Raw genomic sequence first — 57,671 nt, forward strand, 5'->3', positions numbered from 1 at the left:
ATAAGAGGTGATAATATGGGATTTCGTAATAGTATACAAGATATGATAATGATGATTCCAGCAATACTTATAGGGTTTACGTTTCATGAATATGCTCATGCTAAGATGGCGGATAGATTAGGGGATAAAACAGCAAGGTTTCAAGGGCGATTAACCTTAAATCCGTTTCATCATATAGATATAATGGGATTTATATTTATATTAATTGCAGGGTTCGGATGGGCAAAACCAGTAGAAACAAACCCAAGGGCCTATAAGAACTATTATAAAGATGATTTAAAGGTGAGTTTAGCAGGGCCATTAGCTAACTTAACTGTAGCTGTTGTAGGGGCTTTAATTCTTGGAGTTTATTTTAGGTTTATTATACCATTAACAAATAGTGGAGTATTAGTAGTGGTTATATTTAAGATGCTTCATCAAATAGTAAACATAAATGTTATGTTATTTATATTTAACCTTCTACCGTTACCGGGATTTGATGGATATCATGTTCTTAGAGATTTATATCCTAAGTTCTTTTATAAATATGAAGGTGATTTTTATAAATATAGAATTGTAATATTAGTAATTTTATTTTTAACTCCAGTATCTAATATAATTTTAAAACCTGTGGCAAGCATTAGTGGTATACTATTTAAAGTTGCTCTTGGTATTTAGTAATATGGTTTAGTTTATGTTAATAGAGTATTTCTTAAAACTTAAGTTTTGAGAAATACTCTATTTTATTTTCAATTTAAAATAAGGAGATTTAAATTAAAAATAAAATAGATAAAGAGATTTATGCAATGGTAGAGGGATTTGTGTACTAGAGATTCAAGGGGGATTTGGTAAACTTTCTAATATACATGGATAATGATATATTACTACAACCTAAAGTAAGTATGTACCAGGTATAGTTAAGGGTAAATATATATAAAATATAGTAATACACTTAATAACTATCTGTATATTTTAATTATGAGGAGGAGTATAAGATGGATTATGGAAGAGGTCATAATATAATTGAGGTAGATAAGAATACTAATGGAGAAATTATAGCTTATAAGCTTGATAATGGAGAAACTCTTGAAAAAGCCAAGGCTGTGGATCTTGCAAAACAAGGATATATAAATGGAGTACAAGTATCTGTATCTAAAAAAGGAGAGGAATACCTAAGAAGTCTTCCTGATGGATCTAAGAGTAATAATTTAAGTAGTATGCCAGAGTTTGATTAATTAAGAAACCTATTAGAACTTGAAAAGTATTTGAAAAGTATTTGAAAAGTATTTGAAAAGTATTTGAAAAGTATTTGAAAAGTATTTGAAAAGTATTTGAAAAGTATTTGAATAATAAAAAGGATGCCTTAGGCATCCTTTTTATTATAAAGCTTTTTTAGCAGCTTCTAATATTTCATCAAAGTTTGGTTGATTAGTGATTTCTTCTAAGTATTCTACATGTACAATCTTATTATTCTTATCAACAACAAAAGCCGCTCTTGTTAATAAGCCTAATTCTTCAATATAAGTTCCAGTTGCTTTAGCAAAGGATCTATCCTTATAATCAGAAGCAGTAACTACATGTTTAACACCTTTAGCACCACACCATCTTGCTTGAGCAAATGGTAAGTCCATAGATATTGTATAAACAGTAACTCCATCTATTTCAGCTATTCTTTCATTAAAAGTAGCAACCTCAAGGTCACAAACTGGTGTATCTATAGAAGGAACAGCTAAGAATACTCTTACACCTTCAGTATCTTTTAAACTTAAAGGACTTAAGTCATTTTTTACCACTACGAAATCTTTTAACGTGTCTCCAACCTTTACCTCATCATGAACTAAAGTCATTGGGTTACCTGCAAAAGTTATTTTCATAATAACACCTCTTTTTCTTATTTTTAACTAATAATTATTATAAATTAATAATAACACTTAGGAAATAAAAAGTAAATACATATTATAAAATTTAATCTTGTATTATTAAATTTTTTCCAAAGAGTTCTTTAAATAAATAAGAACAACTTAGAGCATCTTTAATCTCTAAAGATACATCTTTTGAGGATTCTACCTTTATTGTTACATCTTCCTCTGTTATAGTACAATTTTTAATACTTATAGAGCCGATTAGAGTTTTATCAAGAGCTTCACTTATTCTAAGAAGAAGGCCCATTTTTTCTATGTTTTGAATATCAAGTCTATTTATTATACTTCCATATTGGCAAAAATTTATTCTATCTTTTTTATGGAAGGCGGCAGTATAAGCAGCCATTAAAAGTTCTTTATGATTTACTCCATTTATTTGAGAGTTTAATATTATGTAAAAAGAATGCTTTTGATGGTCATAATAACGTACACTGATTCCTATATCATGAAGATAACTAGATATTTTAAGAACTTTTAATAAACTATCATTAATATTATGAAGAGGCTTAAGTTCTGTAAAAAGTTTTTTGGAAAGATTATAAACATTTTTAGCATGAATAACATCCATGTTATGAGAATATAGTATGGAATTTAAGGAGTATTCAAGAATATTTTCTATAAGGCCAAAATTTTCCTCAATATGATTAAAAATAATACCTTCTCTAATACCACCACCACTTACTATTATTTCATTAATATCTAATAATTTAACTAATATGCTTAGTATGGCTGAAGAAGCAACTATTATATCCGCACGGTCATGTGAGAGCCCTTCAACTTTATATCTTCCCTTAAGGGTTTTACTTTTAAGTAATTTATACATACTAATAAGGTCAATGTCAGAAAAGTTGTAGTTGTGAGAAGTATCTATAGGATATCTCTTTTTATATCTATCAATTTTTCCAAGATTTCTAATAGAGCCACCTATTCCTATTATATTTTCAAATTTTTCTTCAAAAAGCCAAGGAATAGTTTTAAAACTATCTATTAAAAAATCTTTAAGAGCATCTTCCTCTTTATAATCTATTAAGTCATTTAATTTATATCTATGAGTTAAATTTAAAGCACCAAAGGGAAGAGAGTCTACTTTTATCAGTTCATTATTTTTAATCCATGCAATTTTAGTACTAGAACCTCCAATATCTATAACTAGGGAGTTAGTTACATAAAGACTATTTATAACAGCCTTACCATCTAAGTTTGCCTCTTCATCCCCTGTTAATATTGTTACATCCAATTTAGCTTCATCTTTAATTCTTAAAAGAACCTCTTCCTTATTACTAGACTTTCTAATAGCTTCTGTGGCAAAGGAAATTATAGTTTCAACATTCATGCTTTCACAAAGCAGTCTAAAGCTAATAAGGGTATTTACGCATTGATCTATTTTTTCATTGGAAATCATACTATTTATTTCTACATCTAGTCCTAACCTTAAGGTCTCCTTTATATCAACTAGAATTTTAAAACCTCCTAGCTTATGAACTTCACTTACAACAAGTCGTACAGAATTAGAACCTATATCTATTATTCCTAACTTACTCATACTAAAACTCCTTTTATTATTAAACTTATAAATTATAACTTATTATATATAATATAAAGTTACTAAGGCAACAATGTAAAAAAGATTTAACATTAGAACTTTATATATTATAGTATTATTAATATAATATGCCTTTTTAAAAAGAAAAACATTGTCATATATAATGAACTTACATAGAGAAATGTGAATAAACTATGAAGTGGGTTAAGGGAAACCTAAGAAAATAATAATGTTAAGAATCATAGATAAGTGTCGTATTTGCTTGTATATCATAGAATTATAAGTTATAATAAAGTCAAAATCTGATGAAATGGAGAATACAAACTATATGAAGGATTTCTTAATAATGACAGATTCTTGCTGTGATTTACCTATAGAGTATATAAATGAAAAGAAAATACCATATGTAAGCTTAATATGTAACTTTGATGGAGTTGAGTATAAGGATGATTTTGGACAGACTCAAAGTTATAAGGATTTTTTCAATGGACTCAGAGAAGGAATTGTTCCTAAAACATCTCAACCTAGTTCTCAAGAAGTTTATAATAAATTTGAAGAGATAATAAAATCAGGTAAGGATATAGTATACCTTTGTGTATCTTCAGGTCTTAGTGGAACTTTTAATGGAGCAAATGTAGCAAAGGATATGATTCTTGAAGAATATAAAGATGCTAATATACATATAGTAGACTGTTTAACTGCGTCTTTAGGAGAAGGACTTCTAGTTATGAAGGCTATAGAAATGAAAGAAGAAGGAAAGTCTAAGGATGAAATTATAAACTATTTAGAAGAAATAAAGCAAAGGCTAAATACCTACATTTTAGTTGATGATTTAAGCTATTTAAAAAAGGGTGGAAGAATATCTTCAGCTGCGGCAACCATTGGAATGGTTTTACATGTTAAACCAATACTTACTGTAAATCATGAAGGTAGGGTAATGCCTATACTAAAAGTTAAGGGAAGAAAGAAATCCATAGTAAAGCTTATAGAAATAGCTAAGGAAAGAATAGAAAATCCTAAGGATGAAATAATAACAATATGTCATGGAGATTGTTTAGAGGAAGCTACAAAGCTTAAAGAAAAACTTATGGAAGAGATAGGACCAAAGGATGTAATTATAAATTACATAGGAAATACTGTAGGTTCTTATAGTGGAGCAGGAGCTTTATCTATATTTTTCTTTGGATCAGAAAGACAACATCATATAATATAATAAATTGTAAGTTAGATAAATCTTATATATAATGTTTACAATTATATATAAGAAGGTTATAATATATTAGAATTTAATATTTAGCTATGAAGAAGAAGAGTATATAGAATCTTATTTTTTAGAGAGTTAAGGAAAGGTGGGACCTTAATAAATAAATCTATAGAAGGAAGCTTTGGAGCTATGGGGATGATCCCTTATATCATAAGTATCAAAGTGGGTTAGATTTTAACCAATTTAGGTGGTACCGCGGAAGTTTACCTTTCGTCCTAAGCTGTGCAAGGGATGAGAGGTTTTTTTGTATTTTAAATGATTAAAAAGTGTTTATAAAGAAAGGATGATAGTATGAGTTACAAGATGTTAGCAGATGCTATGTTAAAGGACATAACTAAAACAAGAGATTATTATTTAGAAAAGTATAAAAAGAGAAATCTTAAAGAAGGAGCTAAGGTTACAAGATATGCACCATCTCCTACAGGCTTTCAGCATATAGGTGGTGTTTTTGCAGCATTAACTGCTGAAAGAATAGCAAAGAAAAGTGAAGGGATTTTCTATTTAAGAATAGAAGATACTGATCAAAAGAGAGAAGTAGAGGGGGCTATATCTGATACCATAGCAACCATGCATAATTTTAATATAGACTTTGATGAGGGTATGGTTAATGATTATGATGAGAAAGGTGATTATGGTCCATATAAGCAAAGTAAAAGAGGGGAAATATATAAAACTTTTGCAAAGGAACTTATAGAAAAGGGATTAGCCTACCCATGTTTTTGTAGTGAAGAGGAAATAAATAAAATAAGAGAAGAACAGACTTCTCTTAAAGAAAATCCGGGTTACTATGGAAAGTGGGCTAAGTGTAGAAATTTAAGTGCAGAGAAAGCCATAGAAAAAATAGAAAATGGAGATAAGTTTGTTATAAGATTAAAATCCCCTGGGGATATAGAAAAAAGAGTAGAATTCCATGATTTAGTCAAGGGAAATATATCCTTCCCAGAAAACAATCAAGATATAGTAATAGTAAAATCTGATGGACTTCCAACTTATCATTTTGCCCATGCTATAGATGATGCTTTAATGGGAACTACTCATGTTACAAGAGGAGAAGAATGGCTTCCATCCCTTCCTATCCATGTTCAGTTATTTGATGTTTTAGGTTTTACTACTCCAAATTATGCTCATATACCACAGGTTATGAAGCTTGATGGAGAGGCAAAGAGAAAGTTAAGTAAGAGAAAGGATCCAGAAAGTGCTGTTAGCTATTATAGAGAGGAAGGATATCCAACTCAATCTGTAATTGAATATCTTCTTAATATAATAAACTCAAGCTTTGAGGAGTGGAGAGAAGAAAATCCAAAGGCATCTTATACAGACTTTAATGTTGAACTTGAAAAAATGAGTAAAAGTGGGGCATTATTTGATATTATAAAGCTTAATGACGTAAGTAAAAATGTTATATGTAGAATGACATCAGAAGATATGTATAGTTTATATATAGAGTGGGCTAAGGAATATAAGGAAAATATGTATAACTTAGTAATAAATAATGAAAATATGGTTAAATCTATATTCAATATAGATAAGGATGGAGCAAAGCCAAGGAAGGATTATGGAAAGTGGAATGAAGTAGAAGAGAAGATATATTACTTCTTTGATGAGTTATTCTATGGGGAAAAAGAAGAAGCTATTGAAATGCCAAAGAATGTATCTTTAGAGGAAGCTAAGAGAATTATAGATAAATATAAGGATATATTTAATATAACTGTAGATCAGGAAACTTGGTTTAATGGACTTAAAGAATTTGCTGTAGCAGAAGGCTATGCAGCAGATAGAAAGAGTTTTAAGAAGAACCCAGAAAGCTTTAAAGGAATGGTGTCAGACGTAGCTGGAATTGTTAGAAGTGCATTAACTCATAGAACAAATACTCCAGATCTTTATACTATAATGGTTATCCTTGGAGAAGAAAAGGTTAGGGAAAGATTTAATAAGTTTATCTAATTGCTACTATTAACTGTAACACTATCATACTCTTCAAAGCCTAGGGATAACAGTTGCTAAGACCTTAGATTAACTCATCTAACCTTCAGATGGTTGAAAGAAAACCAGCTGAAGGGAGATTCCTTCTATGTCTCTATAATTAGGTTGACAAAAGTATATTACATGGATATAATGAAGTGTAAAATTAATAGTAAAATTCTATGAGAAGAAGAGTACTTTAAGTTTTTTCTTTTAGCGAGTAAGGGCAGAGTGTAAGCCTTATAAGAAGTCTTAAAGGAAGAGAATCTTTGAGAAGCTTATCTGAAGGTTTTAATTAGTAAGTTAAGTCGCGTTATGGCGTTAGAATATAAAGTGGATTAGTATATTTAAACTAATCAATTTGAGTGGTACCGCGGATGTAAGTTCGTCTCTTAATTTTTTAAGAGACGAACTTTTTTTATTTTACATTATAGGGTTTTAAATTTTAAATTTAATTTATACATCTGTCGAAAGAATCATAAATGAAAGATATTTTAATGAATAAATTAAGTGTTTATGTAAAAGACTATAAAGTTAAATTTAGAGGATTAGGAAAGAGTATTTAAAAATAATAACTTTAAAAGTTTAGTTTGAATGAGTTCATACTAGAAGGCTTTATTTAAGTTTTAAAAGTTAGAATTTATGTGTAAATATAAGGAGGAATAAAAATGGATTATAAAAATCTTGTAGCTAAAAGAATTAGTGAATTTGTAGAGTTAGATGTAGAGACCATAGAAAAACTTTTAGAAATACCACCAAAACCAGAAATGGGGGACTATGCATTTCCTTGTTTTCAATTAGCAAAATCTATGAGAAAAGCACCTAACATGATAGCAGAGGAGCTTAAAGGGAAAATAAATAAAGATGGATTTGAGAAAATAGAAAATTTAGGACCTTATTTAAATTTCTTTATGGATAAGTCTTCTTTTGGTAAAGGAATTATAGAGCTTATATTAAATAAAAAGGAAACATATGGAGAATCTAATATGGGAGAGGGAAAAACTGTTTGTGTTGAATACTCTTCTCCTAATATAGCGAAGCCATTTCATGTAGGACATTTATTTTCAACAGCTATAGGTAATGCTCTATATGCTATAATGAAGTCTCAGGGATATAATACAGTAGGAATAAATCATTTAGGAGACTGGGGAACTCAGTTTGGTAAGCTTATATCAGCTTATAAAAGATGGGCTGATGAAGAGGCTTTAGAGAAGGAACCTATAAAAGAACTTCTAAGAATATATGTTAAGTTTCATGATGAGGCAGAGAAGGATCCATCTCTTGAGGATGAGGGAAGAATGTACTTTAAAAAGCTAGAGGATGGAGATAAAGAGGCAGTAGTTTTATGGAATAGATTCAAGGAGCTTTCATTAAAAGAATTTGATAACGTATATGATATGCTTAATGTTAAGTTTGATTCCCTTGCAGGAGAAGGTTTCTATAATGATAAAATGGAAGCAGTAGTTAAGGAGATAGATGATAAAGGTCTTCTTGTAGATAGTAATGGAGCTAAGGTTGTAATGCTAGAAGAGTATAATATGCCTCCTTGTATAGTGTTAAAATCTGATGGAGCAAGTATATATGCTACAAGAGATTTAACAGCAGCTAAATATAGAAAGGATACCTATAACTTTGATAAAAGCATATATGTGGTAGGTAAGGACCAAAAGCTTCATTTTAATCAAGTATTTAAGACTCTAGAGCTTATGGGGCATGATTGGGCTAAAGATTGCCACCATGTATCTTTTGGACTTGTTAGATTTGCGGATAAAAAACTTTCTACAAGAAAAGGAGATGTAATCCTTCTTGAAGATTTATTAAATGAAGCTATATCTAAGACAAGAGACACAATAAATGAAAAGAATCCAAACCTTGAGAATAAGGAAGAGGTAGCTAAAAAAGTAGGTATAGGAGCTATAGTATTTACTTATCTTAAGAACTCAAGGGAAAGAGATATGGTGTTTAATTGGGATGAGATGTTAAGCTTTGATGGAGAAACAGGACCTTATGTTCAATATACTTATGCAAGAGGAAATAGCATATTAAATAAGGCTGGAGAGGTTAATGGAGAAGCTGATTATAGTAAGCTTACATCAAAGGAAGAGTTTGAACTTGTTAAAACCTTAGAAGGGTTTAATAAATCCATAGTTATGGCTATAGATAAGCTTGAACCATCTATAGTTACAAGATACGTAATAGATGTTGCTAAAGCATTTAATAAGTTCTATAATAATCACTCAGTAATCAATGTAGAAGATGAAGGATTAAAGAAGGCTAGATTAAATATGATAGAGGCTACTTGTCAAGTTATAAAAAATGCATTAAACTTAATAGGTATAGAAACTGTTGAAAAGATGTAATATAAGGAAATTAAAAAATAGCTAGTAAGTTTATTTATATATTTTGTTTAATAATGAACCAATTATTTATCTAATGTTAATAGTGTATTTTGTAAGATTTTAATGTTTTGTATAGACAGAGCAAATATCTTAGACTATGTCTGTTATTTAAGATACCTAAAATAACAATTGGTTATATAGCCAATTGTTATTTTTTAATTTTAAAAAATATTTTAAGTACTTAAAATATTAAATTTTCAACCCGAAATTCTAATTTAAATATATAATATATAGTAGAGTATAATATATATTTAAATTAGAACTATACTTCCATAAAGATAAAATTCAATGAGGTTTTAATTTGTTTAAAGGATTGGTAATTAATGATAGTAAAGAATGAGTTAATAGACTTAGAGTTAGATGAGGATATTATTAAATCGTATAATTTAAAGAACATTGCATATTTCGATATAGAAGCTAGTAAGACTCAGAATGGAGAAGAGTTTCTATTTGCCATATCTATAGGTCGTTTTTTAGATAACACCTATAAAGTAACCCAGTATTTTGGAGAGAAAATTAATGAAGAAAAAAAGATAATAATCCTATCTAAGAAAATTTTAGAAAACTATAATATTTGGAGCACATTTAATGGATTGTCTTTTGATGAACCCTTTCTTATAAAAAGAGGAAAGAAGTATAATGTAATAATAGAGAAACCTAAATATCATATAGATTTATATAGAAAGATAAAACCCTATCATAATCTTTTAAATGTTGAAGGGTGCGGCCTTAAAGCCCTAGAAAAGGGGATAGGTATAAATAGAGAAGATTCTTTAAATGGATATGATTCAAGACTTTTATATGACAAGTATTTAGCAATAAAGGATAATAATATAGCCTTAGATCTTATGAGGCATAATATAGAAGATGTTATAAGTCTTCCAAGTTTATTTAAATATTTCAGTATAATTAAGGATAAAAATTTAGTTAGGAATGATCTTCTTACAGAAACTCAAAGAAAATCTATAAATAATCTTTTAAGCAAAAGGAATATTGATTTAAATATTCAATATAACAATATATCTAAGAAATGTGCAGGAAAAATAATATATGGGCTTATAAATAAGAAATTAAAAGAAGATGATATAGAAACATTAATAAAAAATAGTTAAATAAAAATGGGACACATAAAGTATGCGTCCCATTTTTTTATTCAACTATTTTTTATTATTTAAGTTAATTTTTAATGAGGCTTTAGGGCATGATCCACAACTGCTAGATGAACAATTGCAACCACCATTCTTAGTTTTTCTTATATGTTTATAAAGAATATAAACTGCTCCAATTCCTATTAGTCCTGCTATTAAAAATTCCATAAAAACACCTTCTTTAAAAAATTGATATTAGTAAACCACCAAGGTTATATGTTAAGAAGGACACTATCCAAGCAAGTGCCAGCTGATAGAATACAGAGAATAGTGCGAATTTACCACCATACTCTTTCTTCATTGCTGCAATAACAGCCATACATGGAGTATAAAGAAGTACAAACACCATAAAGGAATAAGCTGATAATGCAGTAAAGGTTTGACCTATAACAGCATCAAGACTTCCACCGTATACAATCTCCATAGTTGAAACAACACTTTCTTTAGCAACTATACCAGTTAAGATTGATACAGCAGCTTCCCAAGTTCCAAAACCAAGAGGAGCAAATATTGGAGCAAGTACCTTACCTATAGATGCAAGTAATCCATCAGATACATCCTCTACATATCCACTTCCACCAAAGTGAGATAGGAACCAAATGATTATAGATAATGCAAAGATTATTGTTCCAGCCTTTTTGATAAAGCCTTTACCTTTTTCCCAAGTTAGTTTTAATATACTAGTAAGCTCAGGGAACTTATATTCAGGAAGTTCAATTATAAATGGTTCTTCATCTTTTTTGAACATTGTATTCTTAAATATTAATCCAACTAATAATGCAATAACTATACCTAGGAAGTATAAAGATGCAACTACTAAATCAGAATTACTAGGGAAAAATATACCCACAAAAACAGCATACACTGGAAGTCTTGCATTACAAGACATAAGTGGTGCTAAAAGGGCAGTCATTTTTCTATCTTTCTCGCTTTCAAGAGTTCTTGAAGACATAATTGCAGGAACAGAACATCCGAATCCTATTATAAAAGGAATAAATGCCTTTCCAGAAAGTCCTATCTTCCTCATGAATCTATCCATTATAAAAGCAACTCTTGCCATATATCCACTATCTTCTAAGAATGATATACAGAAGAATAATGTAAATATTAGAGGAACAAAGGATAGTACAGATCCGACACCACCAATGATCCCTTCAACTATTAAAGAAGAAAACCAAGGAGTTGAATTTTCAAGTAAACCTTCAAAGAATCCATTTATAGGACCGTCTATTGTTTCTTCAAGTAAATCTGTTAGAGGTTGTCCTACCCAAGAGAAAGTAAGCTTAAACATTAATATAATTGCAAGAATAAATATTGGGTAAGCAAGCCAAGGATTTAAAAGTATTTTATCTATACCCTCAGAAGATTTTTTACTAACTACTTTATTATTATCTTTAACACTATTACTAATTAAGTTGTCTATGAAGTTATAAGCTTTTTGTTCTGAAGGGAAATGATAATCATTATCATCCTTACCCCAAGAAAAATTCCCTTTGGAAAGGGTTTCTTTTACATCGTCTATTCCTTTATTTTTAGTAGCAATTATAGGAATAACTTTAACTTTTAAATTATTTTCAAGAGCTTTAAAATCTATTCTTATACCTTTTTTATCAGCTACATCAGTCATGTTTAAAAGTAAAAGTATAGGTTTATTAAAGTGTTTAAGTTGAGTTGTTAAATATAGGTTTCTGCTTAAATTAGAAGCATCAACAATATTTATAATTAAATCTACATCACCAGTTTCAAGAAAGTTCTTAGAAACTTTTTCTTCATTAGAGAAGGTATCCATGGCATAAATACCAGGCAAGTCCACTATTTTTATATCATTGCTTAAATATCCTTCTTTCTTTTCTACTGTAACTCCAGGCCAGTTTCCAACATACTGATTTGAGCCTGTTAAGGCATTAAAAAGAGTTGTTTTACCGACATTTGGGTTACCTACTAAAGCTGCTGTAATCATTATTTTCCTCCCTTTACGAATATGTTGGCTGCGTCTTTTGCTCTTAAGGCAACATCAAATCCCCTTAAATTAATAATTATAGGATCCCCAAAGGGAGCTTTTCTTTTTAAAGTTACTTCGGTTCCCTCAACACAACCAAGGGCCATAAGTCTTTTAGCTAATTTCTCATTTCCTTTAACCATATCTATGCTAGCTCTTTGGCCTAATTGTAAATCATTAATGCACATAATTAACACCTCACATTGAAAATCATTTTCAATTATTATAATAATACTATGTTATATAAATGTCAATAGAATATAGTTTTAGTTAAAAAAATATCAATTGACATTTTTTTTGATTTTAAATAAAAATATTCCGTTTATTGTTATTAATTTTATATAAATATTAATATGTTTAAACAGAATGAACGATTTTAGAAATATAAATATGTTTATTGGGAGTAGATACAAATAATAATATAAAAATCATATTATTATTTCACTATATTATTAAGTAAATTTAAATTTAACCTTTATAAAGGAAAGGGTTTTGCTTTATAATAAATACTAAGAGCTTATTAATTCATGTTTTAAAACATATAATAAACTTTATAGGGATTTAAGAAGAACTTTTAACTTATTTATTAAAATTTTATTGAGTTATATTGATTCAACACAGTGTATAAATTAAAAATATACTTAGTTTATCTTGTTTTAGCAAGAGGGATAAATTAAGTTTAAAACTTAAAACCCTATAGGGGTTTTACATAAACACTTAACTTATTCCTTAAAAATATCCTTGATTTATCTTTATTTGGACAGAGGTATAAAGTAACATAAATAAAGAATGTTTTTATTAAAGATTTAGTAGAACCTTAAGTTTAAGGGGTTTCAACTTATATAGAGTAAGAGGATTCATGTGGTTTCTTGAATATGTATAGCTAAAGGATAAAGAATTAAAATAGAAAGAGTGGTTTAATATGATAATTAGAGATAATTCTATTGAGACTAGAGAAGTTTTTATAGAAAATAGCTTAGATATAGGTGGGGAAAATAACCTATTTAAGCAGTCATTATTTTTTGACTTAGAACATTATGTATATAAAAAACCTATTTGTGTAGGGGTTTTTGGGTGCTGCTATTATGATGAAGATAAGTCTTCTCTAAAGGTCACTCAGTATATGATAGAGAGCAAAAAAGAAATAAAAAGTATACTTATAATGGCTAGAAGCTATTTTGAGAATATGGCTAATAATATGGGAAAAAAATATATAGTAACATTTTCAGGAAATAATGATTTTCATGTGATAAAATACCTTTTTAATAAATATAAGATAAATTTTGATTTCGATGAATTTTTTACTGAAATAGACCTTCAAAAGGTATATGAAAAAGAGATAAAAGATAACATAGGGCTTAAAGCCTTAGAAAAAAAGTTTGGAATAGTTAGAGAAGGAGAACTTATCAGTGGTTCAAATTTAGCGAAAACTTTTAGTAAGATAGTAAAGGATAGAGATTATATAAATAGAATGCCTAGTGAAAAAATTGAAAAAATACTTCTTTATAATGAGCAAGATGTGGTTAACTTGTTTCATATATATACTAATTGGAATACTTTAAAAATAGAAGAAGATGAATTAGAGGAGAATAATAAGGAAGTAGATACTTCTAATGAGGAAGAAGAAATAATTGAAAAAACTTATGAAGAGGATAAAGTAAAAAAATTAGAGGTATTACAAAAAGAGAATGAGGAAAATATAAAAGAAGTAAATAATGATCTTCAATATAAATATATAATTGAAGAAAAAGCAGCACAAGATTAAATAAGTGCTGCTTTTTAAATTATTTTTTCTTTATATTTTTACCATCACTTTCTAGAACTATAGATCCAGACTCATCAGTTCTATAGAAAGTAATGTTTTTATTTTTTATTTTAGTTAATGTTTCTTTATGTGGATGACCATAGTCATTTCCTTTTCCTAAGGAAGCTACAGCTATAGATGGATTTACCTTATCTAAAAATTCTGGAGAACTTGAAGTTGAACTTCCGTGATGTCCAAGCTTTAATACATCGGCTTTTAAATCAAGATTATTTTGTACCATTTCTTTTTCAGATTCCTTTTCAGCATCACCTGTAAATAAGAATGAGTTATCTCCATTGGTTATCTTAAGTACTGCAGAATAATTATTTAAATTATCGTAATCATTCTTTATAGGAGCTAAAAACTCTCCCTTTATGTCATCTCCAAGATCTATTGATTTAGCTCCAAGTTTTGCTACTGTTATTTTAAGCTTTTTATTTTTAAGAGCTTTTATCATATTTTCATAGGTCTTAGTAGTGTGAGTTTTTTTAGGAGCATAAAACTCTCCTATATCGAAGGTTTCAATAATATCAGCCATACCGCCTATGTGATCTTCATGGGGGTGGGTGGCTACAACATAGTCTAACTTACTTATATTAAGGTCTTTTAGGTATTTGATTAACTCTTTTTTGCTACTTCTAGGACCGGCATCAATTAAAAGATTTTTCTCTCTTCCTTGAACTAACACTGCATCACCTTGGCCCACATCAATATAATGAACTAAAAGATTGTTTTTAGGTGAAATTTTAGTATTATCTTTATTAGTAGATGGATTTGAACAAGATGTTAATAATAAACTTATAATCAATGTTAGTACAACTAATAAACTACATTTTAATTTTTTCATTGTGGTATCATCCTTTCTAAAAATATCCCGAAATTAGGTTGTATTGCTATTAAGAAATAATAATTATACAAACATACATTCCATATAATTATATTAGAATATAGGTTTATAATCAAGGGAAGAGGTAAGATTTAATTAACAAATAAACCACTATGAAATTAATAAAAGCCATAGTGGTTTTTGTATTAGTAATTAAGTATTAATAATTTTTATACATAAATGTTTCATTAATAAAATTATTTTCATATTATGTAAATATATTACCATAAATTACTCTAAAGAAACCTTATAGTAAAATGAACTTATAAAATGTAAAATAAATACTACTTTTTATTTTTACTATCTATTATTATATTTCTTACGGTAACAGATAAATTACTTATTTCTTCTTTAGATAAATCTTTAGTATATATAGGCTTATTTATAGTAACAATAACATCTGCTTTTCTAACCCTATTATGCTCTTCAAGAGATTTATAAGTTCCATTAATAGAGACAGGTATAATAGGGGCTAGGGGTTTTAGAGCGAGTTTCAAACTTCCTTTTTTAAAGTCTAAAACATTATCGCTTTTACTTCTAGTACCTTCTGGGAAAATAGCCATGGAGTAGCCTTTTTTTATATTTTCTATACCCTCATTCATACTTTTTATAGCTTCACGTACATTTTCTCTATCAAGGAAAATACTTTTACTTCTTCCCATCCATTTAGATAACACTGGTATTTTAGAAAGTTCTTTTTTTCCTATAAAACCAACTGGTTTATTTATAGCAACTATAAGTGCTGGAATATCTAATAAGCTTTGGTGGTTTGCCACAAATAGACAAGGTTCATCTATTAAGTTTTCTTGTCCTCTTATCTCTAAATTTATACCTATGGATTTAATAGTATGATTTGACCAAAGTAAGGCTGTTTTTTTCACATAATCATAAGCAGCAGCTTCTCCTTTGAATTTTCTTATAAAATTATATTTTATTCCTTTCATACCCAAAAGAATCATGTAGAAAAAATAGTAAATTCCGTATAGTATTGTAGTCAAAGTATCACTCCTTTTAATGTTTCCTATTTTCTCAATATAATTATATCATATTTATATTTCTAATTTTATAATATAACAAAAATCCTGTAGAGATTACCATAGCATTTTAATTATATCTATTAAAAATAGGATGCGGAATTTTAAGGAAAAGTGAAAGTTTAAGAAGGGGAGTTGTTCTTTATTTGAAATTTAAACATAAAACAACATTCATATAACTAGCTGAAAGTATAGAAAAAGAGTTATTAAGAAGAAAATATGCAAGAAATATAAAATTAAACTTGCTAAATTCACAGTTTATTCATTGAAAATAAATCAAAAATATAAGATAATATATAAAATGAAATTTAATACTAACTAGCTAGGAGGAAAACATGAGAAAAGAATTTTCACTAAGTAGCAATAAGGCAATGATGAACTTTACTGTTAAGTATTGTGATACAATGGAAAAGATTTTAGAGAGTTCAGGATTTAATAGGGTTTTAGAGAGTTATTTAAATAAGATAAAGGGTAGAAAGTCTAATATATATGTTTATATAAATAATGAGTTAAAGGGAGAAGATATAAACCCTAAGGAAATTACGAATTTATTTAAGCTTCTCATAGTAATGAATAATGAAGATGTACAATCTCTTAATCATTACTATGACTTTCTATTAAAGAATAGAGAAAGATTTATAGAATTTATAGAAGGGCTATATGGATATTGGAGAAAACTTGAGAGGTACTCCTTAATACAAAGCTCTGCCATAAAAGATGGTATGGCTTCAGTAAACTTTATTGAAAGTAATGAGAAATTAAAAAATTTAATATTAAGTTTATATAGAAAAATAGAGGAAAATATATTAGGATATAAGCCCAAAATTTATAGACAATTATCTGTTGGAAGTAATGCAGGAATAATTTTGAATAATATGAAGTGGGATTGTCCAGAAGATTATGAAATGTTAAAGGGGATTCCATTTGTTGATAGTATAATACTACAATCTCCATATATAACTTATCCTAAAAAAAATACAAGGGATGGGATTTTCACTGAAAGTTCTAAGAATTTATTAAAGGAGTCTACCATTAAAAAAGATCATTTTTTCTGTTACCCTATTAAAGTTGGAGAACTTTTAGCTTATGTATTTTTCCATAGAGATTTTATGGCCCATGGCATAGCTCTTTGTAATTTATTTGAAATAGCTAGAGAAGAGGAATGTATAAATAAAAAACCAGATATTATATATGTTCTTGGAGCTAGACATGAAAGTAAGGAAGTAATAACTAAATTTTATGATGATATGAAAAATAATATAATGATGGGTTATGTAAGTTATGGTGAAGAAATAGATTACTTTGGATATATGAAGAAGATGATACTTACTCTTCATAACCTTATAATGATAAAAAGAGGCTTCTTACCTATACATGGGGCAATGGTTAATATAACTTTAAAAAGTGGAAAAAGTGCTAATGTAATAATTATGGGAGATAGTGGGGCAGGAAAATCTGAAAGTCTCGAAGCTCTTAGAACACTTGGAGGAGATTATATAAGTGATATGAATATAATCTTTGATGATATGGGAACTATAAAGATTGATGAAAATGGACATGTTATTGGATATGGAACAGAAATAGGAGCTTTTGTAAGACTTGATGATTTAGATCAAGGCTATGCATTTAAAGAAATAGATAGAAGTATATTTATGAATCCAGATAAGATAAATGCAAGGCTAGTTATGCCAATAAACACCTATAAGGAAATAGTTAAGGGATATAAGGTTCATTTATTTCTATATGCAAATAACTATGAAGAGGTAGGAAAAGGGGAGTCTTATATAAACTTCTTTAGTGATATAGAGAAGGCGATACAGGTATTTAAGGATGGGGCACGTATGGCCAAGGGAACTACTACAGAGAAGGGACTTGTTAAATCTTATTTTGCAAATCCTTTTGGACCAGCACAAAAACAAGAGGAAGTAAATATAATCATTGAAAAATACTTTAAGGCTATGATGGCTTCAGGAGTTAAGGTAGGAGATATTAAAACATCCCTAGGAATAAAAGGTATGGAGAAAAAGGGACCTAAAAATGCAGCACTTGAATTATTAAATATAATAAAAGCTTTGTAGTTTTATAAAAGCTCATAGGATTAAAAATTTTTACTTTATGTTTTTATAGTTGCAAGTTAAGAATTTTATAGAGAATTTTAAGGTGATAAACTTAATAAAGTAATAAAGGTTTATATGTAAAGCACTTTAAACACTAAAGTGGAATGGGATTGGGAATTATTAACTTGAGTATGAGAAGAGGCTTGTAAAAAGAGTGATTACTAAAGGAATTTGGTAATTACTCTTTTTGCTTTGGTAAATTATAATCTAGTCTTTTATAAGAGAAAAAATTTTATCTCTTATATCACTTATAAAGTTTGTAACTCCTTTAAATTTCATAGTAGGAAAAGCCTCAAGAAGTCTTTTATGATTAGGGGTTAAGGTCTCCATTAAGGAATTATATTTTGATTTTGCCTCATTTAAATAAGGAATATTTGTTTTTGATATCTTAGTCTTAATATCTTTAAAATATTTGTTGCTTAGCATTTCCTTTGATAAATTATAAAGTTCACTTAATATATGATTTAAATCTATAAGAGATTTTAAGGTTAAAATAAAATCTATAACTAAGTAGAAGAAAAACATATAAAATAATATTTTTGAAACAGGATAAGTAAGATTTGAAACTAAGGCCTTTACATAAGGCTGAACAAATTTAATTAAAAAAACAGATACACCACCCCATATAAGAGAGAAGCTTAAACATATCCTTCCTTTTATATTAAATGCATTATCTGTATAGTCCCACCATGTTGTATTAAATGCTTTTTCAAGGACCACCGCAGTTACATATTCTATAACAGAAGTAAATATTGTACCAAGGATAAAGAGTAGAATAATATTATCCTTGAAATTATCTAGGAACAAGACTAGGGAAAGAGCTCCAAATCCGTATATAGGACAAAATGGACCATTTAAAAAACCTCTATTTATAAAATACCCATGAGAATAATAAGCATATATAATTTCTAATATCCACCCTAGAAAAGCATAGATTACAAAGAAAAATAAAAGCTCATAAAGGGGGTAAGATAATACTTCTAAGTAAAACATGAGAACCTCCTTCAAAATAAAAAAATATATATATAATTATATACTAAAATACATAAAAAAACCCTCTTTTTAAGAGGGTTTTTTTATTCTACATCTCTATATCTTTCTTTTGCAAAGAAGGATATAGAATATAATCCTGCTAAACCTACTAATGCGTAAACAGTTCTAGAAACTCCAGATAGTTCTCCAAATAAAGCTGCTACTAAATCAAACTGAAAAAATCCTATGAGCCCCCAGTTAATTGCACCTATTATAACTAGTAAAAGTGCTATTATATCCAATGCTTTCATAAGTATACCTCCTGTTTATTTAAGTTACCATATTAGTATTTCACAGAGAGATAAATTTATACCTTAAGTTATTATATGTGATATTTAGAATTTTCTATTTATTTAATAGAAGTGTTATGAATTTGTGGTATAATATAAAAAAGGAGGAAGTATCATGAAAAGTGTAAGTTTTATTATTATATTATTATTATTTTTAACAGGATGCAGTAATATAAAAGATACTGAGTCTCCAAAGGGAAACTTAAAAAAAGCATATTCCTCAATTCAAGATAAAAGAACTTATAAGGAAGAAAATAAAAATACTAATATAGATGATTATTATAAGGAAATTAAAGATATAATAGAAGATTATAAAGGTGAAGAAGGATTTATAAAATTTAAGTTTCAAGAAGAGACTTATGTTGTAGCTTTTACTAATGAAAAGAATGATGAGAGTTATTTTAAAATAGGAGAGGTTTTAGATAGAGGAGAAGAGGTTTGTATAAATCTAATAAAAGAAAAAAAATCTAATAGTAAAGAAGAAAAAGATATAAGTAGTTTTACTATAGTTAAGCTGCCTAAGGATTTTTCATCTGTAACTGTAGTTACAGATGAAGGAATTACTCTTAAAGATATTGTATTAAAGAATAATAAAAAATATCCTCAACCATAGGTTGAGGATATTTTTATAATCTAACGTTTCTATCTATAGGTTGAGATAGAGATATAAATGTGTTAGTTCTTTGAATTCCTTCAATGATGTTTATTCTATTCATAAGGACGTCTTGCAAGTCAGAAATATTTTTACATATAACCTTTGCAAAAATAGAATAATCTCCAGTCGTGTAATGTAGTTCAACTACTTCTTTAATATTTGTCATTTCTTCAATAACACCTGGGTAGGAGGAAGCTTTATCTATATATATGCCAACAAAACAGCATACATCATAACCAAGCTTTGGCATATCTAATAAAATTTTTGTTCCTTTTATTATGCCAAGATCCTCCATCTTCTTCATTCTGACATGAATAGTTCCTCCACTTACGTGGCAAATTCTAGCTATCTCTAAATAAGGAGTTCTAGAATCTTTAATTAGGATATCTAGAATTTGTAAATCTAAATCATCTAATTGGGAAGTAGAAATAAAAGACACAAAATCACCCCATATATATGTATTTTAATTGAGCAATTCTATTATAACAAAAAAACATGAGGATTTATCAAAAAAAAATATATTTTTTTTAAAATCCATCAGTTTTTAAGAAGAATATCAGTTTTTTTACAATAATTAGAATAATTTTTTTGAAATTAATAAAAAAGTTCTTAATGAAAAAACAAATGTTGACTAGGAGGGGATACATAATTTTACACATGGCCTTTGAAAGAATATTAATCTTATTTTATAGCAAAATAAAATTAATATACTATGATTATTGAAGTAAAATATAATAAGTTTTATTATTGAAATCATTTTTAATATAGAATAATATATAATTAATAGAGGAGGTGATAATAATGTTGTGGAAGTCAATATTACTTCTTTTTGGTTACTCTATTTTAATTATAATCATATACAATCTACTTAAGAACTTTTTATTAAAAAAGATAAAGTTATCTAAGTGGGTTATATTAGCTATGGCTATAGTAATTTTTATAGTGCCTCCAATACCAGGAGTGAATATAAATCCGAACATATTTAGAATAGTTAAATCTTCATTATTTATAATCTTATTTTTATGGTGGATAGATTTAACTACAGGAAAGATGGAGTTTAAGAATTATAAGAAGGATGTAAAAATAGTTCCTAAAGCTAAACCAAATAGAATAAAAAATATGAATAATAAAAAACAAAAATAAAGAATAATCTTTTATGGATTATTCTTTATTTATAAATATAGGAGAAGAAATTGCAATTTTATTATTTTCTTGAACAATCTTAATTACATACCAGTTCTCAAGTATATCCACATTATGTTTTACTAAATAGTTTATTTTGTTAAGTCCAGGAAAGGATATTTCCTTTATTATTTTTCCTTTAGAAGAAATTATATAGAGCTTTTCAATTGGATTTTCACTATCGGTGGCCCTTATATTAAATTTAATTTCTTTATCTTTAAGAGTTAGTGTATCTCCCATAAAAATATCGTCAATGGTGAATTTGAGTTTTAAGGAGGGAGATTCTGTGGAATAGGTTTTTCTATTTTTAAATGCTTCCATGAGATTTTCAGTGCTTAATGTTTCAGAGACAACTGCAGTTAAGTTATTATAGTCTCCAAAGTTCATTTTATGGTTATCTTGACTATTAATAGCTCCTAGCTTCCATCCCTTATCGAGAAACCTATAATACCTTTTTTCAAACCTACTATATTTACTTCCAGTTCCATTTCCTACCTCTATTAATGTTATATATTCATTTAGAGTAGGGTTAAAGCTTAGAGATTCCATTGAGCTGTGGGGATGGTTAATGGAAAGTATAGAAGGGTTAAACCAGAGCCATACAAGTAAATTTTCTATCCTTTTCACAGTACCTTTAAAAAAAGTTTTGTTATTTATTACATTAATATGACCATAGGATCCAAGCTTTGCTTCAAATCCACAAAGTCCTAAAAAGTTCTTATGTTTTTTATTATACTTTTCACAGTATTTTAAAAGATTACCCCATTTAGGGGTTTTTGAAGATTTTGTTGTTACCTCTTCACATAAATAATTATTATGATCAGTAATAATTATAAAATCAAGACCTTTACGCCTTCCGTAATCGAATATATCGTAAGGTTTTCCTTCTCCAGTGGAAAAAGAACTATGACAATGAGGAATACCATAGTATATATTTAATTTATTATCATCCTCATATTTACCCAAGTAAAACACATCCTTAAAGTTTGCTCTACTTTATAATATTGGTATTGTGGTAAAAGTGTTAAAATAAAACTATAGAATATATTTAATTTATACAAAATACTAGAAGGAAACAGTAACAGTTTGTATAATAATTAAAGGAGACATATTAATCTTAGGAGGAAACACATTTGGTTATATTATTATACATAGGCTTTATGGTAGGAGCTACCATAGCTTTTATTTTATTTAATGGGCAAAGTAAGAGGATTAAAAAAAAGTTTAAGAATCCTAATTCAAGTAGGAAGGTTTTTATAAAATTTGCAATTTTAGATTTGATAATTGCTTTATTTTTTATGTTTATATTTTCATATTTAATTCCTTTAGGAATTTGGACATTTGGGAGAAAAGAAGTTTTACCAACAGAGAAAATAATTTTTGAAACTGCAATAAGTCCTTTTTCCGATGAAACATATATAAAAGTTAAAAAAGTTGACAACAATGAACTTTATCATATTAATCTTGGAACAAAAGATAAGGTAGAGGAAAAGATTATTAATAAGAATAATTTAGAAATAGTAGAAGCTACAAGAGTTGATGGAGCTAAATATAGGGAAGCTTTAATATATGATTTTAAAAGGCTTAAGGGAGACACTATAATACATACTCTTGTAAATGATATGTTTGCTAATATATATATGCAAGATAAGGATGGGACTTTTTTAGAAAAGAAAATTCGTATTTATCTTCCTAAAGGTTATAAGATAGAAAATCAGTAATTAAAAAGGTTAATTATTATTAATAAGAAGTAAATTATATATTTTGAAAATTAAGTAGCTAAAGTTAGAAACTCCTAGGTTTTGAATTTGAAAACCTAGGAGTTTTTTAATAACTATAAAAAGATATGTATATGATATAATATATATATATATATATCTTTTTTATATTAGAATTTTAGTTAAATTTAAAATATAGATGGAACATAGCGGAAGTAGTAAGGGGAGATTATATGAGAAGAGAATATATAACCTATGATGGTAACCTGCCGGTTAGGATTCAATTAGCTAATATAAAAGAATATCCAATTCACTGGCATAAATCCATAGAGATTCTTATGGTTATTAAGGGAAGCATAGAGGTTACTATAGAATCAGGAGTATATACTGTTTCAGAAAAAGAAATTGAAATTATAAACTTAGAGGAAGCTCACAGAATTTCATCTAAGGAAGACAATTTAGTTCTTATGTTTAATATGGATCCAAGTTTTTTTCAAAAATACTATGATGATATAAATAATATGTTTTTCTATGCAGAAACTTCATTAGAGGATGGGCCTCAGGTAGATGAAAAATATGATATATTAAAAAAATATTTGGCTATGATACTTTGTGAAGTAGTGCAAAGAGGAGAAGATTATGATGAATATATAGAAGAAACTTTAATAGAGGTTCTTTTTCATCTTATAAATGATTTTCACTATTTAATATATGAAAAAGAGGAACTTAGAAATAATGAGGAACAGCTGGAGAGATATCATAGAATAGTTAAATATATATATAATAACTACAATAATAAAATTTCTCTTCAGGATATAGCAAAAAAAGAGTTTTTAAGTACTCATTATTTATCTCATGAAATAAAAAATACCATGGGACTTAGCTTTAAAGATTTCGTTAACTTAACAAGGGTAGAAGAATCTATTAAACTTTTATTAGACACAGATATGACAATATCAGATATTTCCGAGGAAATGGGATTTTCTCATACAAGATATTTTAATAAACATTTTAAGAAACATTATAAGTTAACACCAATGCAATATAGAAAAAAATATAAGGTTGATGATGAAAGATTAGAAGAAATTAAGGATGTAACCTTATATGACTTAAAAGAAGCCCTAGAATATTTAAGTTCCTATGTAGAAGATTATGATAGATATAATTATGAAGAAAGAATAACTAAGATAGATGTGGATGCAGGAAAAACAATAGGAAACTTTATCCATTTTTATAAAGAGGAAATAGAACTTCCAGAAGCTTATCATATGCTTGAGGGAGAGGTAATTAAGTCTTTGAATATAATTCAAGAGGAAATAGACTTTAGTTACGGAAAAATAAGAGGAATATTTTCAAGGAATATGGGAGTATTTAGTGAAGGGGTTATAAATTTAAAAAGGGTAAAAAAGGTATTTGATTTAATACTAGGGGTTGGGCTTAGACCAAATATAATTTTAGAGGAAGAAGATTTTTCAAATGAAAGATACAAAGAGGTTTTAAATTATTTTATAGATTATTTTATAGATGAGTATGGTAATTATGAAATAGGTAAGTGGAAATACACCATAGATAAAAACTTAGAAGTTGATATAAAGGAAATGATAAAAGAGGTACTAGAAGAGAAGTATGGACTTTTAGTAGAAGAGGCATTTATAAATAGAGATGATATTAATGCAACATATGATACTGCTTATATGGTTCCTTATATAATTCACCAGGTTATAAATAATAAAGGATACGAAAATATAAAAGTAATAGATGAACTAGAAAAGGTAAAAAAGGCTAGTAATGAAATTTTCTTCGGGGACATTGGGATAATGAATTGGGAGGGATTAAAAAAACCGTCATATTATAGTTATTATTTTTTAAACAGACTTGGAGATACCTTAATCGCTAAAGATGATGGATATATTGTAACTTCTAAAGGGGAGGATATACAAATATTACTCTATAGTTATAGTGATGATATGGATAGATTAATAGAAGCTTCTAATATAAATAAACTAAGAGGTGTTAGAAATGCCACTGAAAAAAATATATCCTTAAATATTAAAAATCTATGGAGAAATTATAGGGTTACAAGGTATGAGACCCATGAAAAAGTAAATTGCTGCTATAATCAGTGGCTTTCTATGGGAAGTCCTAAAATTTTAGATGATGATGAAATAGAACTTTTAAAGCTTTCTTCCATGCCTATTGTTAATTTAAGCTATGGAAGAAAAACTACGGTTCATCACATAAGTGTAAAAATTAAGGGCTATGGAGCCATGCTTATTACGTTAAAGTCATTAAAATAGTATAAAACATAGTCAAAAAGTACAAAAAACACCTTATTTTAAGGTGTTTTTTGCTTTATGAGGAAAAAGGAGTTTATGGAAAGTCCTTAAAAATGTACTTTTTAATCAGTAACTAAGTGAATGAAATTAGAGTAGGGAATGAATTATAATTAAGTTAGTTAGTATTTAGAAATTGAAAAAAGAAATAGTATTAAAATAAAAATTTTTAATATAAGGTTTTTAAATTTATTAATAATATATGAGAGATAATGAGAGGAGATAAAAATGAGTTCTTATGGAAAAATCTTTACAGAGGGAAAGGTAAGCAGAGTGCTTTTAAAATTTGCTATCCCTGCAATAATTTCCTTACTTGTAACGGAGCTTTATAATATGGTGGACACATTTTTCGTGGGAAGATATGTTGGAGCTAATGCCATAGGAGCATTAACCATAGCATTTCCAGTACAGAGACTTTTGTCATCTATAGGACTTTTAATAGCTGTAGGTGCATCAGCCACTATAGCCCGGTACTTAGGAGAAAAAAATATTGATGAATTAAAGAATACTATAACCAGTGCTTTAACTCTTACATTAGTTTCTTTAATAGTAATACCATTAGTTATATATATTTTCTTAGATGGTACCTTAGTTAAGATGGGAGCCAGTGAAACTATCTTTCCATTAGCAAAGGAATACATTTCTATAATACTCATCGGGGGAGTATTTCAAAGTTTAACTTATATTATGTGCTATTCTATGAATGCCTTAGGTAATACCAAGATAACTCTTTATGCAACATCTTTAGGAGCAATCCTTAATGTTATCATAGATGCTATTTTAGTTATGGGACTTGGATGGGGAGTTAAAGGTGCAGCTATAGCTACTGTATTTTCTCAATTTGTAAGTTTTATATTCACTGTTTATGTCTTTAGAAAGGTGACAAAAGAATTAAATCTTAGAGTAAGTTTAGGATTTTATGGTGACTTAGTAAAGACAATAATTGCAGTAGGTTTTTCTACATTTATTATAGAAATTTCTGATGCAGTTGTGGCAGTGTTATTAAATAACCTTTTAGGAAGTCATGGTGGAGATAGAGCAATTATAATAATTGGAGCAATAACCAGGGTTTCTATGTTCCTTTATATAGCTATAATAGGTATGACTTCTGCCATGCAGCCTATAGTTGCCTATAATTATGGAGCTAAAAACTATAAACGGGTAGAAGAGACCATCAAAAAGACAATGAAAGCAGTAATTATTACATCTACAGCTTTATGGATGATACTTATGATATTTACAAAACCTATTCTTGGAAGCTTCTTAAAAGATCCAGTTATTTTAAAGGATGCAGTATGGGCATTTAGGGTTGTTATAAGTGCTTTCCCAGTGATAGGAGTGTATTATGTATCTATATATGTTTACCAGTCTATTGGAGAAGCAAAGATGAGCTTTTTACTTTCTATCTATAGACAACTTGTTTTATTTATTCCATTGGTAATTTTAGCAGTAAATATATGGGGAGTTGTAGGAGCTTGGATGCTTTATCCTATAGTTGACATAATAGCTGCAGTAACTGGAATTATATATATTAAAAAAGTTAGAGAAGAACTTAATGAGGAATATGAGATATTCAAATTAAAAAACCTACACAATATGATAAAGGCGTAGCAGTATCTATATTAAAATAAAGAATAATAAGAATTTTAAAGTTATATTTATGAATCTTATTAGACAATTAGTACTATAAATTATTAGGGTACCTCTTCAAATGTTAAATATGATTATATCATAGGTTTAACATTTGAAGGGGTACTTTATTTATCTGATGGCTACCACTGTAACACCCCCATCATCTTAAAGGTGGGGGATAACAGTTGCGACAACACTAGATGAGATTACCTAACCTTCAGATGGTGGAAAGACCACCATCTGAAGGAAGATTCCTTCTATAATTCATATTTCTTATTTAAATCATACCATATTAGTAGTTAATTAATTAAAAATTTAAGGTAGGAATAGACAATTTATTAATATAAGGTTAAATATTATAAATAATAAGAAAAGTTTAAGAATTATGAATTGACAATAAGTATTAATAAGTGTTATAAAAGAATTGAGGATTAAATTTTAAGGAGAAGGAGTTATGGTTAAGGTAGTAAGTAAAAATAATAAGAACTATAAATTTAGAGGTGAACCATTAGTAAATATATTTAGCAACAATTCCTTTAAACTTTTTAAAGATTATTGTAAGAAGAATAATTTAGAATATGATTATGATCTTAAGGACTTTAATTTTAAAAGTCTTAATAAAGAAAAGGGATTTGGTCCTCGAAAGATAGAAATAATTAACATGGTATGGGAAGAATACAAAAATAGTTTAAAGGGAAAGAATCCGCTAGAAAATAAGGACTATGCAATTCATGTACATGAAGATTACAGAGATATGAACATAGATACCCTTAAGGCTCTCTTTGTAGATGAGAGGATAATAAATCACTTTAAAGATAACAATATGAGTACTGTAGGAGATTTAAGGTACTTAAATTTAGATAACATAAATTCAATTCCGAACATAGGCAAGTCAAAAGCACTTAAGTTTAATTACTATATTTCTTTGTTAAAATACCCAAAAGAAGAATTGATAACCAAAGTTTTTCATATAATTAAAGAGGATGAAAATTATAATATATACAAACTTAGAGCAGTAAAAGGGATAACCCTTCAAAGCATAGCTGATAAAAATAATATTAGTCGTGAAAGAGTAAGGCAACTAGAAGAAAAGATACAGAAAAAGTTTAAGGGATATTTTAAAATGTTTTTTCCTTATATGATGAAAAAGTTTAATAAAGAGAAAATCTTTGATTATAGAGATATAAGAAAGATAGGTAGAACTAAGGAAGAAACCCTTATATTAAAATATGCTCTTATAAATAAGGCATCAGAAAATACAAGGTATTTTGAAGAGGTTGATAAGTTTGTAATAAATGAAGATGTAAAATATATAAAAGAAAGTCTAAATAGTATAGCAAAAGAGATTGGAGATATCTTCAACTATTATGATGAGATATATAATGTGGAGGCACTTCTTAGGGAGTATAACTTAAGCTTTTTAGAATATGAGGACTTTATAAATTATCTTTATAAAAAAGGATATAAAAGTCATAACAGTTACGTTTGGAAGGGATCTATGAAACTCTCTAAGTGTTATGGAGTGATAGTTAAGGAATATTTTAAAGATGGAATAAAACTTAGTGATAAAAGTAATATAGAAAAGGTAAAGAATATATTTAAGGATAAATTTGGGCGAGATGATTTTTGTGATAATGCAAGGGCTATAGCTGCAAGGATAGAAAGCGAGAATGTTTTATGTAATAGAGGTACCTATATTAGTCCTGATTATATAAAAATACCTAAAGATTTATTAATAAAGATAAAGGATTATATAGCTAATTCAAAAGAGGAAACTATACTTATTTCAGATTTATTTTATAAATTTAATAAAGAACTTAATAGCAGGAGTAATATAGATAATAGATATTTTCTCCATGGAGTATTAAAATACTATTATGGAGACGAATTTATATTTACAAAGGATAATGTAGGAAGAAATAAAGAGAGTATAATAAGTTCACATAAGATATTTGAGAAATTTTTAAAGGATGAGGGAAGGGCTGTATCTAAGAAATATATTAAGAAGATATATCCAGGGTGGACTGATTCTATGTTCAACAATGCAGTCGCATTAAATAAAAATATAATCTATTGGGATAATGGATACTTTATAAATAGTAGTATATTGGATATTTCTAAAGAAGACACTAATAAATTAAAAGATATATTAGAAGAAGAGTTTGAGGAAAATAATGGTTATACCAATGCCAATGTGATTTATTTTAAAGCTTTAGAGAAGATGAGTAATTTTGTTAAAGAAAATAATATTAAAAATTCATTTAATATATATTCTGTTTTAGAATATATATTAGGGGATGAATATTATTTTAGAAGACCTCATATTTTAAAAAAGGAACCAGAAAAACAATTTACTACTATGGATCTTTTTTATGGGCTCTTTAGAAATAAAAAGGTAATAAGTTATAAGGAGTTTTATGAATATTTCACTAAGCTAAAGTTTACAGAGAGAACCATATATAACGCTTTTCATAGGGTGTGCGAAGAGCTTATAGAAATTGATGATGATAAGTATATTTTAAAAGAAAATTTAAAATTAAAGTATAAGGATGAAATAAAAATAGCATTAAATAAGCTAATTAATAAGAAAAAGTATTATCCATTAAAAACATTAAATAATTATGAATTTTTACCTAACATAGGTTTCTCTTGGAATTACCACCTTTTAAGCTCTATTATAGAGAATTATATAGAAGATTTTACTATAGTAGAAAAAGAAGTTAAAGATAGACGGTATAGATGTGCTGTTCTTGTAAGGAATAATGGGGAGTTTGTCTCTATAAAAGACCTTATAATATATATATTAAAAAATGAGTATAAGGGAACTATGCATATAAATAATATACAAGATTACCTAAGAGAGGAAAAAGTTATTCTTAAAGGGATACCAAAAGATGTATTTCAGTATGAAGGTTTTGTGGTAGAAGAAGATGGAAGTGTAACAATAAATTAAACTTTAACAATAAATGTGGACATGGCTCTTAAATTCTAGTTAGAATAGAATTTAAGAGCTATTTTTTTTACATTATCTATTTGAGTAACAATTTTTATGAATATATATTAAATGGTAAAAATAACAACTGTTAAGTTATTGATCATATTATTGAAAATAGCTATATAATCTTAAAAAATAATATAGAAGAGTTCTAACAAATTTAATTTATAGAGAGTAATTTTTAAAAATTAACCTCTAGATTGATTTAGGATTTTAACTTAAGATGAAGAGTATATTGAAATGGAGGATTAAATCTTGGAATATGTAATAGACCATAATAATTTAGAGTATTTAAACTTAAAAAAATTATTAATTGTAGCACAAAATAGTAGCAATAGTATAGGAGATGAGGAATTTAAGAGGGATAAGGAATTACAAAAAGCCATAGATTTTATAAATAAAACAAAGAAAATAAGGAAAGAGGATCTTAGATTATATTGTACTGATTATGAGGAAGGATTTAAGGGTAAGCATTTAAGTCTTATGGATATATTCTCATTTAATTTACATAATATAAAAGGTCTTAAATTTGAAGAAATAATAGATAAAATGAGAAGGCTTAATGAAGAGGAATTATTGCAAAACATATATGGTATTTTAGGAGATTATGAGGGGAAATTATTTAAAAGTAAGGAAGATATTTTAAAGGAACTTAGGAACATGGCTATAAATGGGGAGTTTAAGTGGAATCTTATGATGGCACTTGAAAATCCTTTAGAATTTATGAAAGGTTTATGTGAGTTTCTTGAGAAGTGTAGGGTGATTTTAAATAAATATCTTTATAAATTTAAGGTGATTGGACAACAGTGGAATGATGAATTAGAAAATTTAATAGGGGAGAAAGGCATAGAATGGTTTAAAGACACCTATGATATTATTCCTTTTAATAATTTTAACCATTGTACTAATATATATATATCTTTGGTATCTGTTAATGATTTTGATATTACATGGGGAATAGGAAGAGATAATAATGGCTATATATATCTTGGGAATAAGTCACGGGAGATGGTAGAAGCTTTTAGAGGGAAAAATAACTTTGATAACTTAATGAGATGTATTAAAAATATATCAGACCCAAGTAGATTTAAGATTTTAAAGTTAATTAGTAATAGAGCCAAGTACGGGCAAGAGCTTGCCCATGACTTAAACTTAACTACACCAACAGTATCTTATCATATTACGGCTCTTAAGATGAATAAGCTTATAAATGAAAAGTATGAGGGAAAGAAGATGTATTACTCCTTAAATAAGGATACTTTAAAAGAGATGATAAAAATATTAGAAAAGGAACTTCAGTTATAGGAGAAAAGCAATATTATAAATTTTCAGTTAACAATATAGGATGAAATATAAAAAACCTTGACTATTTTTGTCAAGGTTTTTATGGGTTTATCATATTTTATTAAGGATATATTTAAAAGTTTATACTTTCATTTCACTATATTGAAGTTTGTATAGATTATAGTATAATTTTTGTTTGGCTAAAAGTTCTTCATGAGTTCCCATTTCTCTTATTTTTCCTTTATGAAGAACAATTATTTTATCAGAGTTTTTTATAGTAGACAATCTATGGGCTACTAAAATAGTTGTTCTCTTTTCTGTAATCTTATAGAGTGCATCCTGTATTAGGCTTTCTGTTTCTGTATCGATATTAGAGGTGGCTTCATCAAGGACTAAAATTGGAGGATTAAAGGCTATGGATCTAGCAAAGGCTATAAGTTGTCTTTCTCCTTGAGAGAAGGTAGTTCCCCTTTCATTTACAGGATCATTATATTTTTTAGGTAGTTTTTCTATAAATTGATTTGCATTTACATATTTACAGGCTTCTATAACTTTCTCATCAGATATATCAGTGTTATTAAGTCTTACGTTGCTTTTTATATCCCCAGTAAAAAGAAAAACATCCTGAAGAACTGTAGCTATATTACGTCTTAAATCTTCTTTCTTCATATGTTTTATATTGATTCCATCAATAAGAATCTCTCCCTTTTGGATATCATAAAGCCTTGTAATAAGACTTATGATAGAGGTTTTACCTGCCCCAGTGGCTCCAACAAAGGCTACTTTTTCACCAGGTTTTATTGAGAAGCTAACATCCTTTAGAATCCAATCCTCATCATTATATGCAAACCATACATTTTTAAATTCAATTTCACCTATAAGCCTTGTTACTTTCTTAGGATCATCTATATTTTTTATTATAGAATCATTATCTAAAATAGTGAATATTTTTTCAGAGGATGCCATGGCAGATTGAAGAATATCATATTTTTCAGTTATATCAAATATAGGCTGGAAAAACATAGTAACATAGTTTATAAATGCAAAAAGCACACCGAATTCTATAGAGCTATCTAAGACCCTAAAGCCACCAAACCATATAAGTAGAGCCATAGTTAAAGAGGATAAGAGTTCTATAGCAGGTCTAAAAATAGCAAAGATTACAGTTTGCTCAAGGCTGGCCTTCTTATAAGAAGTATTTATCTCATCAAACTCCTTAAACTTTTTATCTTCTTTATTATATATCTGAACAACCTTAACACCAGAAATGTTTTCAGAGAGGAAGGAGTTTATTCTAGATAACCTAGATCTAACCTTTCTATAAGCATCCCTATCATATTTTTTAAATAATAAAGCTACTATAAAGATAATTGGAAGGGTGCTTATGGATATTAAGGCTAAGTTTTTATTTAAAATAAACATGGCAATAACTATACCGCCTAACATAAATATATCTTTAATAAGGTATATTAGTACTCCAGTATACATTTCATTTAGAGTTTGAACATCATTTGTTATTCTGGTAACTAATCTACCAACAGGAGTTTTATCAAAGAAAGAAAGATTAAGGCTCTCTAAGTGGACAAATAGTTTTTGACGTATATTATAAATTATCTTTTGACCTGTAAATTGTAGTATATACATTTGGAAATAGTTAATTACAAAACCTAAACAATAGGTTAAAAGTAATATAATAACTATATACTTAAGAGAAGTTATATCATTATTTCTTAGAGATTTAATTTCATTTTTTGAAAGCTTTTTATATATTTTATTATTATTTAAGGAAACTTCCTTAGAATAATCTACCTTGCCATATACAAGATAAACTTCCTTATCATAATATATAAGAGAATATACCTTATCTATATTGTAGTTTTCCTTAAGTTCCTTGCTAGATATAAAGAATTTATCTCCTATAAGGGTTGAATTTTTTATATCATTGCTGACTTCTATATAAGACTGTTTAAAACCATTTAAATCATCATCAATGGCACTTTTAATTATAGAAGGTCTAATTAAAAGGATTACAGTAGATATTAACATAAGAATCATTACAATGAACAAATTCAACTTAAAAGGTTTTGCAAAGGTAAGAAGTCTTTTCATAAGATTTGAATCATAATCTTTAGTAAGTAACTCATCATCATTGAAGTTATCCATATCTTAGACCTCCTCATCTATTTTTTCTTCTAGTAATTGTTTATTATAAATTTCACTATATAAACCTTGATTATTTATAAGAGTTTCATGGGTTCCCTCTTCAACTATCCTTCCCTCATCTAAGACTAAGATGTTATGGCTATTTTTTATAGCAGATATTCTATGAGATATTATTATTGAAGTTCTGTCCTTCATAATAGATTTAAGATTTTCTAAAATCTTAGTTTCAGTTTTAGCATCAACAGCAGAAAGGCAGTCATCTAATATTAAGATTTCAGGGTTTTTAATTAATGCTCTAGCTATAGAAACCCTTTGCTTTTGCCCACCAGATAATGTAACACCACGCTCTCCAACCATTGTATCAAAGCCTTTAGGGAAATCTATAATATTATTATAAACATCAGCATCCTTAGCTGCCTTTATAATACTCTCCATATCCAAGGTATCATTAGCTAAGTTTATATTTTCAGAGATATTATAGGAGAATAAGAAAGGATCAGAAGCCATGCCTATATTTCTTCTTAAAGTGGATAATGGGATTTTATTTATATCTTCATCATTTATAAAGATTTTTCCGTCATCTATGTTATAAAGTCTAACTAACAAATTAACTAAGGTGCTTTTTCCACTACCAGTCCTTCCAATTATACCTAAGGTCTCACCTTTTTTAATATTCATGTTAATATTCTTTAATGAGGGAATATTAGCTCCTGGGTAAGTAAAGGTTAAGTCCTTTATAGCTAAGTCTCCATTAATACTTTTTATTTGGTGAACATCATTTGAATCATAGATTTCAGGATTTACTTTAAGAATATTTTCTATTCTTTCAAGGGAAGCAAAACCTCTTTGGATAACATTTATTACAAATCCTATAGCCATCATAGGCCAAATAAGTTGTCCTATGTACATATTAAAGGCAACAAAATCTCCAAGAGAAATATCTCCATATATTACATATAATCCACCTATACCTATAAAAATAACAAAGCTTAAGGAGGCTATAAACTCTACTAAAGGTTGCATTATAACCTGTATTTTTGAGTATTCCATATTTTTTTCAAAGTTATTAAGATTTTCTTTAGTAAACTTTTCAAATTCTTTTTCTTCCTGAACAAAAGATTTAATGACTCTTATACCAGAAAAATTTTCTTGTACTAATTCAGTAAGGGTAGAAAAAGATTTTTGTACTACCATAAATTTTTTGTGAATTAATTTTCCGAATTTTGTGGCAGTAAGGGAAATAAAAGGTAAGGGAAGTAAGGATAACAATGTTAGCTTTACATCTATAGAAAGCATTGTAATTATAGTTATTGAAGACAAAAAAAGAGCATCAATTATCATAACCATACCGAAGCCTAAAGACATTATTACAGAGTTTAAATCGTTAGTTGCTAAAGCCATTAAGTCTCCAGTTTTATTTTCATTGTAAAAGTTCACGGAAAGTTTTTGAAGATGAGAAAAGTATTTATTTCTCATTTCATATTCAATATGCTTTGCTGTGCCAACAATAAGTACTCTCCAAACAAAACGTCCAACAGCTACTATTATGGCTGTTCCAATAAATAATAGGATATATTTTAATATATAACTTTGAGATGCTTTACCGTTTGAAAGACTGTCAGCTAATACACCTAATATTTTAGGTGGTACTAATTGCATAAAATCTATGAACATTAGCATTAGTACACCTAGAATATATTTTTTCTTAAATAATAATGTGTACTTAAACAGAGCTTTTAATTTTTTCAATTTGTATATTCCCCCTCTCTTCTTAAAATATTATAACATTTTATACAAATAATAGAAATATGTTTAAAAGTTTCTTGAGTAAAAAGTTTTAATTTATATAAATGTAGTAAATACTATAAGAAGTGAAAATGTTAAGATTCTGAAAAAAATTAAAATTAATAAAATATCGCCTAAAATCATTTTTTGTGGTATACTGTTTAAGGATTTTACGAAGTTTAACTTAAGGTTAAAATGGGGATAAAAAACTTAATAAAGAAATAGTTTCTTTAGGAGGATATTATGGGAAATTATATATTCACGTTAACAGCGGTGTTTCAGATTTCTGTCTTTTTATTAACTTCCTATTATTTAATACTATCCTTATTTGGATTGCATAGGAAAAAAGAAAAGAGGAAGCATGAAGCTAAAAATTCTTTTGCCCTTATTGTTGCGGCACATAATGAAGAGGTTGTTATTGGTAAGATAGTTGAAAGTCTTATTGATTTAGATTATCCAAAACATCTATATGATATATTTGTTATAGCTGATAATTGTACTGATAAAACAGCAAACATAGCAAGAGAACATGGCGCTAAAGTTTTTGAAAGAGTAAACAAGGATAAAAGAGGAAAAGGTTATGCCCTTGAATGGATGTTTGCTAAGATATTTAAGATGAATAAAAAGTATGATGCAGTAGCAGTATTTGATGCTGATAATCTTGTATCTAAGAACTTTCTTAATGAAATGAATAATCATATGTGTGAAGGATACAATGTGGTTCAAGGGTATTTAGATAGTAAAAATCCAAATGATTCATGGATAACTCAGGCATATTCAATATCCTTTTGGGCATCTAATAGATTATTCCAGTTAGCTAGAAAGAACCTAGGACTATCTAATCAAATAGGTGGAACTGGATTTGTTATAAATACTAAGGTATTAAAGAAACTAGGATGGGGAGCTACTTGCCTTACAGAAGACTTAGAATTTACATGTAAGTTAGTCATGAATGGAGAAAAGGTAGGTTGGGCTCATGATGCTATAGTGTATGATGAGAAACCTTTAAAATTAAAAGAATCCTGGAAGCAAAGAAAAAGATGGATGCAGGGATTCTCAGATGTTGCCTCTAGATTCTTTTTAAAACTTATTAAAAAGGGAATAAAGGAAAGAAACATAGTAGCTTTTGACTGCGCCTTATATGTAATACAACCTTTTGTAGTTTTATTACTAGGAGTATCATTACTACTAACTATGGCACAGAACTTTACAGAGAGTGGACTTAACATATTTGCAATTAACTATCTATTCCCAATTTATATTTGGAAGGGATTTTCTATATTCCAATTTCTTTTAACACCATTTGTAATGGTTGTTGAAGGCAAATTATCAAGAAAACTTTTTACACTACTTGCTTTATATTCAGGAAATGTATTTGTTATGAGTCATATAGTAGGTGATAATCCAGACCTTATAGTTGCAGTGGCAGCTCAAGGAGTATTTATGGCATTTTTCTTAGGAGTAACATATGTAGCTCTTGGGAAGCTTGCTTTTAAACAATTTATGTGGTACTTATTATATGGAATCTATACTTTAACTTGGATACCTATAACAATACAAGGTATAATAGATAAGGATAAAAAGGAATGGAGCCATACAAAGCACGTAAGGCAAATAGGAATATATGATGTATAACCAGTGATTTCACTGGTTATTTTTTTAATCCTATGGGTAGTTTTAGGAATTAAGTAAAAATACATAATAAAACATAAAATATAATATAAAAAATAAGAACGTAAGTTTGACAACATAATAGTATCACATTATACTATTATGTTGTAATGTAAGGTTTAGAAGGATTATTTTATATAATGAAATAATCCTAGAATATTAGGGATAAAAATTTAAATTAATATAAAATAGTTTACCAAAGAGTAGTTAACTATATATGAAAATAAACAAAAGGTTTGGTGCAAGTTATGTTTAAACTAATTGAATATAAGGACTTAGAGAAAACTTTAAAAGATTATGCGTTAATAGATGTTAGAAGTGAAAAAGAGTTTAATGAAAATACAATTCCAGGAGCAATAAATATCCCTCTTTTTACAGATGAAGAGAGAGAGAAGATAGGAACAGTATATATAAATGAAAGTATAGAAAAAGCAAAGAAAATGGGTATAGAAGCAGTTTCGAAAAAATTACCTCATATATATGAAAGAATTACAGAGATTTATAAAGATCACAAGAATTTAGTGTTTTTCTGTGCAAGAGGGGGAATGAGAAGTGCAAGCATTACTTCTCTTATGAATGCCTTAAGTATAAGTTCTTACAGAATAAAAGGAGGATACAAGGGCTATAGAGAATTTATAAATAAAGAACTTCCAAAAATTCACGAAGAGGTTAAGTATATTGTAGTTCATGGAACCACAGGATGTGGAAAAACTGAAATCCTAAATAAGATAAAAGAAGAAGGATATGATGTGGTGGACCTTGAGTATGCAGCTAATCATAGAGGATCTCTTCTTGGAAGTGTAGGATTAGGAAGATGTAGAAGTCAAAAAATGTTTGAATCTATTGTATATGAACAGCTTAAAAATAGAAAAACAAATTATGTTTTTATTGAGGGAGAAAGCAAAAGAATAGGTAATATAATTATTCCATCCTATATTTTTGATACTATGACTGAGGGATATCATATTTATGTAGAAGGAAATATGGAAAATAGGGCTAAGCTTTTAGTTAAAGAGTATACAAAAGGGGAGAATGCCAAGGAAGAAATACTCTCCTCCTTAAATAGAATGGAAAAGTATATGGGGAAAAAGAAAAGAGAGGCTTATAGTGAACTAGTTAATGAAGAAAAATACTATGAAGTATGTATAGAGCTTATGAAAAATTATTATGATCCTATGTATTTAAATTCTATGAAAAAACATGATTTTAATAACAGTATATATATAGAGGATGTAGAAGATGGGATACATAAATTAATTCATTGGTATAAAGATAATATTATAAATAAGCATGATGAATTATAGGGTGTAAATATAAATTATTAACCTATTCATTAAAAGGATATTTGATTTATACTGCTTTAGGTAGTGTATAAATTAACTTAAAGCAAGAAAAGTTAAGAATTAAGGTAGAATCTCTATATTTCCTTTTTACTTATAAACAAAGAAATGCTTAAAATTAACAATAGAAGTTACCATATATAAGAGTTAAGTTTACGTAAAGTTATTAAAATATAAAGTTATGGGATAAATATATTTAGAGTAAGATTGGAGGATTAATATGGTAGACAAGAATGTACAATCTTATGATGTAACAGATCTTACTTCCTTAGAAAAATTAGAGCCAGTTAGAATTAGACCAGGAATGTATATAGGATCTACTGGTAGTAAGGGATTACATCATTGCATATGGGAGATATTAGACAATGCCATAGATGAAATATCTAATGGATATGGAGATAAAGCCACAATTATACTAAATGATGATAAAAGTGTAACTATTATGGATAATGGTAGAGGAATTCCTACGGGACTCCATCCTATAAAGAAAAAATCAGGAGTTGAGATGGTATTTACAGAACTCCATACAGGAGGAAAGTTTAATAATAAAAATTATAAAACTTCTGGTGGACTTCATGGCGTTGGAGCAGCTGTTGTTAATGCACTATCAAAATGGTTAGAGGTTGAAGTTTATCAAAATGGAAATATATACAGACAGACCTTTGAATATGCCTATGACAAAGAACTTAAAAGAGATATGCCGGGAACTCCTACAAGTAAACTAGAGATAATAGGAAAGACTAAAGAAACTGGAAGTAAGATAAGTTTTATGGCAGATAAAGATGTGTTTTCTACCATAGATTTTAAATTTGATGTTATTGATGAAAGACTTCAAGAACTTGCTTTTCAAAATAAAGGTATAAGGCTTGAACTTATAGATAGAAGAAAAGAAGAAGCGGTTAAAAAAGAGTATTTTTCTGAAAGAGGGCTTTTAGATTTTATAGAATATTTAAATGAAAGTAAGTCTCCTCTTCATAGTAATCCAATAATTTTTGAAGGAGAAAAGGTTATAGGGGAATTATCTATGTATGGAGAGGTCTGTATTCAGTTTACAGATTCAACTACAGAGTATATAGCAAGCTATGTTAATAATATACCAACTACAGAGGCTGGAACCCATGAAACGGGATTTAAGACTGGTATGACTAGAGCATTTAAAGAATGGGCAAAAAAGCTTAATCTTATAAAGGAAAAGGAAAAAGAATTTGAAGGTGATGACCTTAGAGAAGGTATTACTTCTATTGTAAGGATAAAGATATCTAATCCCATGTTTGAAGGGCAAACAAAAACAAAGCTAGGTAATAATGAAGCTTATACAATGATGAATGAGATTACCTATACTAAGCTTTGCGAGTGGATAGAGGATAATAAGGAGACAGCAACACTTATTATAAATAATGCTCAAGATGCGGCTGCAAGAAGAGAAAAAATAAAGAAAATAAACGAAGCAGAAAAGAAGAAGATAGGTAAAGGAACGGCACCTTTAGCAGGAAAAATAGCGGTTTGTACATTAAAGGATAAAAACGTAAATGAATTTATTGTAGTTGAGGGAGACTCAGCGGGAGGTTCTGCAAAGCAGGCAAGAGATAGAAGATTTCAAAGTATAATGCCTTCAAAGGGTAAAATCATGAATACAGAGAAACAAAAACTTGAGAATGTACTAGCGTCTGAAGAGTTAAAGATTTTTAATACTGCTATTGGTACTGGAACTCTTGATAATTATAAGGAAGAAGATTTAAAGTATGATAAAATAATTATTATGTCAGATGCTGATGTAGATGGATATCATATAAGAACTTTATGGATTACATATATTTATAGGTATATGAGACCTTTAATAAATAATGGTCATTTATATATAGCTATGCCTCCTTTATATAAGGTTTATAAAAAGGATAAAGGGGGACGTGAAAATATAGTATATGCTTACAGTAATGAAGAGTTAGAAGATGCAAAGAAGAAAATCGGAAAGGGATTTATAATCCAAAGATATAAAGGTCTTGGGGAGATGAATCCAGATCAGCTTTGGGAGACTACCCTAAATCCTGAAACAAGAACTCTTCATAAAGTTACTATAGAGGATGTTTCAAAGGCAGAAAAGATGGTATCTCTTCTTATGGGGGATATTGTGGAACCAAGAAAAAATTACATGTATAAGTATGGTGAGTTTTAGGCTATAAGCTTAAAGCTCCTTATATGTTTTAGGGAACTTGAATAAATATCTAGTTTAACATAGAAATGGAGTAGATGTTATGGCAAAAAAAGACACTATTATCCCAAAAGATAATAATATTATAGAAGTGCCAATGGAAGAAGTAATGCCAGAGAATTATCTTCCTTATGCCATAGAGGTGGCTAAGGAGAGAGCTCTTCCAGATGTACGTGATGGATTAAAACCTGTTCATAGAAGAATACTTTATGGGGCTTATCTTTTAAAGGCTTTTCCAGATAAGCCTTATTTTAAATCTGCTAGAATAGTAGGAGATATTCTAGGTAAGTTTCATCCCCATGGAGATGCATCTGTATACGATTCTATGGTAATTATGGCGCAGAATTTTTCAACAAGGGCTCCACTTATTGATGGACATGGTAACTGGGGATCAATAGATGGGGACAGTGCTGCAGCTATGCGTTATACAGAAGCCAGGCTTACAAATATAGCTTTAGAACTGCTAAAGGATATAGATAAGAATGTAGTAGATATGGTACCAAACTACTCTAATACTGAGGAGGAACCAAAGGTACTACCAGCTAGGTACCCTAATCTCTTAGTTAATGGTACCTTTGGAATAGCAGTTGGTCTTGCTACAAATATACCACCACATAATTTAGGGGAGGTTATAGATGGAACTCTTGCATACATAGATAATAAGGATATAACAACTAAAGATCTTATGGAGTATGTAAAGGGGCCTGATCTTCCAACAGGTGGAATACTTATAGGCAGTGACTCCTTAAGGGCTGCTTATGAAACAGGAGAAGGAAGGGTTACTTTAAGAGCTAAGACTTCCATTGAAAAACTTGAAAATGGAAGGCTAGGAATTGTAATTACAGAATTCCCTTACAGAAAGAATAAAGCAAGACTTCTTCAAACTATTTCAGAAATGACTGGGGATAAAAGACATGCTAAAGCTTTAGAGTCAATTACAGACATAAGGGATGAATCAGATAGAGAAGGTATTAGAGCTGTTATTGAATTTAAAAAAGCAGTAGATGAGGATATGGCAGATAAGGTGTTAAAATATCTCTTTAAAAAGACAGATCTTCAGTGTAATATAAGCTTTAATATGGTTGCACTTGCTGAGGGTAAACCTGAGACTATGGGGCTTAAAACTATATTAACTCACTATGTAAATCACCAAAAAGAAGTTATTACAAGAAGAAGTGAAAGAGAGCTTGAAATTGCTGAAAAAAGATTCCATATAGTTGAAGGGTTTATAAAAGCTATAGAAGTTTTAGATGAGGTAATTAAGATAATAAGAGGATCAAAGTCTAAAAAAGATGCAAGAGAGAATCTTATAAAAGAGTTTTCTTTTACAGAACTTCAGGCAGATGCAATCCTTGAACTTATGTTATATAGACTTACAGGTCTTGAAATAAAAGTATTTGAGAAAGAATATAAGGAACTTGAAAAGATAATAAAAGGATTAAAGAAAATATTAAGTAGTGAGAAAGAACTTTTAAAGGTTATAAAAGATGAGTTACTTAGAGTAAAAGAAGAGTATGGTGATTCTAGACGTAGTAAAATAATAGAGGATGAAAGTGAAGCTAAAATAGATTTAGAAGAGCTAATAGTAGTTGAGGATACAATGATTACCCTATCTAATGATGGTTTTATAAAGAGGGTAGGTCTTAAATATTACAATAGGCTAAATTTAGATTTAAAAGATATTGATTATAGGGAAGGTGACTTTGGGAAGTATTTAATACCTTCTAACACAAAGGATACCTTTGTGGTATTTACTAATAAGGGAAATATGTATCAATTAAAAGGTAATATGATACCAGAGTATAAGTGGAAGGAAAAAGGAGAAAGATTAGATGAATTAATAAGAGGTCTTGATTTAAATGAGGAATCTATAATTTCCGCCTTCTCCTTTAATATATTTTCCAGTAGCAAGGTTCTTGTATTTATAAACTCAAAGGGAGGAATAAAGAAGACTTCTTTAGACAATTTCTTATCTTCTTATAGCAAACTTTCAGCCTTAAAGCTAAAGGAAGGGGAAAATCTTGTAGAGGTTTATCTTAGGGAGTTAGAAGAAGAAGAGAAGTGCTTAAGAATTAAAACCTTTAAAGGACTTGACTTTACAGTTTCAGAGCCAGAATTGTCTGCTTCTCCTAGAAATAACATAGGTATTTATATGTTTACCTTAAATGGTGAAGATTATATAGTAGAAACTGAAGTAGTTGTAGAATATCCTATGGCAGAATTTACTTTTGGAATAAACACAAAAGGAGATATTAAAATTTATGATAGAGGAAGAGCAGATGCTTTTAATAAAGCTAGGGTGAATTCCTTTAAAGATATATTAATATTTACAAAAGAAGGTAAGGTATATAAGATTCCAGGATTTATGGTTCAAAATCTAAGGGATGTTAAAATTAATATAAGAGATTTAGTAGACGATATGTCAGAAGAGGATTCAGTAGTTTCAGTTATAAGTATTAATGACTATTCAGAAGACTTAGGATTATATACATTTACAGCAGGTGGATATATAAAGAAAATGGGAGTTACAGAGCTTCAAGGAGAGATAAGTGGCCAAAGTTATCACAAGCTTAAAGAAAATGACTATGTAATAGGGGCAAATTTAGGTAATATCAATGAAGGAACAGCTTTAATTATAAGTAAGGATGGTATGGGTATAAAGTTCCCAGTAGATTCTATAAATGATATGAGTAGGAACGCCCAAGGTGTTATAGGTATAAGTCTAAAGGATGAGGATGAAGCTATCTTTGGATATGTAATAAGTTCTGAGGATAATGAAATAGCAGTGACCTCTAAAGATATAGGTCTTACTATAAATACAGAGAACGGTATAGAAAAACATGTAGATATTTCTTCTATAAAGGTTCAAAATAGGGCTGGACGTGGTAATACAATAGTTCCTATGAAAATAGAGGATAGGGTTTCTAAGATTAAGTTATCTTAATCTATAGGGATAATAAAGTACTTTTTAGTAGGTACCTTTTATTTAATCATAAAATTATGTAGGATTAAGTATTTTAAGTTATTATGTTTGTTAAATCTTAAAATAAAGAAGAAGTGTTAACTTGACTTCTAAGGTATAAAGATTAATAATTTTTATGATATAAGTTAACTAACATAAGAAGTTAATTTAATATTTATCATATAAGAAGGAGTGATGGTTATGAAAAAGGTAATGGTACTTCTTGCTAATGGGTTTGAAGAGATTGAAGCATTAACAGTGGTAGATATTTTAAGACGTGGAAATGTTAATTGTCATATGGTAAGTATAGGTGGGAATAAGGTTAATGGAGCTCATGGTATTGAAGTTATTGCAGATAAAACTTTAGACTCTGTAGAAGAAAACCTATATGATGCAATAGTTCTTCCAGGAGGAATGCCAGGAGCTGAGAACTTAAAAAATAATACTAGGGTTGTAGAGCTTGTACAAAGATATTATAGTGATAAAAAGTTAGTTTGTGCTATTTGTGCAGCTCCTATGGTTCTTGGGTATGCAGGAATAATGGAAAATGTAGATTTTACTTGTTATCCTGGATTTGAAGTCCATGTTAAGGATGGAAATAAAAAAGAGGATTTAGTTGTAAAATCTCACAATATAATAACAGGAAAAGGACCAGCAGCAGCTTTTGAGTTTGCATATTTAATATTGAAGACTTTAGGAAATAAAAATACTGAAGAGATAAGTAAGGCTATGATGTTTTAAGTTTACATAAGTCTTTAATAATAAGAGAACCAGCAATTTAATTATAATTGCTGGTTTTTTATTATATAAAAATTTGTAGGTGGAAATTACTTCTATAGATTAGTCGAAAGTTGTAACAAAAATATTCTTTACAAAATATAATACACTAGTGTACTATTTAATTAATACAGCAATACAAAGGTGGTGAATAAACATAAATGGATTTTCAGTTTAATTCAAAGGAACCTATATATTTTCAGATAGTTAATTATATAAAAAGAAAGATTGTATCAGGAGAATTTGAGGAGGGGGAAAAATTGCCATCAGTAAGGGATTTAGCAAGAGAACTTAAGGTGAATCCTAATACTATACAAAGGGTTTACACGGAACTTGAGAATGAAAACCTTGTATATACTCAAAGAGGACTTGGTAAATTTGTTAATGGGGATTTTAAAAATATAAATAAAATAAGAAAAGAAATAAGCACAGAGATTTTAGACAATTTTATAAAAGAATTAAGGGAGTTAGGATTTACTAAAGATGAGGTAATAAATATTATAAGTGAGAGGTATTAGGAGGGATTAAAGTGAATGATTTATTGTGCATAGATAACCTTAAGAAGAGTTATGGAAGAAAAGAAGTGTTAAAAGGAATAAACTTGAAGCTTGATAAAGGAAAAGTTTTAGGGATTCTTGGGCCAAATGGAAGTGGAAAGACTACTCTTTTAAATATATTAGGTGGATTTTTAAAACCTAGTTCAGGAAAGATTCTTATAGATGAGGAAATATTATCAATAGAAAGTAAAAGATCAATATCTTTTATGCAGGATAAAAATATATTTTCACCTTGGATGAAGGTAATAGATGCTATGGAATTCTATAAAGATTTTTTTGAGGATTTTAACTATGGTAAGGCAGAAGCTATCATAGAAAAAATGAATATAGATAAAAAAGATAAGATAAAAAGCTTATCTAAGGGGACCATAGAAAAATTATCTTTAGCCCTAACATTAGCAAGAGATTCAAGGATTTATATATTAGATGAGCCTATAGCAGGAGTGGATCCTGTAGCCCGTGAAATTATTATAGATAATATTATAGATAATTTAAATGAAGGATCTTCTATGATAATAACCACTCATTTAGTAAATGAGCTGGAGAGAATTTTTGATGAGGTAGCTTTTATAAGGGATGGAATAATAGTTAAGACTGGAAGTGCAGAAGATTTAAGGATAAGTAATAATAAATCTATTGAAGAATTATATAAGGATATTTTTAGGTAGGAGGGAGTTATTATATGCTTAAAATATTAAAGTACAGCTTAAAGGAATATAAATGGGTTTATATAGCAGAAGCTTTAGGGATTATAGCCTTTACTATAGGTACTAATTTAAGTGAAGATATTAATATCAAAGTAATTACTAGTTTTTTATCCATAGTAATGTTTGTAAATTTTATTATGCAAATAATGCTTTTTTCTTTTCAACTATCTACTGAAAGAGGGAGAATGCTTTTTATGGCACCTATAAAAGGAAAAAGTTTTTTCGTAAGTAAGGTAGTTGAGTTTTTTGCAGCAAATACCTTCATAATATTATCAGGAGTTTTTATATTGGCTATAAGTTCTTTAGGCAATAATGAATTAAGTAGTGGTCTATTAAGATTCATTTATGAGAATTTTGGCAATATGTTAAAGTTATCAACTATTTATTTTATAATAATAAGTTTAATTACTTTAGTAGGATCTATAACTAATAATGGACTTGTTGTAGTACTTTCTTCTATAATTGGAAATCTTATAATTACATTAGGACTCGGGAAGTTAAACCATTTATGCAATATATGGTTTGAAGATTATATCTATAAGGTTTCTTATAATGATTCCACTAAAGTTTTTTATAGTGTAGGAGATATTATGAATTCTAGTTTAAATCTTGTATATATAGGATTAACTATTATTATAATTGGAGGACTTATATATTTTTCTTCTAAGATCTTAGATAAAAAATTAGATATAATTTAGTCAATAGAAGAAAAAAATACACTATAGTATTAGAAGAAGGATAATATAAGGAGGGGATTTAGAATTATAAATTTTAGAATCCCTAAGTGGGAATAGGTAAGTTATATTAAAAATATTTATAATAATTTAATTAAGTTACCGTTAAAATAATAAAAGTCTAACATTATAAAAACTATGGAATCATTATGATTTCATAGTTTTTATAATGTTAGATATATTTGCTTTAATATAATATATGATATTATAATTAGTCTAGTGAACTATAAGATTTTATGTAAATATTAAATCATTAGATAGGGGTTAAAGGAGTAATTAAAATGGAAACTATAACTTTAAATAATGGAGTTAAGATAATATATGAATATAGAAGGGGAGATTTAACATCTTTTTCTATAGGTTTAGATGCTGGGGCGTTAAGAGAAGAAGGATACACAAAAGGATGCGCTCATTTTGTGGAGCATATGGTTTTTAAGGGGACAGACATATTAAATGAAGATGAGATAAATAATAGACTAGATAAAGTTTTTGGATTTAATAATGCTATGACTAATTATCCTTATTTGGTATATTACGGCACATGCCTTTCAGAGGATTTAAATGAGGCTTTTTCCTTATATGGCAGCATAGTTACTAAACCTTCCTTTAAGGAAGAAGGATTTAAAGAAGAAAAACATATAATAATCCAAGAGGCTATGGAGTGGAAAGAGGATTTAGAACAATATATTGAAGATGAGCTTTTGTATAATTCTTTTAATAAAAGAAGAATTAAAGATATAATAATTGGACGAGAGGAAGAGTTGAAAAATATAACCTTAGAGGAAGTAAAAGACTTTTATAATAAGCACTATATAGGAGAAAATATGGTGATATCTTTTGTTACATCAAAAGGAATAGAAGAAATTAAAGAACTAGTTTCTAGAAACTTTAAGGATATATCAGTGGGGAAAAAATTAAAGGCTTTAGACTTTAAGGAAAATATAAAGGAAGGAGTTTATAAAAAGTCTATAGAGGGATTAAAAGGAAGTAAGATTTTATATGGCTTTGACATAGGAAATCTTAATGAAAAAGAGATAGAGGCTTTATATATATTTAATATGTTTTTTGGAGAAGGGGTAAGCTCTATTCTTTTTTCTAATATAAGAACTAAGGAAGGCTTAGCATATGAAATAAAATCAAATATAAAATATGAAAAAGGAATTAGACTTTTCACTATATATGGAAGTTCTTCTAAGGATAAAATAGATATAATGAAAGACATTATAGATAATATAATTTTAAATATTAAGGACTACATAACAACCATAGAAGATTTAGAGGTATATAAGAAGAGGCTTTTAATGAAATTTGCTGTTAATGAAGAAAGTTCTATAAGAAGGGCACTAAGACTTTGTACTAATGATATAATGTTTAATACTGATATCCATAAGAAAGAAATAATAAAGGAAGTTAATGAGGAATTTATATTAGAAGTAGTGGAGAAAGTTTTTAAAAAAGGAGCATTACAAATATTTAAGTAGTAAAGAAGAGGTTTTAAATGGAAAAGTGGTTAGTTAGAAATGTAAAAGCAGATTATAAGTTTTATAGTGATGCTTTAAAGGTAGATGAAGTTATAGCAAGACTTCTTATAAATAGAGGAATAAATGATTTAAACGAGGCAAGAGAGTTTTTAAATCCAAGTGTTAAGGATTTAAATCCTCCATATTTATTAGAGGATTTAACAAAAGCTGTAGAGATTATGAGGGATTCTATAGAGAGAAAAGAGAAGATTTTAATTGTAGGAGACTATGATGTAGATGGGGTTATAAGTACTTATATACTTTATAGGACTTTAAAGACATGTGGTGCAAATGTTACCTATCATATACCTCATAGGATAACAGAAGGTTATGGAATAAATGTAGATATAATAAATAGGGCCAAGGAAGAGAAGGTAGACCTTATAATAACCTGTGATAATGGAATAGCTGCTTTAGAACAAATAAAACATTGCAAAAAGCTAGGGATGAAAATTATAGTTACAGATCACCATGATATAGCTTTTGTAGAGGAAAATAATAAAAGAAGATATGTTCTTCCAGAGGCTGATGCAGTTGTAAATCCTAAAAGAAATGATTGTATGTATCCATTTAAGAAGCTTTGTGGCGCTGGAATTGCTTTTAAGTTTTCAGAGTTTTTATATGAAACCTTAGGATTTTCACCCTCATATTCTGAAGACCTCTTGGAATTTGCGGCTATTGCCACAGTTTGTGATGTGGTAGATTTAATTGGAGAAAATAGGATTATAGTATCTAAGGGGTTAGAAAAAATAAATAATAGTAGTAATTATGGTTTAAATGCTCTATTTGAAGCAACAGGACTTAAGGGGAAGGACATAGGAGCTTACCATTTAGGTTTTGTTATAGGGCCTTGTATAAATGCTACAGGAAGACTTGAAACAGCAGAGTTATCACTAAAACTCCTTATGAGTAGCTCGAAAGAGGAAGGAGAGCTTTATGCTAAGAAGTTATTTGAATTAAATAAAGAAAGACAAGATATGACTAGCCATGGAGTAGAAAGAGCAATTGAAATAGTAGAAGAAGGCTCAGGGGATGATAAAGTTCTTGTTATATATATAGATGATATCCATGAAAGTATAGCTGGAATAATAGCAGGACGTATAAAAGAAAGATATAATCTGCCTACCTTTGTTATTACTAAGGCTCATGAGGGAGCAAAGGGCTCAGGGCGTTCCATAGAGGGATATAATATGTTTGAAGAAATGGTAAAATGCAAAGAGTTCATGGAGAAGTTTGGTGGGCATCCTATGGCAGCAGGATTATCCTTAAAAAATGAGAATATCGATCCTCTGAGGAGAAAACTTAATAATGTATGTACATTAAGTGAAGAGGATATAGTACCTAAGATAACCTTAGATATGGCTTTAAAGCCACAAGATATAGGCTTATCTTTAGTTAAGACTTTGGAGAGATTAGAACCCTTTGGTAAAGGTAATTCTAAGCCGGTATTTGGAGCTAAGGGAGTAAAAGCTTTAAGAGGAAATCTTATGGGAAAGGATAAAAACTTTTTAAAGCTTAAACTAAGTTATGGAGATGCTTTCTTTGATGGGGTAATGTTTAATAAAGTAGAAAATCTTGTGGAAGAAGTTAATAATAAATATGGAGAAGGTACTTTTGAGAGATTTTTAAATGGAGATAATACTCTAGAGTTAGATTTAGTTTTTAATTTAGAAATAAATGAATTTAATAATAGAGAATATCTACAGCTTATGATAAAGAGCTTTAGAATATAAAATATTTATTTATAAGGATAAGAGAAAATAAAAGTCTCAATTAATCTTGAGGCTTTTATTTTATATATAAACTGTTTATATAAAATAAAAGTTTGTAAGTTTACAATGGTTAAATGAAGAGTTAATGGTAAATAAAAGGATAAATTTCCTTTTATGTAGAATAAAAGGATAGTAATTTAAAACTTTACTATATATGTATAATGTGAGATTTTTGCAAAATACAAGTTTAATATAAAGTCATAGTAAATAAGTTAGATATAAATATAAGGAGAATCTCATAATAACAAAGGAAATTAACTTTTAAATATAAGTATATGTGAAATATAAAAAGTTAAAATTATTTATATGGAGTATTGAAAATAGGATATGAAAAATTAAGTATAAAGTAGGGGTAGTGTATATGAAAGGGGATAACTTAGCTAAAGCTATAATAGAAACTATGGACTCTTCAGTTATAATAACCAATGAGAAGGGGGTTATAATGGAGGTAAATAGTAATATATGTAAAACGTTTAATTTATGTAGTGAAGAAGTTTATGGTAAAAGTATATATTTATTTTTAAGTGAGTTAGGGTTATATCTAGAAAATGGAGATAATATTTTAAGGGATGATAGCAAAATTTATGAAGCAATAAATAAAAAGAAAATAATAGATAATATAGTGCTTAAAAGATTTAATAATAAAAATGAGGATAAATTTTATAAACTTAAAATTCTACCTTTAAAGGACAATGTCAATGGGTTTATTATATCATTAAGTGATATAACCAGTAATAATATAAGTAAGGAAAAGTTAGATAAGGCAAGAGAAAAGTATGAAAAAATGTTTCTTGAGCTTAAGGCTAAAAGTCATATAATTGATGTGCTAAAGTCTAGAGAAAAGCAGCATCTTCTTCATCTAACCCATGTGATAAAGAATATATCAGAAGGTCTTTGGGTCCTAGATGATACTGGAAATGTTATATTCCACAATAAGGCTTTTTATGAAATAATAGGAATATCTCCTATGGAAGTTAGAAATTTAAATAAATTCTATGATAATTATATATTAAAAGATAAATATGGAGAAATTTTATCTATAGATGGATATATAAATAATCATGTGAAAAAATATGTTCAAATTAGAAATTTTGTTATAGAAAGAATTAATAAAATTTCAGGAGAAGTAAGATATATAGAGTTAAATTCTACTCCAGTTTTTGATTGGGATAGAAATATGATATATACCATAAGCACAATAAAGGATATAACCTATATGAAGCTTCACGAAAAGGAATTAGAGGATAAAACAAGGTTTATAAAACATGTTATAAATAACTTGGATATACCAGTTGCAGTTTTAGAATATCCATCCTTTGGGGTAATCCTTCATAATAAAAGTTTTGAGAAAATAATTAGTATTTTAACAGGAAAAGATTATATAAATAGTAGTTATATTAAAAAGGCATCATTTTTAGATCTTATGAAAGAAGATGAAAAGGATAAAATTATAGATATAGTAAATAAATGTATAATAAACAAAAGAGAATATACTGTAAGCAGCTATAAAGTATATCAAGAGGATGAAGAAGAGAGAATATATAAAATAAAATTTAAGCCATACTTAAATATGGATGATGAAGTTACAAGGATACATTTTCATGCCTTAGATATAACAGAAGAGGCAAAGCATAATGAAGAGCTTGAAAGAATAAATTCTCTAAAGGATGAGTTTTTCACTCTAACATCCCATGAACTTAGAACTCCTTTAAATATAATATCTTCGTCTCTACAACTTGCTTCAAGCATATATAGTGATGATATAAGTCCCAATATAGATAAAATATTAAATAGGATAAATCAAAACTGTAGCAGGCTACTTAAACTTATAAATAATATTTTAGATTTATCAAAGGCAGAGGCTGGTTTTATAAATGTAAATAACATTAATTTTGAATTAGTAAGTTCAACGGAGTCAATAGTAACTTTAGCTAATAGTTATGCTGCATCTAAAGGAGTAAATTTAATTTTTGATACTAATTTAGAGGAAGTATGTGTATCCTTAGATAAGGATAAATATGAAAAGGTAGTATTAAATCTATTATCTAATGCAGTAAAATTTACTCCAGAGGGTAAAAATATATATATTAGTTTAAATATAAGTGAAGATAATGTAGTGTTATCTGTCAAGGATGAGGGAATTGGAATACCAAAGGATAAATTAGAGATTATTTTTGATAAGTTTGCCCAAGTTAATTCTAGTCTTTCTAGGAGGGCAGAGGGAACAGGACTTGGATTGTCTCTTGTAAAAAGTCTTGTAGATATTATGGGAGGAGAAATAACTGTAAATAGTGATATGGATTCAGGCAGTGAATTCTATGTTACATTTAATAGTAAGAAAATAATGTGTGATACCATAGATGATGATAGCTCTTTAACAGGAGTTAGGGATAAGATTAAAATAGAATTTTCAGATTTGTCTTAAATATACACTTAGGATAAAACTTCACATTTGTTGTAACAAAATTAAAAATTCAATTATAATATAATATTGTACTTATATAAATTATAAATGAACAGAATATCCTTTAGAATAGTTATTAAATATATGGATCAAGATTATAATGTTTATAATTATTAGTTCATATTTAGATAATACTAAACTTAAATTAAGGTTAGTATTATCTAAATAATTTAATTAATTATTCTTTAGGGTCTTAAAGTGAAGAAAAGGAGATGGAGTTTTGAACAAATATAAAATAATTATGACAGGTGGAGGATCAGCAGGGCATGTTACTCCTAACCTAGCATTAATACCTAAACTTAAATCCTTAGGTTATGATGTTAAATACATAGGAAGCAAGGATGGTATAGAAAAGGATATAATAGAAAAAGAAGGTATCCATTATTTTGGAATATCTAGTGGTAAGCTTAGAAGATATTTTGATATTAAAAACTTTACAGATCCATTTAAGGTTATAAAAGGACTTAAGGATGCCTATTCCATTATGAAAAAAGAAAAACCTGATGTGGTATTTTCTAAGGGGGGATTTGTAACAGTACCTGTTGTTATGGCAGCTTATTTTAATAAGATACCAGTGATTTCTCATGAGTCAGATATAACACCAGGTCTTGCTAATAAGTTAAGCACTCCATTTGTATCTAAGCTTTGTGTAACTTTTCCAGAGTCTATAGATAAAGTGAAAAAAGGAAAAGGGATTTTGACAGGAACACCTATAAGAGAGGAACTTTACTTTGGAGATAAGATAAAAGGACTACAGTTTTGTAAGTTAAGTCCTGAAAAACCCCTAATATTTATAATGGGAGGAAGTCTTGGATCAAAGTTTATAAATGATTTAGTAAGGGAAGGTCTTAAGGAACTTTTAAAAGAATTTAATATAGTTCATATATGTGGAAAAAATCATATAGATGAAAGTCTTAAGGATGTTAAAGGATATGTTCAATTTGAATATATAAGAGAAGAATTAACCCACGTTATGAAAGCGGCAGACATAGTGGTATCTAGAGCAGGGGCTAATTCTATATATGAATTTTTAGCTATGAGAAAGCCAAATCTTTTGATCCCTCTTTCTAAAAAATCTAGTAGGGGAGATCAAATATTAAATGCTGAATCCTTTGAGAAAAGAGGATATAGCATGGTTTTAGAGGAAGAAGAAATAAATAAAGCTCTGTTAATAGAGAGTATAAGAGAATTATATAAAAATAGAGAGTCTTATATTAAAGCTATGGAAAACAGTCCTATAAAAAATGGAGTGGAAAAAATAGTAGAAGTTATACAAGGAAATACTAAAAAATAGATTTATGAGTGTATATCTTAATTTTAGAGCATACTAATTACAAGTGTCAGCTCTAGAAGGAGGAAATATAATGATATTAGAGACTTATGGAGGAGCTGGTTTTGTAACTGGCTCCTGTCATATTTTAAGAGTAAATAATAAAACAATACTTTTAGATTGTGGATTGTTCCAGGGGAAGGAAGATAAAAGTGGAGAAAATACTAGGTTTCCTTTTAAAGGGGAAGAGATTGATTATGTTATACTTTCCCATGGACATATTGATCATAGCGGTAGAATACCTTACCTGATTAAAAATGGATTTAAGGGTGAGGTTATATGCACTAAGGCTACAAAGGATTTATGTGAAGTTATGTTAAGAGATTCAGGGAGTATACAGGAAATGGAGTGTGACATAAAAAATAAAAATAGAGAAAGGAAAGGATATAAACTTTTAAAACCATTATATACAGAAGAGGATAGCAAGAGAGCTTTAAAATATTTTAGAGGAATAGAATATGGAGAAAAGATAAAACTATTTCAAGGGGTATATATAAAGCTTAAGGATGCAGGTCATCTTTTGGGTTCTGCCATAACTGAAATTTATATTGATGATATTGAAGATGGAGAAGAAAAAAAACTTGTATATAGTGGGGATATAGGAAATAATCATAGGCCTTTAATAGAAGACCCTTCTAAGATTAATAATGGAGATTATGTAATAATGGAATGTACCTATGGAGATAGTTATCATGAAAAAGAAGATTATTTTAAGGAATTAATGAAAATAATAAAGAAAACCATAGAAAGAAAAGGAAAGGTAGTAATACCTTGTTTTTCTATAGGAAGGACACAAGAAATTATATACATATTAAATAATCTTGTGGAAAAAGAAGAAATTAAATGCAAGGTGTTTGTAGATAGCCCATTAGCTAAAAAGGCTACAGAAGTTTTTAATAAGCACTCATCAGATTTTGATGACGAGGCAAAGAAGTTATTAAGACAAGGTGATAATCCTTTAGAATTTAAGGGACTGGTTTTTACAGAGTCTAAAGAAGAATCTAAAGCCATAAGGAAATATAAAGAGCCAGCTATAATTTTATCCTCTAGTGGAATGTGTGAAGGGGGAAGAATAAAGTATCATATATTGAATTACCTAGAAGAAGAAAAGAACTCCATAGTTTTCGTGGGGTATCAAAGCCCAGGGACATTAGGTAGGGATATATTAGATAAAAAGGAATATGTAAAAATCCTAGGGAAAAAAATAAGCGTTTTAGCTGAAGTTCATAAAGTACCAGGGCTTTCAGGCCATGGAGATAAGAGAATACTTTTGGATTGGATAGAAAGCTTTCAGAAGAAACCTAGAAAAATAATTTTAGTCCATGGAGAGGAAGAAACTAGGTTAGCTTTTAAGAAAGAGTTAGAGAAAAAAGGATATTGTGTTTTATCTCCAGAGAAGGGGTGTACTATTAAACTTTAGAAAACCTTGAATTTAGAATGTTTTAATATATGTTACAGTATTATAAAGTGTATCAAATAATTATTAAAAAGAGTTAATCTACGAATATAAGAGATAATTAACCTTCATTATGAATATTTGAAATTCACGGTATAATACGGGAATTGAAAAAGGGGTTACCTTAGTATATAATTACTGTTGACTGAAAAAGTCAGTAACGAATATAACATAACATAAATTACTTTTTACATAATAATAGGTTTAATGGATTTATATAAGATTTTAACTCCTTTAAATATATTTTCTTGTATTTTATGTAAAATATATTTGGAAATATTTTAGCTGGTTATAAGGCTACAGGAGTTTAAACAAATTTCTTATAAATATTTGTTATTTTGGTAGAAATATATTTATTAAATAAAAAATATATGATATGCTATTATATGTGTAAACGGTTGGTGGAAACACTAAAACTGTACTAGAACTACGCCTTTTTTAAGGCATTTGTTTAGTAAAGGGTTAAACAAATTGTGGATTCTAGTGTCAAAATTGGAAACTTTGACTTTGGAAATTAATCTTAAATTTTAAGGTTAAGTTTTTGTAAGTTAAAGTAACCTAATAAATATATGAAAAATCGAAAGAGAGGTCAGTAGTAATGAGAAAGATGAAAACTATGGATGGTAACACAGCTGCGGCTCATGTTGCTTATGCCTATACTGATGTAGCTGCTATATTCCCAATAACACCATCTTCACCAATGGCTGAACATGTAGATGAATGGGCAGCACAAGGGAAAAAGAACATATTTGGTCAAGTTGTTAAGGTAATGGAAATGCAATCAGAGGGAGGAGCTGCTGGAGCAGTTCACGGTTCTCTTCAAGCTGGAGCATTAACAACTACATTTACAGCTTCACAAGGTTTATTATTAATGCTTCCAAATATGTATAAAATTTCAGGGGAATTACTTCCAGGAGTATTCCATGTAAGTGCAAGAGCATTAGCAGCTCACGCTTTATCTATATTTGGAGATCATCAAGACGTTATGGCTGCAAGACAAACGGGCTTTGCTTTACTTGCTTCTTCAAACGTTCAAGAGGTTATGGATTTATCTCCAATAGCTCACTTAGCTGCTATAAAAGGAAAGGTTCCTTTCCTAAACTTCTTTGATGGATTTAGAACTTCTCACGAGATTCAAAAGATTGAAGTATTAGAGTATGACGAACTTAAGAGTCTAATGGATGAGAATGATTTAGTAGAGTTTAGAAAGAAAGCTTTAAATCCAGAAAATCCTGTAACTAGAGGTACAGCTCAGAACCCAGATATCTACTTCCAAGGAAGAGAATCTTCAAATAAGTTCTATGATGCTATACCAGAGCTTGTTGAAAGCTACATGAATGAAATAAATAAGTTAACAGGAAGAGATTATAAGTTATTTAACTACTACGGAGCACCAGATGCTGAGAAGATAATCGTAGCTATGGGTTCTGTATGTGATACTATACAAGAAACAATTGATTATTTAGTTGATAAGGGAGAAAAGGTAGGTTTAGTTAACGTTCACCTATACAGACCATTCTCTATAAAGCACTTATTAGCAGTTATTCCAAACACTGTTAAAAAGATTGCTGTTCTTGATAGAACTAAGGAGCCAGGATCAGCTGGAGAACCATTATATCAAGATATAAGAAATGCATTCTATGAAGCAGAAGCAGAAACTAGACCAGTAGTTGTTGGAGGAAGATATGGACTTGGATCTAAAGAAGTTACTCCAGGAAACATATTATCTGTATTCAATAACTTAGATGAAGAAAAGCCAAGAAATGGATTCACAGTTGGTATAGTTGATGATGTTACATTCTTATCATTACCAGATTCAGAAGACATAGATACAACTCCAAAAGGAACTGTTGCATGTAAGTTCTGGGGTCTTGGATCAGATGGTACTGTTGGAGCAAACAAGAGTGCTATAAAGATAATAGGAGACCACACAGACATGTTTGCGCAAGGATACTTTGCATATGACTCTAAGAAGTCTGGTGGAGTTACAATATCTCACTTAAGATTTGGTAAGAAGCACATAAAATCTCCATACCTTATAAACAAGGCTGATTTTATAGCTTGTCATAACCAATCTTATGTATATAAGTATGACGTATTAACAGGACTTAAGAAGAATGGAACATTCTTATTAAACTGTATATGGACACCAGAAGAGGTAGAAGCTCACCTTCCAGCTTCAATGAAGAGATTCATAGCTGAAAATAACATAAACTTCTACACTGTAAATGCTGTTAAAATAGCTCAAGAAGTAGGTCTTGGTGGAAGAATAAACATGATAATGCAATCTGCATTCTTCAAGCTAGCTAACATAATACCAGTAGAAGATGCTGTTAAGTACTTAAAGCAAGCTGTTGTTACTTCTTATGGTAAGAAGGGTGAAAAAATAGTTAATATGAACTACGAAGCAATAGACAAGGGAACAACTGCTGTAGTTAAGATAGATGTTAAAGATTCTTGGAAGAACGTTTCTGATGAAAAGGTTGAAGAAGGAAAAGCTAAACCAGATTTCATAAAGAATATCGTTGAGCCAATGAATAGACAAGAGGGAGATAAGCTTCCAGTAAGTACATTCATAGGAATGGAAGATGGTACATTCCCAGCAGGAACAGCTGCTTATGAAAAGAGAGGAATTGCTGTAAATATTCCAGAATGGCAATTAGATAACTGTATCCAATGTAACCAATGTGCTTATGTATGTCCACATGCTGTTATAAGACCATTCTTAGTAAATGAAGAAGAAGCTAATAATGCACCAGAAGGATTTACAAGCAAGAAGGCTATAGGTGGAAAGACATTTGAAGGATTAAACTTCAGAATACAAGTAAGTGCTCTTGACTGTACAGGATGCGGAAGCTGTGCTGAGGTATGTCCAGCTCCTAAGAAGGCATTATTAATGAAGCCTATAGAAGAGCAAATGGAGCAAGCTGATTTATGGGATCATGCATTAACTTTATCTCATAAAGAAAATCCAATGAACCTAGAAACAATAAAGGGTAGCCAATTTGAGCAACCATTACTTGAGTTCTCTGGAGCTTGTGCTGGA

41 protein-coding genes, 1 pseudogene and 2 other annotated features (1 of these 44 cut by a window edge) are annotated in these 57,671 nt (G+C 28.6%); of the genes and pseudogenes, 29 read left to right on the top strand and 13 right to left on the bottom strand.

Features of this window, described 5'->3' with window-relative positions; all coding sequences use genetic code 11:
* Positions 1-15: 15 nt before the first annotated feature.
* Positions 16-657: a site-2 protease family protein gene (locus BR69_RS0114630; protein ID WP_027633839.1), complete on the top strand. Its 642-nt coding sequence runs from the start codon at positions 16-18 to the stop codon at positions 655-657.
* A gap of 317 nt (positions 658-974) precedes the next feature.
* On the top strand, positions 975-1,214 hold the full coding sequence (locus BR69_RS0114635) for a DUF3892 domain-containing protein (RefSeq protein WP_034849966.1): 240 nt from the start codon (positions 975-977) through the stop codon (positions 1,212-1,214).
* 144 nt (positions 1,215-1,358) lie between these two features.
* Here BR69_RS0114635 and tpx read toward each other — a convergent pair whose 3' ends face one another.
* Together tpx and BR69_RS0114645 are read right to left on the bottom strand one after the other, a co-directional pair.
* Positions 1,359-1,853 carry a thiol peroxidase gene (tpx, locus tag BR69_RS0114640; protein WP_027633841.1) on the bottom strand — a complete coding sequence of 165 codons (495 nt, stop codon included), beginning with the start codon at positions 1,851-1,853 and terminating at the stop codon, positions 1,359-1,361.
* Between the two features lie 91 nt (positions 1,854-1,944).
* The gene (locus BR69_RS0114645) at positions 1,945-3,444 is read right to left on the bottom strand and encodes a Ppx/GppA phosphatase family protein (protein ID WP_027633842.1); all 1,500 of its coding nucleotides are present in this window, start codon (positions 3,442-3,444) and stop codon (positions 1,945-1,947) included.
* A 328-nt stretch (positions 3,445-3,772) separates the two neighbouring features.
* On the opposite strand from BR69_RS0114645, the gene BR69_RS0114650 reads away from it, so the two are divergent.
* The 4 genes from BR69_RS0114650 to BR69_RS0114665 all read left to right on the top strand — a co-directional run bounded on the left by BR69_RS0114650 (position 3,773) and on the right by BR69_RS0114665 (position 10,181).
* A complete protein-coding gene (locus BR69_RS0114650; protein WP_027633843.1) occupies positions 3,773-4,657 on the top strand; it encodes a DegV family protein in 885 nt (294 codons plus the stop codon).
* Between the two features lie 77 nt (positions 4,658-4,734).
* Positions 4,735-4,929, top strand: a binding site (T-box leader).
* Between the two features lie 70 nt (positions 4,930-4,999).
* Positions 5,000-6,652, top strand: coding sequence for a glutamate--tRNA ligase (gene gltX, locus BR69_RS0114655; RefSeq protein WP_027633844.1), 1,653 nt, complete (start codon positions 5,000-5,002; stop codon positions 6,650-6,652).
* A gap of 191 nt (positions 6,653-6,843) precedes the next feature.
* Positions 6,844-7,066 (top strand) — a binding site (T-box leader).
* Between the two features lie 272 nt (positions 7,067-7,338).
* Positions 7,339-9,030 carry an arginine--tRNA ligase gene (argS, locus tag BR69_RS0114660; protein ID WP_027633845.1) on the top strand — a complete coding sequence of 564 codons (1,692 nt, stop codon included), beginning with the start codon at positions 7,339-7,341 and terminating at the stop codon, positions 9,028-9,030.
* Positions 9,031-9,392: 362 nt separating this feature from the next.
* Entirely contained in the window at positions 9,393-10,181 is a 789-nt protein-coding gene (locus BR69_RS0114665; protein WP_027633846.1) for a ribonuclease H-like domain-containing protein, read from the top strand.
* Positions 10,182-10,226: 45 nt separating this feature from the next.
* Here the strand turns inward: BR69_RS0114665 and BR69_RS21595 are convergent, their stop codons facing one another.
* Genes BR69_RS21595 through BR69_RS0114680 form a run of 3 tightly spaced genes read right to left on the bottom strand, consistent with a single transcriptional unit; the run spans position 10,227 to position 12,404 of the window.
* On the bottom strand, positions 10,227-10,385 hold the full coding sequence (locus tag BR69_RS21595) for a FeoB-associated Cys-rich membrane protein (RefSeq protein ID WP_084315522.1): 159 nt from the start codon (positions 10,383-10,385) through the stop codon (positions 10,227-10,229).
* Positions 10,386-10,398: 13 nt separating this feature from the next.
* Positions 10,399-12,177, bottom strand: a complete 1,779-nt coding sequence (gene feoB, locus BR69_RS0114675; protein WP_027633847.1) for a ferrous iron transport protein B — start codon at positions 12,175-12,177, stop codon at positions 10,399-10,401.
* Positions 12,177-12,404 (bottom strand): FeoA family protein, encoded by a 228-nt coding sequence (locus BR69_RS0114680; protein ID WP_027633848.1) that lies wholly within the window; start codon positions 12,402-12,404, stop codon positions 12,177-12,179. Before BR69_RS0114680 ends, feoB begins: the two co-directional genes overlap by 1 nt.
* A gap of 734 nt (positions 12,405-13,138) precedes the next feature.
* On the opposite strand from BR69_RS0114680, the pseudogene BR69_RS20660 reads away from it, so the two are divergent.
* A pseudogene (locus tag BR69_RS20660) lies at positions 13,139-13,771 on the top strand (ribonuclease H-like domain-containing protein); the annotation flags it as partial.
* Between the two features lie 229 nt (positions 13,772-14,000).
* Here BR69_RS20660 and BR69_RS0114690 read toward each other — a convergent pair.
* Positions 14,001-14,867, bottom strand: a complete 867-nt coding sequence (locus BR69_RS0114690; RefSeq protein WP_027633849.1) for a ComEC/Rec2 family competence protein — start codon at positions 14,865-14,867, stop codon at positions 14,001-14,003.
* 323 nt (positions 14,868-15,190) lie between these two features.
* A complete protein-coding gene (locus tag BR69_RS0114695) occupies positions 15,191-15,904 on the bottom strand; it encodes a lysophospholipid acyltransferase family protein (RefSeq protein WP_027633850.1) in 714 nt (237 codons plus the stop codon).
* Positions 15,905-16,275: 371 nt separating this feature from the next.
* Here BR69_RS0114695 and BR69_RS0114700 point away from each other — a divergent pair, with 371 nt between their 5' ends.
* Positions 16,276-18,018 (top strand): phosphoenolpyruvate carboxykinase, encoded by a 1,743-nt coding sequence (locus tag BR69_RS0114700; protein WP_027633851.1) that lies wholly within the window; start codon positions 16,276-16,278, stop codon positions 18,016-18,018.
* Between the two features lie 246 nt (positions 18,019-18,264).
* On the opposite strand, the gene BR69_RS0114705 is transcribed toward BR69_RS0114700, so the two are convergent.
* Positions 18,265-19,050: a putative ABC transporter permease gene (locus tag BR69_RS0114705; protein ID WP_027633852.1), complete on the bottom strand. Its 786-nt coding sequence runs from the start codon at positions 19,048-19,050 to the stop codon at positions 18,265-18,267.
* Positions 19,051-19,133: 83 nt separating this feature from the next.
* Complete coding sequence (locus BR69_RS0114710; protein WP_027633853.1) at positions 19,134-19,340, bottom strand: DUF378 domain-containing protein; 207 nt, start codon at positions 19,338-19,340, stop codon at positions 19,134-19,136.
* 154 nt (positions 19,341-19,494) lie between these two features.
* Between BR69_RS0114710 and BR69_RS0114715 the strand changes: the two genes are divergently transcribed.
* Positions 19,495-19,992, top strand: a complete 498-nt coding sequence (locus tag BR69_RS0114715) for a hypothetical protein (RefSeq protein WP_027633854.1) — start codon at positions 19,495-19,497, stop codon at positions 19,990-19,992.
* A gap of 13 nt (positions 19,993-20,005) precedes the next feature.
* Here BR69_RS0114715 and BR69_RS0114720 read toward each other — a convergent pair whose 3' ends face one another.
* Entirely contained in the window at positions 20,006-20,473 is a 468-nt protein-coding gene (locus BR69_RS0114720; RefSeq protein WP_027633855.1) for an Lrp/AsnC ligand binding domain-containing protein, read from the bottom strand.
* Between the two features lie 362 nt (positions 20,474-20,835).
* Between BR69_RS0114720 and BR69_RS0114725 the strand changes: the two genes are divergently transcribed.
* Positions 20,836-21,177: a hypothetical protein gene (locus tag BR69_RS0114725; RefSeq protein WP_034849970.1), complete on the top strand. Its 342-nt coding sequence runs from the start codon at positions 20,836-20,838 to the stop codon at positions 21,175-21,177.
* Between the two features lie 18 nt (positions 21,178-21,195).
* Here the strand turns inward: BR69_RS0114725 and BR69_RS0114730 are convergent, their stop codons facing one another.
* Positions 21,196-22,182 (bottom strand): CehA/McbA family metallohydrolase, encoded by a 987-nt coding sequence (locus BR69_RS0114730; RefSeq protein ID WP_027633857.1) that lies wholly within the window; start codon positions 22,180-22,182, stop codon positions 21,196-21,198.
* A 167-nt stretch (positions 22,183-22,349) separates the two neighbouring features.
* On the opposite strand from BR69_RS0114730, the gene BR69_RS0114735 reads away from it, so the two are divergent.
* The 5 genes from BR69_RS0114735 (at position 22,350) to BR69_RS0114755 (ending at position 31,199) form a co-directional block, all read left to right on the top strand.
* Positions 22,350-22,937 (top strand): hypothetical protein, encoded by a 588-nt coding sequence (locus BR69_RS0114735; RefSeq protein WP_027633858.1) that lies wholly within the window; start codon positions 22,350-22,352, stop codon positions 22,935-22,937.
* Positions 22,938-23,167: 230 nt separating this feature from the next.
* Complete coding sequence (locus tag BR69_RS0114740; RefSeq protein ID WP_027633859.1) at positions 23,168-25,231, top strand: helix-turn-helix domain-containing protein; 2,064 nt, start codon at positions 23,168-23,170, stop codon at positions 25,229-25,231.
* A gap of 264 nt (positions 25,232-25,495) precedes the next feature.
* On the top strand, positions 25,496-26,878 hold the full coding sequence (locus tag BR69_RS0114745) for an MATE family efflux transporter (RefSeq protein ID WP_027633860.1): 1,383 nt from the start codon (positions 25,496-25,498) through the stop codon (positions 26,876-26,878).
* A gap of 475 nt (positions 26,879-27,353) precedes the next feature.
* Positions 27,354-29,852 carry a sigma factor-like helix-turn-helix DNA-binding protein gene (locus BR69_RS0114750; protein WP_027633861.1) on the top strand — a complete coding sequence of 833 codons (2,499 nt, stop codon included), beginning with the start codon at positions 27,354-27,356 and terminating at the stop codon, positions 29,850-29,852.
* Positions 29,853-30,149: 297 nt separating this feature from the next.
* Positions 30,150-31,199 (top strand): ArsR/SmtB family transcription factor, encoded by a 1,050-nt coding sequence (locus BR69_RS0114755; RefSeq protein WP_027633862.1) that lies wholly within the window; start codon positions 30,150-30,152, stop codon positions 31,197-31,199.
* Positions 31,200-31,319: 120 nt separating this feature from the next.
* Here the strand turns inward: BR69_RS0114755 and BR69_RS0114760 are convergent, their stop codons facing one another.
* Together BR69_RS0114760 and BR69_RS0114765 are read right to left on the bottom strand one after the other, a co-directional pair.
* A complete protein-coding gene (locus BR69_RS0114760) occupies positions 31,320-33,341 on the bottom strand; it encodes an ABC transporter ATP-binding protein (RefSeq protein WP_027633863.1) in 2,022 nt (673 codons plus the stop codon).
* A 3-nt stretch (positions 33,342-33,344) separates the two neighbouring features.
* Positions 33,345-35,090: an ABC transporter ATP-binding protein gene (locus BR69_RS0114765; RefSeq protein WP_051623637.1), complete on the bottom strand. Its 1,746-nt coding sequence runs from the start codon at positions 35,088-35,090 to the stop codon at positions 33,345-33,347.
* Positions 35,091-35,369: 279 nt separating this feature from the next.
* Here BR69_RS0114765 and BR69_RS0114770 point away from each other — a divergent pair, with 279 nt between their 5' ends.
* From BR69_RS0114770 to nifJ, 14 genes are all read left to right on the top strand, one after another.
* Positions 35,370-36,761 carry a glycosyltransferase family 2 protein gene (locus BR69_RS0114770; RefSeq protein ID WP_027633865.1) on the top strand — a complete coding sequence of 464 codons (1,392 nt, stop codon included), beginning with the start codon at positions 35,370-35,372 and terminating at the stop codon, positions 36,759-36,761.
* A gap of 284 nt (positions 36,762-37,045) precedes the next feature.
* A complete protein-coding gene (gene mnmH, locus BR69_RS0114775) occupies positions 37,046-38,101 on the top strand; it encodes a tRNA 2-selenouridine(34) synthase MnmH (protein ID WP_027633866.1) in 1,056 nt (351 codons plus the stop codon).
* A 256-nt stretch (positions 38,102-38,357) separates the two neighbouring features.
* Positions 38,358-40,310 (top strand): DNA gyrase/topoisomerase IV subunit B, encoded by a 1,953-nt coding sequence (locus tag BR69_RS0114780; RefSeq protein ID WP_027633867.1) that lies wholly within the window; start codon positions 38,358-38,360, stop codon positions 40,308-40,310.
* 79 nt (positions 40,311-40,389) lie between these two features.
* Positions 40,390-43,290 carry a DNA topoisomerase IV subunit A gene (locus tag BR69_RS0114785; RefSeq protein WP_027633868.1) on the top strand — a complete coding sequence of 967 codons (2,901 nt, stop codon included), beginning with the start codon at positions 40,390-40,392 and terminating at the stop codon, positions 43,288-43,290.
* A 219-nt stretch (positions 43,291-43,509) separates the two neighbouring features.
* Complete coding sequence (locus tag BR69_RS0114790; protein WP_027633869.1) at positions 43,510-44,049, top strand: DJ-1 family glyoxalase III; 540 nt, start codon at positions 43,510-43,512, stop codon at positions 44,047-44,049.
* Between the two features lie 197 nt (positions 44,050-44,246).
* Positions 44,247-44,603, top strand: a complete 357-nt coding sequence (locus tag BR69_RS0114795) for a GntR family transcriptional regulator (RefSeq protein ID WP_027633870.1) — start codon at positions 44,247-44,249, stop codon at positions 44,601-44,603.
* A gap of 11 nt (positions 44,604-44,614) precedes the next feature.
* Positions 44,615-45,310: an ABC transporter ATP-binding protein gene (locus tag BR69_RS0114800; RefSeq protein ID WP_027633871.1), complete on the top strand. Its 696-nt coding sequence runs from the start codon at positions 44,615-44,617 to the stop codon at positions 45,308-45,310.
* Positions 45,311-45,324: 14 nt separating this feature from the next.
* On the top strand, positions 45,325-46,047 hold the full coding sequence (locus BR69_RS0114805; protein WP_027633872.1) for a hypothetical protein: 723 nt from the start codon (positions 45,325-45,327) through the stop codon (positions 46,045-46,047).
* 317 nt (positions 46,048-46,364) lie between these two features.
* Positions 46,365-47,564 carry a M16 family metallopeptidase gene (locus BR69_RS0114810; RefSeq protein WP_027633873.1) on the top strand — a complete coding sequence of 400 codons (1,200 nt, stop codon included), beginning with the start codon at positions 46,365-46,367 and terminating at the stop codon, positions 47,562-47,564.
* Between the two features lie 17 nt (positions 47,565-47,581).
* Complete coding sequence (gene recJ, locus BR69_RS0114815; RefSeq protein ID WP_027633874.1) at positions 47,582-49,336, top strand: single-stranded-DNA-specific exonuclease RecJ; 1,755 nt, start codon at positions 47,582-47,584, stop codon at positions 49,334-49,336.
* Between the two features lie 400 nt (positions 49,337-49,736).
* Positions 49,737-51,800: a PAS domain-containing sensor histidine kinase gene (locus BR69_RS0114820; RefSeq protein WP_034849975.1), complete on the top strand. Its 2,064-nt coding sequence runs from the start codon at positions 49,737-49,739 to the stop codon at positions 51,798-51,800.
* A gap of 259 nt (positions 51,801-52,059) precedes the next feature.
* A complete protein-coding gene (locus BR69_RS0114825) occupies positions 52,060-53,133 on the top strand; it encodes an undecaprenyldiphospho-muramoylpentapeptide beta-N-acetylglucosaminyltransferase (RefSeq protein WP_027633876.1) in 1,074 nt (357 codons plus the stop codon).
* Positions 53,134-53,203: 70 nt separating this feature from the next.
* Complete coding sequence (locus tag BR69_RS0114830; RefSeq protein WP_027633877.1) at positions 53,204-54,589, top strand: MBL fold metallo-hydrolase RNA specificity domain-containing protein; 1,386 nt, start codon at positions 53,204-53,206, stop codon at positions 54,587-54,589.
* 634 nt (positions 54,590-55,223) lie between these two features.
* A protein-coding gene (gene nifJ / locus BR69_RS0114835; RefSeq protein WP_027633878.1) for a pyruvate:ferredoxin (flavodoxin) oxidoreductase crosses the window boundary here: on the top strand, positions 55,224-57,671 show its 5' portion. The gene runs 1,080 nt beyond the window's last position; the window shows 2,448 of its 3,528 coding nt (coding positions 1-2,448); it begins with the start codon at positions 55,224-55,226; its stop codon lies beyond the right edge, outside the window.

The organism is Clostridium hydrogeniformans DSM 21757 (assembly GCF_000686705.1).
Classification (GTDB): Bacteria; Bacillota; Clostridia; order Clostridiales; family Clostridiaceae; genus Clostridium_Z; species Clostridium_Z hydrogeniformans.

Bases quoted from the DNA above. Each gene is read 5' to 3' on its own strand.
- BR69_RS0114630 (WP_027633839.1), top strand. From the start codon at position 16: ATGGGATTTCGTAATAGTATACAAGATATGATAATGATGATTCCAGCA.
- BR69_RS0114635 (WP_034849966.1), top strand. From the start codon at position 975: ATGGATTATGGAAGAGGTCATAATATAATTGAGGTAGATAAGAATACT.
- tpx (WP_027633841.1), bottom strand. From the start codon at position 1,853: ATGAAAATAACTTTTGCAGGTAACCCAATGACTTTAGTTCATGATGAG.
- BR69_RS0114645 (WP_027633842.1), bottom strand. From the start codon at position 3,444: ATGAGTAAGTTAGGAATAATAGATATAGGTTCTAATTCTGTACGACTT.
- BR69_RS0114650 (WP_027633843.1), top strand. From the start codon at position 3,773: ATGAAGGATTTCTTAATAATGACAGATTCTTGCTGTGATTTACCTATA.
- gltX (WP_027633844.1), top strand. From the start codon at position 5,000: ATGAGTTACAAGATGTTAGCAGATGCTATGTTAAAGGACATAACTAAA.
- argS (WP_027633845.1), top strand. From the start codon at position 7,339: ATGGATTATAAAAATCTTGTAGCTAAAAGAATTAGTGAATTTGTAGAG.
- BR69_RS0114665 (WP_027633846.1), top strand. From the start codon at position 9,393: ATGATAGTAAAGAATGAGTTAATAGACTTAGAGTTAGATGAGGATATT.
- BR69_RS21595 (WP_084315522.1), bottom strand. From the start codon at position 10,385: ATGGAATTTTTAATAGCAGGACTAATAGGAATTGGAGCAGTTTATATT.
- feoB (WP_027633847.1), bottom strand. From the start codon at position 12,177: ATGATTACAGCAGCTTTAGTAGGTAACCCAAATGTCGGTAAAACAACT.
- BR69_RS0114680 (WP_027633848.1), bottom strand. From the start codon at position 12,404: ATGTGCATTAATGATTTACAATTAGGCCAAAGAGCTAGCATAGATATG.
- BR69_RS0114690 (WP_027633849.1), bottom strand. From the start codon at position 14,867: ATGAAAAAATTAAAATGTAGTTTATTAGTTGTACTAACATTGATTATA.
- BR69_RS0114700 (WP_027633851.1), top strand. From the start codon at position 16,276: ATGAGAAAAGAATTTTCACTAAGTAGCAATAAGGCAATGATGAACTTT.
- BR69_RS0114705 (WP_027633852.1), bottom strand. From the start codon at position 19,050: ATGTTTTACTTAGAAGTATTATCTTACCCCCTTTATGAGCTTTTATTT.
- BR69_RS0114710 (WP_027633853.1), bottom strand. From the start codon at position 19,340: ATGAAAGCATTGGATATAATAGCACTTTTACTAGTTATAATAGGTGCA.
- BR69_RS0114715 (WP_027633854.1), top strand. From the start codon at position 19,495: ATGAAAAGTGTAAGTTTTATTATTATATTATTATTATTTTTAACAGGA.
- BR69_RS0114725 (WP_034849970.1), top strand. From the start codon at position 20,836: ATGTTGTGGAAGTCAATATTACTTCTTTTTGGTTACTCTATTTTAATT.
- BR69_RS0114740 (WP_027633859.1), top strand. From the start codon at position 23,168: ATGAGAAGAGAATATATAACCTATGATGGTAACCTGCCGGTTAGGATT.
- BR69_RS0114745 (WP_027633860.1), top strand. From the start codon at position 25,496: ATGAGTTCTTATGGAAAAATCTTTACAGAGGGAAAGGTAAGCAGAGTG.
- BR69_RS0114750 (WP_027633861.1), top strand. From the start codon at position 27,354: ATGGTTAAGGTAGTAAGTAAAAATAATAAGAACTATAAATTTAGAGGT.
- BR69_RS0114760 (WP_027633863.1), bottom strand. From the start codon at position 33,341: ATGGATAACTTCAATGATGATGAGTTACTTACTAAAGATTATGATTCA.
- BR69_RS0114770 (WP_027633865.1), top strand. From the start codon at position 35,370: ATGGGAAATTATATATTCACGTTAACAGCGGTGTTTCAGATTTCTGTC.
- mnmH (WP_027633866.1), top strand. From the start codon at position 37,046: ATGTTTAAACTAATTGAATATAAGGACTTAGAGAAAACTTTAAAAGAT.
- BR69_RS0114780 (WP_027633867.1), top strand. From the start codon at position 38,358: ATGGTAGACAAGAATGTACAATCTTATGATGTAACAGATCTTACTTCC.
- BR69_RS0114785 (WP_027633868.1), top strand. From the start codon at position 40,390: ATGGCAAAAAAAGACACTATTATCCCAAAAGATAATAATATTATAGAA.
- BR69_RS0114790 (WP_027633869.1), top strand. From the start codon at position 43,510: ATGAAAAAGGTAATGGTACTTCTTGCTAATGGGTTTGAAGAGATTGAA.
- BR69_RS0114795 (WP_027633870.1), top strand. From the start codon at position 44,247: ATGGATTTTCAGTTTAATTCAAAGGAACCTATATATTTTCAGATAGTT.
- BR69_RS0114805 (WP_027633872.1), top strand. From the start codon at position 45,325: ATGCTTAAAATATTAAAGTACAGCTTAAAGGAATATAAATGGGTTTAT.
- BR69_RS0114810 (WP_027633873.1), top strand. From the start codon at position 46,365: ATGGAAACTATAACTTTAAATAATGGAGTTAAGATAATATATGAATAT.
- recJ (WP_027633874.1), top strand. From the start codon at position 47,582: ATGGAAAAGTGGTTAGTTAGAAATGTAAAAGCAGATTATAAGTTTTAT.
- BR69_RS0114820 (WP_034849975.1), top strand. From the start codon at position 49,737: ATGAAAGGGGATAACTTAGCTAAAGCTATAATAGAAACTATGGACTCT.
- BR69_RS0114830 (WP_027633877.1), top strand. From the start codon at position 53,204: ATGATATTAGAGACTTATGGAGGAGCTGGTTTTGTAACTGGCTCCTGT.